44 protein-coding genes and 1 riboswitch (1 of these 45 cut by a window edge) are annotated in these 54,157 nt (G+C 47.2%); of the genes, 22 read left to right on the forward strand and 22 right to left on the reverse strand.

What is annotated here, in order from left to right; genetic code table 11:
• The 6 genes from M0413_RS13110 to gcvP form a co-directional block, all read left to right on the forward strand.
• Positions 1-429 carry the 3' portion of a UPF0149 family protein gene (locus M0413_RS13110; RefSeq protein ID WP_249554514.1) on the forward strand. The gene continues 147 nt to the left of window position 1, outside the view, so 429 of the gene's 576 nt are visible here — the last part of the coding sequence; the start codon falls outside the window, past its left edge; the stop codon is at positions 427-429.
• A gap of 106 nt (positions 430-535) precedes the next feature.
• Positions 536-1,759: a 2-octaprenyl-6-methoxyphenyl hydroxylase gene (ubiH, locus tag M0413_RS13115; RefSeq protein ID WP_249554515.1), complete on the forward strand. Its 1,224-nt coding sequence runs from the start codon at positions 536-538 to the stop codon at positions 1,757-1,759.
• A 36-nt stretch (positions 1,760-1,795) separates the two neighbouring features.
• Positions 1,796-3,013 (forward strand): FAD-dependent monooxygenase, encoded by a 1,218-nt coding sequence (locus tag M0413_RS13120; RefSeq protein WP_249554516.1) that lies wholly within the window; start codon positions 1,796-1,798, stop codon positions 3,011-3,013.
• Between the two features lie 398 nt (positions 3,014-3,411).
• Complete coding sequence (gene gcvT, locus M0413_RS13125; protein WP_037428462.1) at positions 3,412-4,506, forward strand: glycine cleavage system aminomethyltransferase GcvT; 1,095 nt, start codon at positions 3,412-3,414, stop codon at positions 4,504-4,506.
• A 25-nt stretch (positions 4,507-4,531) separates the two neighbouring features.
• Positions 4,532-4,921, forward strand: coding sequence for a glycine cleavage system protein GcvH (gene gcvH, locus M0413_RS13130; protein WP_011071083.1), 390 nt, complete (start codon positions 4,532-4,534; stop codon positions 4,919-4,921).
• 122 nt (positions 4,922-5,043) lie between these two features.
• Positions 5,044-7,932 (forward strand): aminomethyl-transferring glycine dehydrogenase, encoded by a 2,889-nt coding sequence (gene gcvP / locus M0413_RS13135; protein ID WP_249554517.1) that lies wholly within the window; start codon positions 5,044-5,046, stop codon positions 7,930-7,932.
• 730 nt (positions 7,933-8,662) lie between these two features.
• Here gcvP and M0413_RS13140 read toward each other — a convergent pair.
• The 4 genes from M0413_RS13140 to M0413_RS13155 all read right to left on the reverse strand — a co-directional run bounded on the left by M0413_RS13140 (position 8,663) and on the right by M0413_RS13155 (position 11,894).
• The gene (locus tag M0413_RS13140) at positions 8,663-9,298 is read right to left on the reverse strand and encodes a hypothetical protein (RefSeq protein WP_249554518.1); all 636 of its coding nucleotides are present in this window, start codon (positions 9,296-9,298) and stop codon (positions 8,663-8,665) included.
• A gap of 7 nt (positions 9,299-9,305) precedes the next feature.
• Positions 9,306-10,331, reverse strand: coding sequence for a hypothetical protein (locus M0413_RS13145; protein ID WP_249554519.1), 1,026 nt, complete (start codon positions 10,329-10,331; stop codon positions 9,306-9,308).
• Between the two features lie 51 nt (positions 10,332-10,382).
• Positions 10,383-11,291: a nuclease-related domain-containing protein gene (locus tag M0413_RS13150; RefSeq protein ID WP_249554521.1), complete on the reverse strand. Its 909-nt coding sequence runs from the start codon at positions 11,289-11,291 to the stop codon at positions 10,383-10,385.
• Positions 11,292-11,648: 357 nt separating this feature from the next.
• A complete protein-coding gene (locus M0413_RS13155; protein ID WP_037414354.1) occupies positions 11,649-11,894 on the reverse strand; it encodes a DUF3297 family protein in 246 nt (81 codons plus the stop codon).
• Positions 11,895-12,249: 355 nt separating this feature from the next.
• Between M0413_RS13155 and M0413_RS13160 the strand changes: the two genes are divergently transcribed.
• Positions 12,250-12,639, forward strand: coding sequence for a ribosome recycling factor family protein (locus M0413_RS13160; RefSeq protein ID WP_249554523.1), 390 nt, complete (start codon positions 12,250-12,252; stop codon positions 12,637-12,639).
• Between the two features lie 210 nt (positions 12,640-12,849).
• On the opposite strand, the gene M0413_RS13165 is transcribed toward M0413_RS13160, so the two are convergent.
• Positions 12,850-14,514 carry a methyl-accepting chemotaxis protein gene (locus M0413_RS13165; protein WP_241407354.1) on the reverse strand — a complete coding sequence of 555 codons (1,665 nt, stop codon included), beginning with the start codon at positions 14,512-14,514 and terminating at the stop codon, positions 12,850-12,852.
• 333 nt (positions 14,515-14,847) lie between these two features.
• Between M0413_RS13165 and M0413_RS13170 the strand changes: the two genes are divergently transcribed.
• Positions 14,848-15,090, forward strand: coding sequence for a hypothetical protein (locus M0413_RS13170; RefSeq protein ID WP_047538762.1), 243 nt, complete (start codon positions 14,848-14,850; stop codon positions 15,088-15,090).
• A 217-nt stretch (positions 15,091-15,307) separates the two neighbouring features.
• Positions 15,308-17,494: an OsmC domain/YcaO domain-containing protein gene (locus tag M0413_RS13175; protein ID WP_249554526.1), complete on the forward strand. Its 2,187-nt coding sequence runs from the start codon at positions 15,308-15,310 to the stop codon at positions 17,492-17,494.
• 122 nt (positions 17,495-17,616) lie between these two features.
• Here M0413_RS13175 and M0413_RS13180 read toward each other — a convergent pair whose 3' ends face one another.
• The 3 genes from M0413_RS13180 to M0413_RS13190 form a co-directional block, all read right to left on the reverse strand.
• Positions 17,617-18,855 carry a trypsin-like serine peptidase gene (locus tag M0413_RS13180; RefSeq protein ID WP_249554527.1) on the reverse strand — a complete coding sequence of 413 codons (1,239 nt, stop codon included), beginning with the start codon at positions 18,853-18,855 and terminating at the stop codon, positions 17,617-17,619.
• The gene (locus M0413_RS13185; protein ID WP_047539835.1) at positions 18,839-19,255 is read right to left on the reverse strand and encodes a hypothetical protein; all 417 of its coding nucleotides are present in this window, start codon (positions 19,253-19,255) and stop codon (positions 18,839-18,841) included. The genes M0413_RS13180 and M0413_RS13185 overlap by 17 nt, the downstream gene beginning before the upstream one ends.
• Before the next feature lie 301 nt (positions 19,256-19,556).
• Positions 19,557-20,465 carry a sensor domain-containing diguanylate cyclase gene (locus M0413_RS13190; protein ID WP_249554546.1) on the reverse strand — a complete coding sequence of 303 codons (909 nt, stop codon included), beginning with the start codon at positions 20,463-20,465 and terminating at the stop codon, positions 19,557-19,559.
• Between the two features lie 277 nt (positions 20,466-20,742).
• Between M0413_RS13190 and M0413_RS13195 the strand changes: the two genes are divergently transcribed.
• Positions 20,743-21,225, forward strand: coding sequence for a cupin domain-containing protein (locus M0413_RS13195; RefSeq protein WP_249554529.1), 483 nt, complete (start codon positions 20,743-20,745; stop codon positions 21,223-21,225).
• A 95-nt stretch (positions 21,226-21,320) separates the two neighbouring features.
• On the opposite strand, the gene M0413_RS13200 is transcribed toward M0413_RS13195, so the two are convergent.
• Complete coding sequence (locus M0413_RS13200) at positions 21,321-22,235, reverse strand: alpha/beta hydrolase (protein ID WP_172587256.1); 915 nt, start codon at positions 22,233-22,235, stop codon at positions 21,321-21,323.
• Positions 22,236-22,575: 340 nt separating this feature from the next.
• On the opposite strand from M0413_RS13200, the gene M0413_RS13205 reads away from it, so the two are divergent.
• Complete coding sequence (locus M0413_RS13205) at positions 22,576-23,937, forward strand: MATE family efflux transporter (RefSeq protein ID WP_047539826.1); 1,362 nt, start codon at positions 22,576-22,578, stop codon at positions 23,935-23,937.
• Positions 23,938-23,964: 27 nt separating this feature from the next.
• Here M0413_RS13205 and M0413_RS13210 read toward each other — a convergent pair whose 3' ends face one another.
• Entirely contained in the window at positions 23,965-24,570 is a 606-nt protein-coding gene (locus M0413_RS13210) for a DUF4274 domain-containing protein (RefSeq protein ID WP_047539824.1), read from the reverse strand.
• A 79-nt stretch (positions 24,571-24,649) separates the two neighbouring features.
• Entirely contained in the window at positions 24,650-25,075 is a 426-nt protein-coding gene (locus tag M0413_RS13215; RefSeq protein ID WP_224021059.1) for a CBS domain-containing protein, read from the reverse strand.
• Positions 25,076-25,343: 268 nt separating this feature from the next.
• Here M0413_RS13215 and M0413_RS13220 point away from each other — a divergent pair, with 268 nt between their 5' ends.
• Together M0413_RS13220 and M0413_RS13225 are read left to right on the forward strand one after the other, a co-directional pair.
• The gene (locus M0413_RS13220) at positions 25,344-27,110 is read left to right on the forward strand and encodes an alkaline phosphatase D family protein (protein WP_249554531.1); all 1,767 of its coding nucleotides are present in this window, start codon (positions 25,344-25,346) and stop codon (positions 27,108-27,110) included.
• 333 nt (positions 27,111-27,443) lie between these two features.
• On the forward strand, positions 27,444-28,010 hold the full coding sequence (locus M0413_RS13225) for a phosphoribosyltransferase (RefSeq protein ID WP_011624046.1): 567 nt from the start codon (positions 27,444-27,446) through the stop codon (positions 28,008-28,010).
• Between the two features lie 85 nt (positions 28,011-28,095).
• On the opposite strand, the gene M0413_RS13230 is transcribed toward M0413_RS13225, so the two are convergent.
• Positions 28,096-29,364 (reverse strand): glycerophosphodiester phosphodiesterase family protein, encoded by a 1,269-nt coding sequence (locus M0413_RS13230; protein WP_249554532.1) that lies wholly within the window; start codon positions 29,362-29,364, stop codon positions 28,096-28,098.
• Between the two features lie 352 nt (positions 29,365-29,716).
• On the opposite strand from M0413_RS13230, the gene M0413_RS13235 reads away from it, so the two are divergent.
• Positions 29,717-30,022 carry a DUF3622 domain-containing protein gene (locus M0413_RS13235; RefSeq protein WP_037414426.1) on the forward strand — a complete coding sequence of 102 codons (306 nt, stop codon included), beginning with the start codon at positions 29,717-29,719 and terminating at the stop codon, positions 30,020-30,022.
• Between the two features lie 143 nt (positions 30,023-30,165).
• On the opposite strand, the gene azu is transcribed toward M0413_RS13235, so the two are convergent.
• The 3 genes from azu to rihA all read right to left on the reverse strand — a co-directional run bounded on the left by azu (position 30,166) and on the right by rihA (position 32,699).
• Positions 30,166-30,642 (reverse strand): azurin, encoded by a 477-nt coding sequence (azu, locus tag M0413_RS13240; protein WP_055648145.1) that lies wholly within the window; start codon positions 30,640-30,642, stop codon positions 30,166-30,168.
• Positions 30,643-30,812: 170 nt separating this feature from the next.
• Complete coding sequence (rbsK, locus tag M0413_RS13245; RefSeq protein WP_249554534.1) at positions 30,813-31,724, reverse strand: ribokinase; 912 nt, start codon at positions 31,722-31,724, stop codon at positions 30,813-30,815.
• 18 nt (positions 31,725-31,742) lie between these two features.
• Entirely contained in the window at positions 31,743-32,699 is a 957-nt protein-coding gene (gene rihA / locus M0413_RS13250) for a pyrimidine-specific ribonucleoside hydrolase RihA (RefSeq protein ID WP_249554535.1), read from the reverse strand.
• A gap of 204 nt (positions 32,700-32,903) precedes the next feature.
• On the opposite strand from rihA, the gene M0413_RS13255 reads away from it, so the two are divergent.
• The 4 genes from M0413_RS13255 to M0413_RS13270 all read left to right on the forward strand — a co-directional run bounded on the left by M0413_RS13255 (position 32,904) and on the right by M0413_RS13270 (position 39,102).
• Positions 32,904-34,235, forward strand: a complete 1,332-nt coding sequence (locus tag M0413_RS13255; RefSeq protein ID WP_249554537.1) for a DUF3592 domain-containing protein — start codon at positions 32,904-32,906, stop codon at positions 34,233-34,235.
• 3 nt (positions 34,236-34,238) lie between these two features.
• Positions 34,239-35,681, forward strand: coding sequence for an RCC1 domain-containing protein (locus tag M0413_RS13260; RefSeq protein ID WP_249554539.1), 1,443 nt, complete (start codon positions 34,239-34,241; stop codon positions 35,679-35,681).
• A gap of 134 nt (positions 35,682-35,815) precedes the next feature.
• Positions 35,816-36,044, forward strand: a riboswitch (cobalamin riboswitch).
• Between the two features lie 109 nt (positions 36,045-36,153).
• Positions 36,154-38,112, forward strand: a complete 1,959-nt coding sequence (locus M0413_RS13265) for a TonB-dependent receptor (RefSeq protein WP_249554541.1) — start codon at positions 36,154-36,156, stop codon at positions 38,110-38,112.
• A gap of 261 nt (positions 38,113-38,373) precedes the next feature.
• Complete coding sequence (locus tag M0413_RS13270) at positions 38,374-39,102, forward strand: HDOD domain-containing protein (protein WP_037414412.1); 729 nt, start codon at positions 38,374-38,376, stop codon at positions 39,100-39,102.
• A 59-nt stretch (positions 39,103-39,161) separates the two neighbouring features.
• Here the strand turns inward: M0413_RS13270 and M0413_RS13275 are convergent, their stop codons facing one another.
• Positions 39,162-40,067 carry a LysR family transcriptional regulator gene (locus M0413_RS13275; protein ID WP_249554542.1) on the reverse strand — a complete coding sequence of 302 codons (906 nt, stop codon included), beginning with the start codon at positions 40,065-40,067 and terminating at the stop codon, positions 39,162-39,164.
• Between the two features lie 200 nt (positions 40,068-40,267).
• Between M0413_RS13275 and metE the strand changes: the two genes are divergently transcribed.
• The 4 genes from metE (at position 40,268) to M0413_RS13295 (ending at position 47,547) form a co-directional block, all read left to right on the forward strand.
• On the forward strand, positions 40,268-42,538 hold the full coding sequence (metE, locus tag M0413_RS13280; RefSeq protein ID WP_249554543.1) for a 5-methyltetrahydropteroyltriglutamate--homocysteine S-methyltransferase: 2,271 nt from the start codon (positions 40,268-40,270) through the stop codon (positions 42,536-42,538).
• 374 nt (positions 42,539-42,912) lie between these two features.
• Complete coding sequence (locus tag M0413_RS13285; RefSeq protein WP_069453534.1) at positions 42,913-44,124, forward strand: efflux RND transporter periplasmic adaptor subunit; 1,212 nt, start codon at positions 42,913-42,915, stop codon at positions 44,122-44,124.
• Positions 44,125-44,126: 2 nt separating this feature from the next.
• Positions 44,127-46,097, forward strand: a complete 1,971-nt coding sequence (locus M0413_RS13290) for a MacB family efflux pump subunit (RefSeq protein WP_218677858.1) — start codon at positions 44,127-44,129, stop codon at positions 46,095-46,097.
• A gap of 4 nt (positions 46,098-46,101) precedes the next feature.
• A complete protein-coding gene (locus M0413_RS13295) occupies positions 46,102-47,547 on the forward strand; it encodes an efflux transporter outer membrane subunit (RefSeq protein ID WP_218677857.1) in 1,446 nt (481 codons plus the stop codon).
• Positions 47,548-47,632: 85 nt separating this feature from the next.
• On the opposite strand, the gene M0413_RS13300 is transcribed toward M0413_RS13295, so the two are convergent.
• The 6 genes from M0413_RS13300 to M0413_RS13325 form a co-directional block, all read right to left on the reverse strand.
• Positions 47,633-48,757 carry a site-2 protease family protein gene (locus M0413_RS13300; RefSeq protein WP_047534546.1) on the reverse strand — a complete coding sequence of 375 codons (1,125 nt, stop codon included), beginning with the start codon at positions 48,755-48,757 and terminating at the stop codon, positions 47,633-47,635.
• A 205-nt stretch (positions 48,758-48,962) separates the two neighbouring features.
• Positions 48,963-49,340 carry a DUF4144 domain-containing protein gene (locus M0413_RS13305; protein ID WP_218677856.1) on the reverse strand — a complete coding sequence of 126 codons (378 nt, stop codon included), beginning with the start codon at positions 49,338-49,340 and terminating at the stop codon, positions 48,963-48,965.
• Between the two features lie 248 nt (positions 49,341-49,588).
• Positions 49,589-51,280 carry a flagellar assembly protein A gene (locus M0413_RS13310; protein ID WP_047534553.1) on the reverse strand — a complete coding sequence of 564 codons (1,692 nt, stop codon included), beginning with the start codon at positions 51,278-51,280 and terminating at the stop codon, positions 49,589-49,591.
• Positions 51,281-51,876: 596 nt separating this feature from the next.
• Positions 51,877-52,263 carry a hypothetical protein gene (locus tag M0413_RS13315; RefSeq protein WP_218677855.1) on the reverse strand — a complete coding sequence of 129 codons (387 nt, stop codon included), beginning with the start codon at positions 52,261-52,263 and terminating at the stop codon, positions 51,877-51,879.
• A gap of 138 nt (positions 52,264-52,401) precedes the next feature.
• Entirely contained in the window at positions 52,402-52,935 is a 534-nt protein-coding gene (locus tag M0413_RS13320; protein WP_249554544.1) for a hypothetical protein, read from the reverse strand.
• A 112-nt stretch (positions 52,936-53,047) separates the two neighbouring features.
• A complete protein-coding gene (locus M0413_RS13325; protein WP_218677853.1) occupies positions 53,048-53,965 on the reverse strand; it encodes a hypothetical protein in 918 nt (305 codons plus the stop codon).
• Between the last annotated feature and the right edge of the window lie 192 nt (positions 53,966-54,157).

Here is a 54,157-nt window from a genome sequence, read left to right on the forward strand (position 1 = left end):
CCGTTATTTGACCTGATGAACGATGGTCAGCCTTTGCCCGCACCTTTACATCAATTGGTGTGTGAGTTGTTCCAAGACTCGGTTGCCCGTTTGAGTGACTTTGATTTTGGTTTTATGCCATTGCTTCCCGAAGAGGAAGAATCCCTCAGTCACCGAGTTGAGGCGCTATCGCTTTGGACGCAAAGCTTTTTAACGGGCATTGCGATTATCCAGCCTAAGCTCAATAAAGCCTCCGCCGAAGTGCGTGAAGTGATTAAAGATCTGGCCGATATCGCTCAAGTGGAATTCGATGTGACCGACGATGAAGAGTCGGAAACCGCCTATATTGAATTGCTGGAATTTGTGCGTATTGCTGCGATTTTGTGTTACTCCGAGTTTGGCCCAGAGCCGAGCCATGAAGAGAGTGATGATCCTGCGGTGATCCATTAATCCCTAAAAGAGAAAGGCGGAGCGATTCCGCCTTTTATTGTTTTTCAAATCTAACATCCTGATGGCGAAACGCTTTTAGCCATGCCATAGCTTGAATGAGAACCCCATGACGGTAGCAGAGCACATGGATAATTCAGTTCAAAATGTCGATATTGCCATTGTCGGTGGCGCCATGGCGGGTGCGACCCTCGCGTTAGCTTTGGCTCGTTTGTCTGGTACTGAAAAACCGTTATCAATTGCCTTAATCGAGGCGCATCTTCCCGATAACAATCACCCCGGTTTTGACGCCCGTTCTATCGCCATTGCCCATGGTTCTATCTTCGAGTTATCCCGTTTAGGTTTATGGCCAAAATTGGCGCATTTAGTCACAGCAATCAAAGATATCCATGTGTCCGATCGTGGTCATTTTGGCATGACGGAACTCAATGCTAGTCAGTTCCATTTAGATGCGCTGGGGCAAGTGGTCGAGCTGGAAAGGGTCGGCCAAGTGCTGTTTAGCGAGCTTAACAAAACTCAGGTTAAGCGCTATTGCCCTGCCAAACTGTCAGCGTTAATTCCCGATATCGACAGCCACACGCTGGTGCTGGATTCCGGCGAGCGGATTTGCGCCAAGCTGGTGGTCGCCGCCGATGGCTTGCAGTCTAAGGTGCGCAGCAGTTTTAATCTGCCCATTACCCAAGTGGTGTTTGAACAAACTGCGATTATCGCCAATCTACAAACCGATAAGCCGCATCAACATTGGGCCTATGAACGCTTTACCGAGACTGGCCCACTAGCGTTATTGCCGATGGCAGATAGCCAAGGCCAGCCGCGTTTATCCCTCGTCTGGGCACTCGATAATCACCGCGCGCAAGCGATGCTGAATGCACCTAAAGCTGAGTTTTTAGCTGCGTTGCAGCAAGCCTTTGGTTATCGCGCCGGCCAGTTTATCGATGTCAGCGAGCGCCATGCTTATCCGTTAAATCTGTCCTACATGCCAAGGCCAATTCACCATAGATGTGTGTTTATTGGTAATGCGGCGCAGACGCTACACCCGATTGCGGGGCAGGGATTTAACTTAGGCCTTCGGGATGTGGTGAGCCTGCTTGAAGTGCTCAACACTGCGCGAGAGCAGGGTGAGGATATCGGCGGTGTCGCCGTCACCCATGGCTATTTGCAGGCCCGTGAGGCGGATAGAAACAGCACTATTCGCAATATTGAATTTTTAGTCCGTGGCTTCTCTAACCAATATTGGCCCCTGGCCCTTGGGCGTAATCTAGGATTGCGGCTGTTGTCTTGGTTCCCGCCACTGAAAACCCCCGTCGCTCAAAAAGCGATGGGCTGGAAATAATCATTACTGGTATCGCAACGCGAAAAGGATGTACCCATGTTAAGTTCACAAGCCTATGACATTGCCATTGTGGGTGGCGGCATGGTGGGACTCGCCACCGCGATAGGATTGGCGCAGGCCGATCTTAATGTTGTCGTTATCGATGCGGGTCACACAGAGGCCGTGAGCGGCGAGCCAAGGTTGCGTGTCAGTGCTATCAACAAGGCGAGCCAACGTTTGCTCGAGCATCTTGGCGCTTGGCACTATGTCGATGCCAGCCGCGCGACGCCCTATCAAAAAATGGCGGTATGGGATAAAGACGGTTTTGGCAAAATCGCCTTCGATGCCAGTAGCATCAGTGAAGCGAGCCTTGGTGCCATTATCGAAAACGATGCCATCAGCTACGCCCTAGCCAAGCGTGCCAGTGAATTTGACAATATCACCCATATCGAAAACCAACGCTTAGAGCGTATCGCCTTTGGCGAGCGTGAAGCTTGGTTGACTCTCGCCAATGGTGCTGAAATAGAAAGTGTGAGCGCCGCACTTGTGATTGCCGCCGATGGCGCCAATTCTTGGGTGCGCGAACAATGTAAGATCCCGTTAACCTTCTGGGATTATGGCCACCATGCGATCGTGGCGACCATTCGTAGCGAAATGCCGCACCTTGCCACCGCTCGCCAAGTGTTTTTGCAGGATGGCCCGCTGGCCTTCTTGCCGTTATATGAAGAAAACCTCTGCTCTATCGTCTGGTCAGTGCCGCCCGAGCGCGCCACTGAATTACTGGCAATGGACAAAGTGCAATTTGAGCGCAATCTTACCGCCGCCTTCGATGGCCGCCTTGGGATTTGCAAGCTTGAGAGTGAACGCCAAGCCTTCCCACTGCGGATGCGCTACGCCCGCCATTTTGCCCGCCACCGTTTATTGCTCGCGGGGGACGCAGCCCACACCATTCATCCATTAGCGGGCCAAGGGGTAAACCTTGGCTTCCTCGATGCCGCCAGCATTATCGAAGTGATTAGCGAATTACAGCAAGCGGGTAAGGATATTGGCGATTATGCCGAGCTGCGCGCCCTAGAGCGTTGGCGCAAGGCCGATGCGATGGAGATGATCGCGGCGATGGAAGGCTTTAAGCGCCTGTTCGAGGGTTCAAACCCAGTTAAAAAGGCCATTCGCGATCTGGGACTGAATCTGGTCGATAATGTCGCTGGGCTGAAAACAGTGTTCATGCAACAGGCCATGGGTAATAAGTCGTCGCTGCCCAAGTTATGTCGCTAGCCTCGGTTGCGCTAATGTGATCAGAATTGCCGCAATTATCAGCGATTTGATTGCAAGCTGCGCAAATCTCGCTTTCGCATGTAAAAAAATTACATGTTGAAGATGAGAAAATCTAATGACACTGGCTTCGGATTAGAAAAATCTCCTGTATACAAATTTGTGACGCAAGGTATAATTTCGCCGCATTTTAGACCCTAGTACTTATACCAATCACGATAAATATCTGATTAATTCAGAGCGAATCAGGCGTTGCAGTGACAGACGCATTGAGACCGAAAGAACCCCTTTCAAATTGATGCATCGTGGAAGTGAAATGCCGATTAGCCAGATATTTAGCCGGATTTGTATCACCCTACGCTAGGCAGAGACCTGAAGAAGGCCGCAAAAAAGGGATAACAATGGCTAATAAAACTGTTCTGTTTAACAAGCACTTAGAATCAAACGCTAAGATGGTTGACTTCCACGGTTGGGATATGCCCCTCAACTATGGTTCACAAATCGAAGAACACCACGCCGTGCGTCAAGACGCAGGTATGTTCGACGTGTCCCACATGACTGTGGTTGATGTGACCGGAACCGACGCTTGTGCATTCCTCCGTAAGTTGCTCGCCAACGATGTGGCCAAACTTAAAGTTCCTGGTAAAGCCTTATACGGCGGCATGTTAGATGACAATGCCGGCATCATCGACGACCTAATCACTTACTACCTCACCGACACTTTCTACCGTGTTGTCGTCAACAGCGCGACCCGCGAAAAAGACTTAGCCTGGATCGCCAAACAATCCCAAGGTTTTGATGTCACAGTGACCGAGCGTCCTGAGCTGGCGATGATCGCCGTTCAAGGCCCTAACGCTAAGGCCAAAGCCGCCGCCGTATTCAGTAGCGAGCAAAATGCTGCGATTGAAGGCATGAAGCCTTTCTTCGGTAAGCAAGCGGGTTCTCTGTTTATTGCGACCACAGGTTACACAGGTGAAGCGGGCTACGAGATTATCGTTCCAGAAGCGGAAGCCGAAGCCCTGTGGCAAGCTCTGTTAGATCAAGGCGTTAAGCCATGTGGTTTAGGCGCTCGCGATACATTACGTCTCGAAGCCGGTATGAACCTCTACGGCTTAGATATGGACGAAACCATCAACCCGCTGGCCGCCAACATGGGCTGGACCATTGCATGGGAGCCAACCGACCGTGACTTTATCGGTCGTAAGGCGCTTGAAGCCCTGCGCGATGCGGGAACCGACAAATTAGTCGGTCTAGTGATGGAAGAAAAAGGCGTGTTACGCCATGATATGCCAGTATTTTTCACCGATGCAGCGGGTGTTGAGCAGCAAGGCGTGATCACTAGCGGTACTTTCTCACCTACATTGGGCTATTCTATTGCGATGGCGCGTGTTCCTAGTTCAATTGGGGATACGGCGGAAGTCGAGATGCGTAAAAAGCGCGTGGCTGTTAGAGTAGTAGCGCCAAACTTTGTGCGCAACGGTAAACAAGCATTTTAAAAAAACGGAACAAGGAACAAGAACAATGAGCAATATTCCGACAGAACTGAAATACGCCTCTTCACACGAATGGATCCGCAAGGAAGAAGACGGTAGCTACACTGTGGGTATCACTGAGCACGCTCAAGAGCTGTTAGGTGACATGGTTTTCGTTGAGCTGCCAGAAGTGGGTGACACTGTCACGGCGGGCGACGACTGTGCAGTGGCGGAATCAGTGAAAGCGGCTTCTGACATCTACGCGCCAATCTCTGGTGAAGTGATTGCCGTCAACGAAGCACTGGAAGATTCTCCAGAGCTGGTAAACAGCGACGCTTACGGCGAAGGCTGGTTCTTCCGCGTTATGCCTTCTGATGAATCAGAAGTTGACGCTCTGCTCGATGCAGAAGGTTACCAAGCTGTAATCGACGAAGAATAATCGTCGACGCTAACGAAGCCCTCAGGGGCTTCGTTTGTTTTAGCGCAAGTTTGACATAACAATAGCCCGTTTATCAGTACCCTACAGTCCTGAGCGACGGCAAATCTGGAACAAGGTTTATCATGACCAAGCAAACCCTCACTCAGTTAGAACAGCACGATTTATTCTTACGTCGCCATATCGGCCCAGATAGCAGCCAACAACAAGAAATGTTGAACTACGTTGGTGCTGAGTCTTTGGACGATCTGACCGCGCAAATCGTGCCTGAGTCGATCCGTTTAAGCCAAGAGTTGAGTATTGGTGATTCCTGCGGCGAAGCCGAAGGCATTGCCTACATTCGTGGTTTAGCCAAACAAAACCAAGTCTTCAAAAGCTACATTGGTATGGGTTACTACGGTACCCAAGTGCCTAATGTGATTTTGCGTAACGTCTTAGAAAATCCAGGTTGGTACACGGCGTACACGCCCTATCAGCCAGAGATCGCCCAAGGCCGTTTAGAAGCAATTCTAAACTTCCAACAAGTGTCGATGGATTTAACCGGTTTAGATTTAGCCTCAGCTTCACTGCTGGACGAAGCGACTGCTGCCGCCGAAGCGATGGCGCTGGCTAAGCGTGTGTCTAAAGCCAAAAAAGCGAACATTTTCTTTGTAGCCGATGACGTATTCCCACAAACCTTAGACGTAGTGAAGACTCGTGCTGAGTGTTTTGGTTTTGAAGTGGTGGTAGGTCCTGCCCATGAAGCAGTAAACCACGAACTGTTTGGTGCTTTGTTCCAATATTCAAACCGTTTCGGTCAAATCACTGACTTCACCGACTTATTCGCCGAATTACGCGCGAAAAACGTGATTGTGACAGTGGCTGCCGACATCATGGCATTAGTGTTACTCAAGTCACCGGGTGCCATGGGCGCCGACGTGGTCTTCGGTAGCGCGCAGCGTTTCGGTGTGCCGATGGGCTTTGGTGGCCCACACGCGGCCTTCTTCGTGGCCCGTGACGAGCACAAACGCTCTATGCCTGGCCGTATCATCGGTGTGTCAAAGGACACTCGTGGTAACCGCGCACTGCGTATGGCGATGCAAACTCGTGAGCAACATATCCGCCGCGAAAAAGCCAACTCAAACATTTGTACCGCGCAAATTCTGTTAGCGAACATGGCGTCTTTCTACGCCGTATTCCACGGCCCACAAGGCCTGAAAACTATCGCATCACGCATCAACCGCTTTGCTGATATCTTAGCCGCGGGCTTACAAGCTAAAGGCGTGAGCTTAGTGAACAGCACTTGGTTCGATACCATCAGCATCAAAGGCTTAGACGTTGCAGCAGTCAATGCTCGCGCACTGGCCGCTGAAATGAACCTGCGTTTCGATGCTGACGGCATTGTCGGCGTGAGCTTAGATGAAACTACTATCCGCAGCGATATCGAAGCGCTGTTCGATGTGATTTTAGGTGCAGGCCATGGCTTAGACGTTGCCGCATTAGATGCGCAAATCGTGGCGCAAGGTAGCCAATCGATTCCTGCCTCTTTAGTGCGTCAAGATGCCATCCTGAGCCACCCAACCTTCAATCGCTACCAAAGCGAAACCGAGATGATGCGTTATATCAAGCGTCTCGAAAGCAAAGACTTAGCATTGAACTACTCAATGATTTCATTGGGTTCATGCACCATGAAGTTAAACGCTGCGGTTGAAATGATCCCAGTCAGCTGGCCAGAATTTGCCAACATGCACCCATTCTGCCCACTGGATCAAGCCAAGGGTTACACCCAACTGATTGAAGAACTGTCTTCATGGTTAGTGAATGTCACAGGTTACGATGCCGTGTGTATCCAACCTAACTCTGGCGCACAGGGTGAATACGCGGGTCTGCTGGCGATTCGTAAATACCACGAGTCTCGCGGCGAAGCCCACAGAAACATCTGCTTAATCCCACAATCTGCCCACGGTACTAACCCCGCATCGGCGCAATTAGCCGGTATGCAAGTCGTGGTGACTGCCTGTGACAAGCAAGGTAACGTGGATTTAGAAGATCTGAAGGCCAAAGCGGCTGAAGTGGCAGAAAACCTGTCATGTATCATGATCACTTACCCATCGACCCACGGTGTGTACGAAGAATCTATCCGCGAGATCTGCAATATTGTGCACCAGCACGGTGGTCAAGTGTACTTGGACGGCGCCAACATGAACGCCCAAGTTGGCTTAACCTCACCAGGCTTTATCGGTGCCGACGTATCGCACCTTAACCTGCACAAAACCTTCGCCATTCCACACGGCGGCGGTGGTCCAGGTATGGGCCCAATCGGCGTGAAAGCGCACTTAGCGCCGTTCGTCGCGGGTCACGTAGTGGTGAAACCAGGCCGCGAAAGCGATAACAACGGTGCAGTATCGGCTGCGCCATACGGCAGTGCTGGCATTCTGCCAATCAGCTGGATGTACATTAAGCTGCTCGGTTCAAAGGGCCTGAAAAAGTCGACTCAAACTGCGCTGTTAAACGCTAACTACGTTATGAAGAAGCTGTCTGAACACTACCCAGTACTGTTCCGCGGCCGTAACGATCGCGTCGCGCACGAATGTATTATCGACCTGCGCCCCATCAAAGAAGCCTCTGGCGTGACCGAAATGGATATCGCTAAGCGTCTGAACGACTACGGTTTCCACGCGCCAACCATGAGCTTCCCTGTAGCGGGCACGCTGATGATTGAGCCAACCGAATCTGAGTCTAAGGTTGAACTGGACCGCTTTATCGACGCTATGGTGTCAATCCGCGCCGAAATCGCTAAGGTTGAAGCAGGCGAGTGGCCAGCGGACAACAACCCGCTGCACAACGCACCACACACTATGGCCGATATTATGGACCCAGCGTTCGATTCACGCCCATACAGCCGTGAAGTGGCCGTGTTCCCAAGTGCCGCAGTGCGTACTAACAAGTTCTGGCCAACCGTGAACCGTATTGATGACGTGTACGGCGACCGGAATTTGTTCTGTGCGTGTGTGCCGATGTCAGACTACGAATAAGGGCTGAATAGTACGTTATTCAGGTCTAACGTTTGATGAAAAGCGAACCCTTAGCGGTTCGCTTTTTTTATTGGTTAGTTTTAACTCTGTAGAGTTCAGTGCTGCGAATGGGCTATTTTGTGGCTTCTGGCAACTGTACTTCCCAATTGCCTGCCGCAGGCTCTCGCACTGTTACGCCAGTGACACGCCGTGGATACTTCCCTGTAGGCTCTACTAAAACATCCATGTTTTAGAAGGTCACTGGTGCAACAATGCTGTATTGGGTGTACTTGTTGAGTGATGAGAAATGTTTGAATCGCAGCTACTTAATTACTAACTTTTCCGAATATCAGGTAAAGGATTCATCTATGGTTAAAATGCGCCATCTGTCTAAAGTCGCTGTTAATTAAGTTTTGATATTATTGTTTTTATTGTATTTTTTTGTAAAAGCACCAAAATTGGTTAAAGTGATGAATACCGATTTTAAAGCAGAGTAAAATGCCTATATCGAGTTAGAGGCAATTTTGTTTAAGAAAATTTTTACATTGCGAAGAGCAAAATGAATTTGGTATAAATCTAATTCAGGAAGGGAGTAAAAACTCGTGAGGTTGATACCTATTTAATCATGTCTCAGCTCAAAAATATTGCCATTTTTTATTGTGTACATTATCTATTAAATAATTTTGAAAGATATTGTAATAAATAATTTGTCTTGATTGGTCGCAATCTAAATTGTACCACTTTTCTAAAGTTATTCTTCTTGATTTTCTGCAAACCATCTTATAGATGTCATAATACTATGGTAAACATTATATATGAAAACTAAACATATCATTAATATTAAGTTTAATAATGATTGAATAATAGATAGTGTAAAAATCAGTAGATAATTTAAAAGTATGGTGGAATCATGGTTTTTTATTAATAGCTGAGTTGAGAATGAGTCAAAAGTTATCTTTGCGAAAAATGTTATTACACAAATTACCGTAATTTCAATGATTACTTTTATGAAAACTAAATGTGTATACATAAGATAAGACATGTCATAATTAGGATGCTTCACCATTGCTAAAGCGAGATTTAATTTTTTATCAGTTAGTGTTGCGTAAATTGAATATCCTGCAAGAATAAAACCTAGTATCGAAACTCCCCAGTTTATCAGATTTTCTGAATATTCAACAATTTTGCTTGCAATTAAATTTGCCTCGGTGTTCACGTCAAAGTTCAAGGCTGTGATCAATGCTAGAGCAATAAAAAATGATTTTATTAGTAATGGGCTAGTCTTTATCTCTCTGGTTTTTCGGTAAAGTTTAGCAAAACCGTTTAATGAGGTGATTTCTTCTATAAAATTTATACGCTCTTGATTTTTTGTGTTGTCAATCTTCATAATATTCTCATTTAATCATGTCCATAATGTATTTTAATTTCCTTTTTATTTCTTTTAAATCTGTGATTCTTGGCGCTGTAATTATTCCGTCTTTTACAAGATTCATAAATGAATCATAGACAGATTTCACAAGCATAATTGGTGAATCAGTAATTTCATCAATATTTTTTGTAAGTTTAAAATCCTCCTCTGTTCCATTTAATTTATCATCTTTCATATCTGTTCCGTTTAAGTTTAGAACAATATTACCATCTTTTACTGCTTCCCTTGATAAGTTTGCTACATCCTCATGTGGAAGAGTTTTCTTGGTTCCGGAGGGGGTGAATTCAATTTTTGAATTAGGTTGGTTAAGTTGCCCCTTAACATTCCTCCATTGTTTAAAAAATGGATTCATGTCAGCCTCATCATTCGGGGTAATTAACTTCAATGTAAATTTTTTAATAAGTTTCATTCCTTTAATGAACTCAGTAATACTGGCGTCGGATGACAGTGGGACAAGGGTAATATCAGGCTCAGGATAACTTAGTTGTAAGTTTTTCTTTTTTGTAACTTTATAGTTGCCACCACGTTCTTTTCTAATTTCTTGTTCTGCTTTATATATACTGTCTATTAAATTGTTTCTTTCGATTTTAATAAAATACTCTAGAGTAGCTTTGAAGCTGTCTGCTGAAGGTGAATCAGTATGTTCTTTTATATGAAATAGTCGATGATCTCTAAGTGATAGTATAAATATTGATGATGGCGCATTTGGAACTAATAGTGGTTTTTCAACCAGCTCATCGCCTTCCATTACTTGCTCTCGCTCAAATATAGTGTCTTTGACATGTCTTCCAAAAATAAACGGTAACATTTCACCTTCAAATTCAAGATTGATAATAGTTACACCATAAAACATATACTTTGTTTCTGCGCGAGTTCGCGTATGCCCTTTAGTGAAAGCCGGGTGTACAAAATCGATATATTTATCTAATAATTTATGATTCCCAAAATGGCAAACTAAATTCCAAAACTCTAAATTATAACCTTTCTTCATTTTTAATCTCTAATTTTGACTAATTTATACTATGTTATTTTCTTGTTTCTATTACTTTCCCACTTCGCTTTTGCTTAGGCATCTTTGGGCGACTTGGTAGATGATGGAGTCGACTTGTTGCTGGGTAAGATCTTGGGTTTTCAGTTTCGGGATCGTTCCGACTAATTGTTTGTGGTTAAGGATCGGCAGCGGTGGTTTTGATTGGCTTGTGACATACCAGCCGGGGAATACTAGGGCTGGGGTGGCGGCGACGGGGGAGCCTGTGGCTTTGGTTAACCATTGGCTGACCCATTGGGCTTGGCGCTGCGCTTGTTCTATGGGTTTGGTTTCTGTCCACGAGGGGAAGTTTAAGCGCCCGTCTTTGTAAAATACTTCATAGCCTTTTTTGCCAGAGCCATTGCCATTGGTTTGGCGTAGGTCTTTATTGCGCTTATGGCGGCCTTTGGTTTCAATCGCGAATACGCCATTTTTGCCGATAACGAGGTGGTCGATATTAAAGCCGTCGGCTTGCACATCGTGAAACACTTGATAACCCAAGGCTTGTAGGCCAATCAGTTCATTGGCGGTGGCGATTTCGGCCGTATGCCCTAGGCGTAATTTGGTGAGTTTGGAAAAGTTTTTCCACGTTTTAAAGCTGCAATAAGTTAATCCCATTAAACCTGTTAGGGCGTTAACCCAAGGGAATTTCCCGATGGCAATGTGGGCTTGAATGCTGCTTACTGCAAAGGGGAAACACACTATCATCAGCCCCATCATCATGCTGCCGATTAAATCTAATTGCAGATCTTGGATTTGCTGTTGTAAGCCATAGGCGGGAATGCGGGTTAGTTGCTCGCGATCAACGGGCAGGGTGACGGTGGCATCACGGTATTTGCGTAACACATACATCACTCCAATTGTGACAAACATGCTGGAGAGGATGATCACTACCGATACAATATTATTCGAAAAATAAGCCATTTACGTCCTTGCAGCAAAAGCGATTAGCGTTAATTCCATTAGGTACAAGCATGTACGGATTTAACGGGGTGACAGAGGTGGCTTTAAGAGGGGGAGGCGGATAACTGAGTTGCTGCTTCATCCCTAAATAGCGTGCTCGATATGGGTGTTCGAGTGTGGCTCTGCATTTCCCTTCGTGGTCACACTTTAACCCGCGTTATGCGGTTTAATCAATGCGTTTTATCACAAATACTTATTTTAAATAACAACTTGTGAATATTTGGAGTGATGAATTGGTGGGTGTTTTGGGGTTATGCAGGGCAAATAAAAACGGCCAATCGAATTGGCCGTTTTTATTATCCATTAAGCCGCGGGTGCTTAACGGTAAAATGCTTCTACTGTGCCTTTGATGGTTAACAGTAGAGGTTGACCGCGACGGTCTAAAGATTTGCTTGGTACTTTAACCCAGCCTTCGCTGATGCAGTATTCTTCAACATCGAAACGTTCTTTACCGTTCACGCGGATACCCACATCGTATTGGAAGACTTCAGCCACATGGTGGCGGCTGCGTGGGTTAACCGAAAGACGATCCGGTAATGCGGGTTGTGCTGTTGTGTCAGTCATGGTCGTTATCTGTAGTGAACAAAAAGTGCGTTATTGTAGGCAATCCCGCCGCCTTGCTCAAGGACTGTTGTTGTCAGTCTGTGACGCCTGAGCCGCTATCTTGGGCGAGCGGCGCTTAGCGTGAGTTGTTGCATGAGGCTGTATCGTCTTTTGTTCGCACGCCCTGCAGGGTAAACTCTGGCGGCGTTGGCTATAGGTTTCGCGCTTAAGGCATCGAGCATAAGGCATCGCACATAAGGCGTTACGCTTAAGGCTTAGTGCTTAGCGCTTACAACTTAGCACTTATGACATATGACTTAGTGCCGCGCTCCGTTATTCACCCATATTCGACCCAAGGCCCGATAGTTAACTTGCCATGCATGATGATATTAGTATTCCCTTGCCATCACTTATCCATCGTATCGGCCGCGAGGCGGCAAAGCGGGCGCAGGCAATGGCGCTAAAGCACGGCTGCGAGCTTAAGCGGGTGCGCCGCTCCCGTAATTGGATCATCACTGGGCAGGCTATCGCGATTCAAAGCTGTTGTGTCGAGTTAAAAGCGCTGAGTTATACTGCCGAATTTGCCTTTATGATCAAAAAGATCGACAGCGGCTTATTACAACACGCCGATAAGCTTGAACCACTCGGCGCAAAATTGGTTCGCCTGATCAACCAAAACCCCGCCATCACCTTGGGCGAACTGATGCAGCAAACCCAATGCAGTATCAGCGAGGCGCGCCTTGCCCGCTTCGAGGCCGAACTCTAATACCGAGCTTTGGTGTCGAACTCTAATGCCGAGCTTTGATGCCGAATCCTGGGCTTAGGCGGGGTCATTAGCAGGCAGTACCCAAGAAAAAGGCCTCAATTGCTTGAGGCCTTAGGTGGTTAAAGATAGCTATTTATGCCGAATCGACTAACACTGAATCGATTAACACTGAATCGACTTACGCCGTTCGCTCATATGACGCTGTAGGCGTTAAATCTTAAATTGACCCACAAGTTTGCCCAGATTTGTCCCTTCCTGTGACACTGTTTGGCTCACGCTCGCAGCCTCTTCGCTGGAGTGCAGCAGCTCATTCACAATCTCTTGAATAGCAAACACATTACGGTTGATCTCTTCGGTCACAGAGCTTTGCTCGGTTGCCGCGGTGGCGATTTGGGTACTCATATCATTGATGGCGGTTACTGCCGAGGTCACAGAGCCAAGGCTGTCTGAGATAGCGCGGGACGAGTCTACCGAACGCACACAACTCTGCTGACTCTCTTCCATGGTTTTGACTGCCAGGGCCACAAGCTTGTGCAGTTCGGATAGCATCTCGTTGATTTCTAATGTGCTTGATTGAGTACGACTGGCTAGGCTACGCACCTCATCGGCGACCACGGCAAAGCCGCGTCCCTGTTCACCCGCGCGGGCGGCTTCAATCGCGGCGTTTAATGCCAACAGGTTGGTTTGCTCGGCAATGCCGCCAATAACCGAGAGTACGCTGTTGATTTTTTTGGATTGTTCACTCAAGGATTGAATATTGCTGGCGGCATTATTGATTTGCGCCATTAGCGCCGAAATCTCCTCTAGCGAGGCATCGACACAACGCTGGGCATTGGCCACATCGCCCGTGGCGGCATGGGTAGCCTCGGCCACTTGGGTGGTATTTTGCGCTACTTCACTCGCGGTTGCAGACATCTCAGTAATGGCGGTAACCACTTGATCCGTTTCATTGTTATGGCTGATAAGCTGGCTCGACATCACCTTGGTTTGGTCGTGAATCGCGTTGGCCGCGCTTTTGACTTTGGCGGTCGCGTTTGCCACATCACCAATGATGGTTTGCAGTTTATCGACAAACAGGTTGAAGGAGCGGCCTAATTGGGCGATTTCATCCTCACCCGTCACTGTAAGGCGTTTAGTTAAATCGCCTTCGCCTTTGGCGATATCGTTTAAGTTATCGGCCATATTCTTAATCGGCGTCACCATGCGATGAGCTGTCAAAAGGATTACTGCGGCAGTAATTGCCGCCAGTATCAGCGCAATTAATAACACCCCGAGGGATTTACTCATCATTTGTTCATAGGCGGTTGCACGGTAATCCTCAACCACGGCATCGATATCATCAACATAGACCCCAGTGCCGAGCATCCAATCAGTACCAGGGATCATCATGGAGTAGCCGAGTTTTTCGATTTGCTCGTTGGTATTTGGCTTTTGGAAATAAAACGAGAAGTTACCGTCACCGTTTTTCGCGGCATTGAGTAAACCGACAATGATTTTGGTGCCGCGGGGGTCGGTCATATCGATTTTATTTTGCCCTTCGAGATTGGGCATGACCGCATGGAACAGGTTTTTACCTTGGGAATCGTAAATAAAGAAGTAGCCCGAACTACCAAAGCGAATATCGCGTAGGGCTTGATTGACATTGCCCTGTTCTTTTAACGATAACTGATATTGCACTATGCCTGCGGCGATTTGGGTGGCTTCTTTGATTTGGGTTTTACGCTCGCCAATCAGCTTTTCTCTAAATGCGGTGACCTCATCGGCAAGAGATTCTTGTTCTACATGGTAGGAAACTGTCATCAGTATGACGAGGGTTAAGAGTAACGGGAACAGCGCTAACAGGAGCAATTTGTTACGTAAACTGAGATTAGACATGCTTAACAACTCCGAAATAAGCCTCTATATTTGCAGGGCAGTATAACTAATCCCCATTCTTCTTAAGTGCTTAAGTTAACAAAAATCTAATGTAACCGACAAAAAACCTTAATGATATTTGACTTAAGGATGAGGGCGGCTCGCAGTACTTCGTTGATCTTAATCAAAGCCTCAATAAGCCAATGCGCTCATTATATTAGTTATTCTCGATGAAATGCGACAGGGCGTTTGTTCGCTTAAGTGGGCAAGAGTCGCAGCTCAAGCTTAATCAAGGTGAGGTGGACAAGGCGAGATGGACACATACCAAATGCGCACACTAAAAGGGGCAGGACTGTGACCAACCAACGGCTGATCACCCTCTTAAAAATCTGTATTAGCATCGGGCTGTGCCTGATTGTGCTTGGCATTTATCTGCATAACTTTAATGTGACCGTCGAAGCCATGGGTGTTAAGGGGATTATTATCAGCGCCGTTTGCGTTGCCGTTGGCATGGCGTTATCCCTGCCGACCAAGATGTATCTGACTTTTTTACTGGTGAAACGCGAGGCGGATAAGCAAGGCGACGCTGAGCATTAACCCTTAGCCAAACCACAGTCAATGCCGCAATAAATCCCACAGTTCTATTTGCTGCTTACGGCATAAAAATCCCGCTGGTGTTTTTTTAACATAATTAACCCAAGACTAATGGTCGAAAAACACCGATAATTCCCCCCAGATGATAGCGCCCAAGGGCAATGCTGTGCGGTAACGGATACGATTACCGCGTTTGAGCATATTGAGTGGAAAAATTCTAATGGAAATCAAAGTTAATTTTCTCGACAACCTGAGACTCGAAGCCAAGTTCGACGATTTTACGGTAACGGCCGATCAGCCTATCCGTTATAAGGGCGATGGCTCGGCGCCGAGCCCCTTCGACTACTTCTTAGCTTCTTCGGCGCTGTGTGCGGCCTATTTTGTGAAGGTATATTGTAAATCCCGCGATATTCCGACGGACAATATCCGCCTATCGCAAAACAATATTGTCGATCCTGAAGATCGTTATAACCAGATTTTCCAGATCAATGTTGAATTGCCGGGCGATATTTCGGATAAAGATCGCGAAGGTATTTTGCGCTCTATCGACCGCTGCACAGTGAAAAAAGTAGTGCAGACTGGCCCAGAGTTTAGAATCGAAACCGTTGAAAACCTCGATGCCGACGCCAATGCCATGCTGATGGGTCAATCTGGCGACGACAGCAGCACCTATATTTTGGGTAAAGATTTACCGCTGGAGCAGACCATTGCCAATATGACGGGCATTTTGGCTGAGCTGGGGATGAAGATAGAGATCTCCTCATGGCGCAACATCGTGCCCAATGTGTGGTCACTGCATATCCGCGATGCCGCATCGCCCATGTGTTTTACCAATGGTAAAGGCGCAACCAAAGAGAGCGCGCTGTGCTCGGCCCTCGGCGAGTTTATCGAGCGTTTAAACAATAACTTTTTCTATAACGATCAATTCTTTGGGGTTGAAATCGCCAATAGCGAGTTTGTGCATTACCCGAATGAAAAATGGTTTGCCCTAGAGGAAGACGACGCCCTGCCAGCGGGCCTGTTAGACGACTACTGCCTCGAGATTTACAATCCCGACGAGGAGCTGTGTGGCTCGCATCTTATCGACACTAACTCGGGCAATCGTGAACGCGGTATTTGTGCGATTCCTTATACTCGCAAATCCGATGGCGAGACTGTGTACTTTCCATCAAACCTGATTGAAAACCTGTTCTTAAGCAATGGCATGAGCGCGGGCAACAACATCAAAGAAGCTGAAGTTCAGTGTCTGTCTGAGATCTTCGAGCGCGCGGTGAAACGCCAAATTATCGAGCAGGAAATCGTCCTGCCAGACGTGCCTATGTCGGTGTTAGAAAAATACCCAAGCATTCTCGCCGGCATTAAGGGCTTAGAAGAACAAGGCTTCCCAGTGGTGGTGAAAGACGCCTCCTTAGGCGGCCAGTTCCCTGTGATGTGCGTGACGCTGATGAACCCGAAAACTGGCGGCGTATTTGCCTCCTTCGGTGCCCACCCAAGCTTTGAAGTGGCATTGGAGCGCAGCCTGACCGAATTGCTCCAAGGTCGCAGCTTCGAAGGCTTAAACGATGTGCCAAAACCGACCTTTAACAGCATGGCGGTGAGCGAGCCTGAAAACTTTGTTGAGCACTTTATCGACTCAACAGGGGTTATCTCATGGCGCTTCTTTAGCAGTAAGCATGACTATGAGTTCTGCGAATGGGATTTCTCTGGCACTAACCAAGAGGAAGCGGACCGCTTATTTGGCATTTTAGAAGAGCTGGGTAAAGAGGTGTATGTTGCCGAATTTACCCAGTTAGGCGCATCGGCTTGCCGTATTTTAGTGCCTGATTACTCTGAAGTTTATCCAGTTGAAGACCTGATTTGGGATAACACCAACAAAGCGCTGGATTACCGTGAAGATATTCTGAATCTGCATTCCTTAAGCACTAAGCAATTGGTTAATCTTGTGAATCGCTTAGAAGAAAGTCAGCTCGATAACTACACCGATATTCGTACCTTGATTGGTATCGTCTTCGATGAAAACACCGTCTGGGGCAAGTTGACGATTATCGAGCTTAAAATCCTGATTTATTTGGCACTTGGCGCGCATGAAGAGGCGCTGGAATTAGTCGGTGAGTTCCTGCAATTTAACGACAATACCGTGAAGCGCAATCTGTTCTTCCAAGCCATGAGCGCCGTGCTGGAAGTGACGCTGGATGAAGACCTTGAACTCGAAGACTTTAGCCATAACTTTACCCGCATGTTTGGCGCGGAAGTGATGGAACAAGTGGTCGGCAGCGTTACTGGTAAAGTCCGTTTCAGCGGCTTGACTAAGACCAGCATGCAACTCGAAGGTATCGAGCCACACCTACGCTTAATTGAAAGCTATAAGAAACTGCACGCCGCCCGCAAGGCTAACGCGGTTAAGTAAGGCTCAACAGAGGCTTGCATCAAACTAACCTAAACAGTGTTGATGCAAGCCCCTAAATCGTAGTTCCTAGTTTGATGTTATAGGCCATCGTACAGTACTGTGTTTAATAAACGTAGCGTGTATTAAATACAGTATACTTTTAGAAAATAATCACCATAAAAAACACTTCCATTGCCAATATTTTTATATGGAATAATATTTTTTTTAAAGTAATATGATTTGTTATTAACATCTAGCAATATATCATTGCCAAAATTGTAAGGTTTTCCTTCTAGATCTCTAATATGACTGTACCATATTCTAGATTGTATGCTATTAAAAATTACGGATGTATTAACTGGTATTTTACTTTCAGAAACCATTCCCTGATTATTTTCTTCTGAATATACCATGGCAATAATTTCTTTTTTGCAAAGATTTTCAATATGCACATAAGTTCGAGGTGTTGTTTTAAATTTTACGGCGCTAAAATGTTTAATCAATTCAGTGCGATTCTTAATAATATTCTGAATATCCTGTATCATTTCAGTAGAAAAAAGAACCGCAGCACCTGATAGTCCATTATCAGATGAAGATGAAACTATCCCTAACACTCTATCTTTATCAGAATTCGGTGCCTTTATTAGTAATCCTGCACCACTAGAACCCGAGTAGATTTGGCAGTCAAACTTCCCTATTAATGACTTGTGCTCTGTTAAGTGACATTGTTGATACCATAATGTATTACCACTTTTATCTGCTGGATAACTTAGTAAACTAACATTAGGGTTTTTAGTGGTTAACACATCTTCTGCTGCAATAGGGGAAACATATCCGTACTGCTTCCCTAAGCCATATCCTGTTTGGCTGTTTGTGACTTTTAGTATAGCTAAATCACTCGTATTTGGTTTGCGATTGAGTGAGACTAAACCATTTTTGAATTGTAAAATATCTTTATAATCAGTGGTTAAGTATTTTTTGTGAACCCAGCCTTTTTCAATAAACACTCTTGAACGAATTTGCTTACCATCGCCAAGGTATTGTGGAATAAATTCTGCATTGAGCACACCCTCACCAGTCATATGGTCGATAATGCAGTGCGCCGCTGTCATAAGATAGTCATCAGCAATTAGAATACCCGTACATAGTGATTGAGTATCTTTGCTAAATCGATTCCTTGTAATGACCAGAGTACCTACGCTTTGAGCTGGTAATACTTGATTGATATCTTTAATCTGTATTCTGGAGCTTATCGTTGAGCTTTTAACAGAATGTTCCGTAGAGTCGGCATGGAAACTACAAAGGAGTAGAATGAATAATGCTATATTTAGTAATCTCATTTTCTTATTTTTATTTATTATGTTTTTAGGATAGCTTTCCAATATCAGCTTGATAAATTGCCCATTCTTCTACTTCGCTTAGCTTTGTTTTTGCTGCTATCATTGCTATTGCAAAATTAATTGGTGCTAATAGATAAAAAATTATTCCACTTCCTAAAATGTAACATCCTAAAATATGAGTTATTGCTCCGATTAGCCCTGTGGGGATACGATGCTCTGGTCTAAAGGTTCTTCCAACAAAGCGTGAAAACATGCCAATTACAGCTGGAGGCAAAATGCATAAAATCCAAATAGGTCCATTAACATTCATAAAAACAAATGATATATAAATTGCTAGCGCCGGAATGGTACCGACCAATGCGCCAAAAATAGCACCCATAGGTTTGCATTTTTTCATAACATTATTATATGCTGTTTTCATCTCTTCCTGAGAATATCTCATTATATTAGCCTTGTTTAAATTTTGAGTGTAAATATTTTTCTGTTGACTTGATTATGTATAAGCAATCATGTCGTCTAAGGTAAAATAGGGTTAATAATTGTAAATGAGTTTATTCACTCTATCAATTTATTAATCTTACAATAACTGGTTTTTTTGATATTTATCTTAAATGTTTTTGTATATTAGGCTTGTTTGAATTTGTTTTATTACAATGTGTTATGATTATAAGGTCATAAATTCTGGGGGTGATATATTGCAAGGTGAACTCATATCAAGCTCTATACTATCCTATTGTCGGAAATTAAGCCGTATTGGCTATTACGCGATTCTTACCATTCCGCTTGGCTTGATAGAGCGCGGCATCGGCGCGTTTTAAGGTGTCTTCGTAGGATTTATCGCTCGCCTCTATGGTGGCGACACCAATACTGACGGTGGCGAAGAGCCCTTTTACGGCGTGTTTTTGTAGTGCTTTGAAGCAGCAATCGCAGAGAAATTCTGCAAACACTATGGCTTGATCGTATTCAACGCCGGGCAGGGCGACGACAAACTCATCCCCACCAAAACGGTAGGCACTGTCGGTTTTGCGAAATTGCTGCTTGCAAGTGTCGGCCACTGCCATGATGACGTTATCACCCGCATGGTGACCAAGTTGATCGTTGATCAATTTTAGATTGTCCAGATCGAGCACTAAGATCGAGGCGGGAATGCGGTGCCGACTATAGCTATCGAACAGCAGGTTTAAGTCGCGCTCTAATCTGCGACGGTTAAATAGTCCTGTGAGTTGGTCTGTATCGCTTAATTGCCGTAGCTGGACTTCAAGCTGATGGCGTTTGGAGATATTGCTGGCGACCCACAGCACCACGGGTTCATTATCGACGAGAAAATCTAATGCCTGAATGCGCCCTTCAAACCAAATAGGTTCGGTGGGGCCTTGTTCGGGTAAGCCTTTGATATCTTTGTTACTTAGCTCATATTCTTCGATGAGCAATTTACGGCTTATTAAAGCTTGTTCAATAATGCTGAGGTAATAATTGGCTTTTTCTTCGTTTAATACGTCACTGATATATAGGCCGACTAATCCACTACCATCATGGTAATAACGATCATCTTTACCGCCAAACACCGCAATATAACGGCCACTTTGGGAAAGGATAAACGCTGGATCGGGTAGGGCGTCCAGCACTAAAGCGATTTGCTCAACATTGATCATCAAATCTACTCCCTGACACATTTTATGTGTTCATTATCCTTGCTACTGCAAATGTCAGTATTGGCAGTCATTTGGTTTTGAATTTAGCTTTTTTTTGTGGATATTCAAACCTTAAACTTGGGTTCAGCATTGTTAACAATATGATGAATAGTCGACTAGCTTTATCAGTTTAGGTGGTTTTTGTGGTCAAATCCTCGATCTGCAAACAATTAGGGTTAATCCCATTTAGGTGAGAGTGTAAACTTTGGCGCATTAACATTTAAAATGAGGAAATGCCATGCACACGGCAGATGATTTTATTCAGTATTTAGCGCTTGAGCAGCATGTAGAAGGCGGATATTACCGTTCGTCTTTTCGCTCCGATTCGGCCTTCGATTCGAGTCGTCAGCTGTGGAGCAGTATTTATTTCTTACTGCGAACGGGCGAAGTGTCGCATTTTCATCGACTCACGGCCGATGAGATGTGGTATTTCCATGCGGGGCAATCATTGACGATTTATATGATTTCCCCCGAAGGCGAGCTGACCACGGCGCAGTTAGGACTTGATTTAGCTGCGGGCGAAAGACCACAGTTTTTAGTGCCTAAGGGCTGCATTTTTGGCTCGGCGATGAATCAAGATGGATTCTCGCTGGTGGGCTGTATGGTATCACCCGGTTTTACCTTCGATGACTTTGAGTTGTTTAGCCAAGAAGCTTTGCTGGCGATGTATCCGCAGCATAAAGAAGTGATCTACAAGCTGAGTCGACCAGAGGCGAAATAGCGCCGTTAGATCATTGCGTTATCATGCAATAGGTTATTCGTTGACTGGATTCAATCGCCGCATGGCTTTTATCTAGACATGCGGCTTAGTGAGGATTAAGTGCGAATAATGTGGGTTACTTGCACCATGGCATCACGTGCCGATTGGCTGACGCCAGCGAGTTGGAAGAAGCCGTGGATCACCCCTAAATAGCGGCGGCAATGGGCATCGACGCCTGCCTCTAGTAGGTTACGGAATAGCTGCTCGCCCTCATCTAACAGGGGATCGAACTCGGCGGTAATAATGTGGGTTTCGGGTAAACCGGCTAAATCCTGGCTGCGCAGAGGGCTGGCTTCAACATCGGTTCTGGGATGCCAGTCGAGGTACATATCAAAGCCCGTGAGCAGTGTGTCGCGGGTGATAATGTACTTGTCGCCATTGTCGATATAACTCTGGCTCTTGGCGGTCGCATCCAACATCGGATAGATAAGCACTTGTTTTTTAGGCAACCATTGCCCTTTGGCTTTTAACCGCAGGCAAGTGACTAAGGCTAAATGGCCGCCGGCACTGTCGCCCATCAGAGTGATATTGGTGTTATCGCCGCCCCATTGCTGGCAATGTTGCTGTACGAGATTGGCAGCATTGAAGGCATCGTCATGGGCAGCGGGGTACACATGCTCAGGGGCGAGACGATAGCTGACCGCCACCACTAATGCGCCGGAATCATTGGCGATTTTACGCAGTTGCTGATTATGAGTAGCGATGCCGCCGCTGACAAAACAACCGCCGTGATAGTAAATGACCACGGGTAAATTGTTATCCGCCGAGGGCTTAAATAGGGTTAATTCTATGCCCTCAAGGGATAAGGTTTTGACCTCAAACACCGCTTCCGGCTCGCCCGCCAATACCGTGCTGGCGATGTAACCTTGGCGACGTTCCTCAAGGCTTTGCTCGCGCACCGAAGGGCAACCTGCGGCGATAAACTCGCTCACCAATTGTTTAATTCCGTCTTCTAAATAGCGTTGGCTCATGTGCAGTTTCCCTGAATATATTCGGTGAGCGTTGATCGCCCCTTGTGGTCGGCAAAGTGTATCGGCTCAATCTTGAAAAGGGTAGAGTGTCATGGGTGATTTGCAATTAACGCCATCTATTTCAGTTGATTAGCAGTTATTGATTAACGCTTATTGATTTGTCATTGCCGATGTTTCGTGACTCCTATGTATTGAGCTTCGCCCGATGAATACGGTTGCAGGGGCAGGTTTTAGGTTTGATGAAGGATTGAGCACAATCTAAAAATGTAAGAAAATTACCGCTCGCCAGCCTTGGCGTGTTATTGCTATTTCACTTGTCTTCCAGCGGTAAGGATTGGACGTGGCCACATCAGCTAAAACCCTGCAACAACGCATGGGCATTGTCGCCCTCACTTGGCCGATTTTTATCGAAACCTTGCTGCAATCCTTACTCGGGATCAGCGATATTTTTATGCTGAGCCATTATTCCGATAATGCGGTTGCGGCGGTCGGACTCACTACCCAATTGATGTTTTTTATGATGGTGATGTCCATGATGGTCAGCACGGGCGCCAGCATTCTGATCAGCCAAAATAATGGTGCGGGGCGAACCCAACAGGCGACTGATATTGGTGTCGCCAGCGTGGCCTTAAGTTTAGGTTTAGCAGTGGTGATGGGCGCTGCGATGTTTTTCAGTGCCCACGGCATTATCGGTTTATTTGCGCTAGAGCCTAAGGTTGCGGGCTATGGTTACGATTATCTGCTGATCTGCGGCAGTTTAAGTATCGGGCTGGTGATGAACATCGCCTTTGCTGCCATCTTACGTAGTTACGGTTTTACCCGCTCGGCTATGTTGGTCACATTGAGCACGGGATTGATGAACGTGCTCGGTAACTATATTGCCCTCTATTCTCCCTTTGGTTTGCCGGTTTATGGAGTGACAGGGGTGGCGATTTCGACTGTGACCAGCCAGATGATTGGTGCCTTGATTATGCTGGCGGTGATCCGCAGTAAGCGTATTCCACTGCCAATGCAACGACTTAAGTTATTGCCGCGCACCACCTATTGGAGCGTGATGCGCATAGGTTTGCTCAATGCCGGCGAAATGCTGTCCTACAATGTGGCGCAGATGACCATCATCTATTTTATCAGCCAGATGGGCACGCTCTCGCTGACCGCCTATACCTATGGCTTGAATATCAGCCGTTTTATTTACTGTTTTGCGGTGGCGCTAGGGCAGGCGGCGCAAATTCAAACCGGTTACTACGTCGGTAAACAATGGTTTGATGAGATAACGCTGCGGGTGCAAAAGTATTGCTTAGTAGGCTTTATCGTCTCCCTTGCCATAGTGTTAACCTTTTATTGGCAGCGTTTTACCATTGTGGGTTGGTTGAGTGAAAACCCAGAAGTGATTGAACTTACTGCACTTCTGCTATTGGGCTCTATCGCGCTGGAAACCGGCCGAGTCTTTAATCTGGTGATTATTTCGGCATTAAAAGGCGCGGGGGATGTGGCGTTTCCGGTGCGCGTGGGCCTGTTTAGCATGTGGGGCATTGGCGTACTGTTAGCTTGGTTCTTTGGGCTGCAGTTAGGTTATGGTGTGCTGGCCGCTTGGCTTGCCGTTGCGGCCGATGAATGGGTGCGAGGCTTGATTATGGTGCACCGTTGGCGCTCGGGTCGCTGGCAGCGTTTTACGCGTATTCCGCCAGCAACCTCAGCTTAAATCGTTCTGATAATAAAAGGTCAACCCTTATTGGTTGCCCCATTTGCCCGATTTCAGCAGTTCATTTTTAAATTGCAGATACCTTGGGTGCCCTGCATCGGTTTCGATTTCCATTGTGCTGTAAGGGGCAAAAATAGCCCCTGGAATTTGGTATCCTTGCGCCAACACATCTTCTAATGAGGGCATAAAACATTCTTTAATCGGGTCAAAATGGATTTTATAACTGGCATAGCCGCGCTTAACAAAACGCTCGGTGATATCTGTAAATAGCTGTCCAAATTGGGTATAGAGTGTCTCCGGCGTGGAGTAATAAAAGCCTTGTCCGTACCAGTAGAGCAATAAGGCGGTACCCGCATCACAGAGTGGATGTTCGATAATAGCCCTGACCATATCGGGATCATGGTCATCCCAATTCAGGTTGCCCGCGACAAAATGCAATTCCTCCATACTTTGTAAGTCACTGATACAGGTGATTTGTGTCGCCGCTTTGCCAAAGTAGGCGCTGTATTCATGTAAAGCGTCATAATCGGGATCGGCGAGCAATTGGGCGAGGCGGTCATGGTTGGCAATACAGCCTAATTCGGCGCATTCATAGGCGCGGATAAATTGTTCTTGGGTTAATAACTTGGCCACGGGCGTCCTTGGGAGTGTTGAAATAAGCACACTCGCCAGCTCTGCGAGAGCTGGCGAGGAATTGGGCGAGTATTAGAGGTTAAGCTTGCTGTTGCAGTAGGGTACGGCAGAGCTTGATAAAGTCAGACGAGGTGACTATTCCTAATACTTTCTTATTGTCATCCACTACGGGTAAACAGCCGAGTTTATTGCCGATAAAGTATTCGACTACCACGGTTAAAGGTTCATCAGGGGTGAGAGATTGGCAATCTTTATCCATCACAGTGGCGATGGGGGTGTAACGTTCCTTGCGATCCAATGCGCCTTGGCCGTATTTATTCAACATAGACAATACGCTGGCGATCATCTTTTTGTGGGTAAGAATACCGACTAAGGTGCCGTCGGTTTCAGAAATCACTGGTAAATGGCGCACGCCGCGGGTTTGCATTAAATGGTGGGCATCTTTAAGGCTCGCACCATCGCTGATGCAGATGACCTCTGTGCTCATAATATCGCTGACTTTCATCCTAAATTCCTTTTTTAACAATGCCCTGAATTTGGTCCTGATTAGGCCAAACGCTGAGCGATTTGCCTCTTATTCGATGTTAGCAGCTTCATTGCGCCTTATGCCAGTATTGTACAAATAAAGTACGCTATTCAGTATAAGGCTATGAATTAAAAGAAATCATAAAAGGCTGACAAAGATGTCACAAATGTGTAACAGTGATGTCTCACAATCGGGGCCTTATTAGACCTCATACCAGTGAACCTCATCTTAGAAAGGAATAATAATAATGAAACGAACCGTGACTCGTCGTGATTTTTTAGCCATGTCAGCCAAAGGTATTGGTGCCGCAGTGATTTCCTACGGCCTAATGGGGTGTAGTGACAGTAATGATGATAACTCTGTGCCCGCACAGTTTTTACATGGGGTTGCCAGTGGTGACCCAGCGCAGGATGCGGTGATCCTTTGGACCCGCGTGACGCCGGATTCTGCGGGGGATGTTAAAGTCAGCTGGCAAGTCGCCAGTGATGCAGCGTTCTCCCAATTAGTGACCACGGGGGAGATGGTCACTAATGCTAATCGTGATTACACCGTTAAAGTTGATGCCCGTGGTTTACGTGCGGGACAAACCTATTTCTACCGCTTTATGACGGCTGATAAAACCTCTGTCGTGGGCAAAACCCGCACTTTACCCGAGGGAGAGGTGAGTTCAGTCAAGTTAGCCGTGATGTCCTGCGCTAACTTTCCTGCGGGTTATTTTAACGTGTATGAACTGGCAGCGGCGCAGGATGACCTCGATGCCGTGGTGCATCTTGGGGATTATATTTACGAATATGCCCGTGGTGGTTATGCCAGCGAACATGCGGCAGAGCTTGGCCGTGAAGTGTTACCCGCCAATGAGCTACTAACACTTAGCGATTATCGTACCCGTTACGCCCAATACCATACCGATGCCAGCCTGCAAAAACTGCATGCTAAAGTGCCTTTTATTACGGTATGGGACGACCACGAAGTAGCAAACGATACTTGGCGTGATGGCGCTGAGAATCATAACGAAGGCGAAGGAACTTTTGCGGCACGCAAAGAAGCGGCGTTGCAAGCTTACTTCGAGTGGCTGCCGATTCGTCCATGGCGTGAGGGCAATCATGAGGAGATTTACCGTAGCTTTAGTTACGGTAATCTAGTCGACTTACATATGCTCGATACGCGTGTGTTAGCCCGCGATAAACAGCTCGACTATGCCGACTATATGGATGCCAGCACGGGCGCCTTCGATGGTGAGCGTTTCCGCGCCGATGTAACTTCGACCTCGCGTACCATGTTGGGTTTAACCCAGTTGCTCTGGTTACAGGGCACCTTATTGCAAGCCACGGGTACTTGGCAGGTGTTGGGTCAGCAGATCCTCATGGGCAAAATGTCTCTACCTGCCGCGATTGCCACCCAGCAAATGAGCATTCCACAATACGCCATGCTTGGTGCGCTGGCGAAGTTAGCGGCCCGCGCAGCGGCAAATGATCCAACATTAACGGCGGCAGAATTACAGTATTTACAGGCCAATCAAGCCCTGTTAACGCCAGAGGTGATCGCCCTACTACAACTGCCATCTATTCCTTATAATTTGGATGCATGGGATGGTTATGCCTATGAAAGAGAAGTGATTTTAGGCACGGCTAAATCGAAAAATCACAACCTAGTGGTGATCGCCGGTGACACCCATAACGCGTGGGCGAATGAGCTTAAAGACGTCAACGGTAATAGTGTTGGGGTGGAGTTTGCCACAAGCTCAGTATCATCCCCTGGATTGGAATACTATTTAAATCTGCCTGTGGAGCAGATCCCCGCGACCGAGGCGGCAATTGTCGAGTTGGTGCCGGATCTTAAATACACCAACCTCAAAGATCGCGGTTTTATGACCTTAACCTTCACTAAGGAAGCGGTGCGTAGCGACTGGCATTATGTCAGCACGATTCTGGCGAAGGAGTTTGAAGAGTCGACCAGCCGTAGCTACAGCACCATGACTAAGGTCGGTGAACATATTATCAACCCAGTGAGCTAACTTAAGCGCCAAACTTAAGCTCCATCCTTTGCGTTGAGCTTGTGCTCGTTACTTATTGGCCACCTTTGGGTGGCCTTTTTTTGCGCGTTTTTGTTAGTTCCGTCCTAAAAATGCAAAATAAACCGCAGTTAATCTACAACTTATTACTATTACTGCAGCACGGTGGTTTTTTTTGGTATAAAATTCGCTCCCAAAATTCGGCGGCTGCCTACACTTGCTAGGACTCTTATAAAGAGAATGCTGTTCTCGTGTTTTGGACGCCGAACAGACCTTACTAGGTAAAAAGCTACGCTTTGCCGCCTAAAATCAATAATTAAGATGGGGATCGGTGTCATGTCAGAAAAATATTTCGTTACCGCACAGCAACTGCTCGAAGATTCATTTCTATTAGCTTCACAGGTTTATGAGAGTGGATTTCGTCCGCAGTTTATCGTGGGTATTTGGCGTGGCGGTGCTCCAATCGGGATCGCGGTACAAGAGTTTTTCGACTTTAAGAAGGTTGAAACCGACCATATCGCCGTGCGTACCTCGTCTTACTACGGTATTGGTACCGACAAGCAAAGCAAAGAAATCAAAGTACATGGTCTGCATTACATTGTTGAAAATGCCAATGCCAGCGATAGCTTACTGATTGTGGACGATGTGTTTGACTCTGGCCGCAGTATCCATGCGCTGAAGGAAAAGTTAAGCCAACTGATGCGCTTAAATATGCCGCAGGATATTCGTATCGCTTGCCCTTATTACAAGCCAAAGAATACCGCTGTGCCTTTAAAGCCTGATTACTATATCCATGCCTCTGAAGACTGGTTAGTGTTCCCACATGAAGTGACGGGTTTAACGCCGGAAGAAATTGCCGAAGGTAAGGGCGATTTAAAAAATATTCAGCATCTTTTTAAATAAAAATGATGTGTTAATAAAAAGCGTTAGCAGTTTTTGCTAACGCTTTTTTGTTTCTCGGTTTTGAAATAGCGCCTATTGTTTTGGCCTATAAATCCATGCAGTTGGCATAGTAAGTCACAGTCGCTGGCCAGTCCGAAAACACGCCAATCACGCCCACATCTTTAGCTAACACATCGAGTAGTTCGTAGGTATCGCCCTCATTATCAATGGCATCGGTAATACTTTGATAATAAAAGCCGCCACCATTTTTTAATAAACCAGAACGCTCCAGCGACCATGTGATGATCTTAAGTCCCGAGGCTTTAGCTGCCTTAGCGTATTCCGAGGGAATGATTTTTTTATCCGCATCTAAGGCGACTAAAACCCAGAGTGGCGGCGCGATAATTTCGACGCCTTGGGTCTTTAAATCCGCCATTGAGGGTGACCAAGTCGCTGAATTTTGCGGATCGAAGGCGTTGTTATAATCGTACCTGTCATCGAGAAATACTGCCTGTTTAGCAAATTCCGGCGCGTTGGCGACCCAATATTTAATGTCATCCAAAATAAAGGATTGAGGAAAGACCTGTGAGGCATCGACACCTGCTGCGGTATATTCATCGAGCATCTTCTGGGCGTACTGCTGCTGAGTAAAACCATCGAAGGGCATAGCTACGCTCGCGGCTTTTAGCTCGGGTGTCATTTTTACACCGGCCTTTTTAAACATCTCAATGCTTTCGGCGTGGGTCATTAGGGTGCCATTGCCAGCATATAAATCCGTGCGCCACTTAGGCGTACCATTCATAAACTCCTCGACAGTGGTGGCCTTGGGATTCTCGCCCTCCATCTTACCCTTTAAGGTTTTAAACTCGGCAAGGGTGATATCACTGGTACAGCAGGTTGCTGTGGCGGCAATGCCATTGGCCGGATCGGCGGGCGTAAAAGGCACAGAGCATTTATTGGCAAGTTCGGGAATGGCCAAAATATTGGTCGTGCTGGCGAGATCGCACTGAGAGTGGCGGCAGACTAAGGCTTTATCGGCGGTAAAGGTCACATCACACTCGACGATACCCGCGCCGGAATCAATAGCCGCTTGGTAGGATTCTTTGGTGTGTTCAGGAAACTGCATCGCCGCGCCGCGATGACCAATGGAAAAATCACTGCGATAAAAATGATCAGTGGTGCATTGCTCTAAGCGGGTTTTAAGTGTGCTGTCTTGCATCTGGCGCACTAGAAACAGCGGCCGCTCACCCACTTGGGCCGCAACCATTTGAGTGGTGGGTGCTGTGGTCTCGTTATCTTTAGTATCACTGTTGCAGCCAGCAAGCAGAGCTGTTGTGGCAAATAGCATGTAGCGTGTTATTGGAGAGGTTTTCATCATCTTTCCTAGATTGAGTTTTTGTGAATGGATTCACCTCAAACTCTAAAATGGCTAGATGACTAAATATGTTAAGTTTTATGATCAAAACAAGAAAAGTTACCGTTTGCCCGCCGCTTTTACGCTAGCTTGATACTGAGCTTAGGACTAAGATTAGGACGAAAAATCATCTAGCATGTCGCGTTACTTTTGGGATTATTACGGCTATTTGAAAGTGCTAAGCATGAAAATTTTCTCGTAAGCGATCTTTCTGTGCCGAAATCAAGTAAACTGCGCTCCTTTTGTTTTATGATGGCGTTTGTATCGCTTGATAAGACAAACGTGGCAAGCATCATTTAGGAAATAGAGCAGAATGAGCAAGGGTAAAAAATACGATTTTCGCGTCACTCAAGCTGAAAATGGTTGGAAGACGGAAATCACTCGTCGTATGACGTCGACTAAGACGGTTGTGTCGAAAAGCCATGATGGTTTTGCGACTGAGGCCGAGGCACAAGCTTGGGGTCAAGCCGAGCTGCAAGTGTTTTTAGGCACACTGGTTGAGCGTAATAAGCGTCGCTCAGAGAAACAAGCTAAGGCTAAATTAGCGGCTGCATTAGCAGCGGAAGCGGCAACTGACGCCGATGATTTTGATGATGAAGACGAGTTCGGCGAAGAATAAATCGCAGAAGAAATCTCGGAACAAAAGTCTCGAAGGCAAGCTGGCTTGTGAGTCAATCTGCATTCAACAAAAAGCGGACCCAAGGTCCGCTTTTTGTTATGCCATCTTAAGGTATTCCCCTAAGTAGCTGTTAGGCAATGGGATTAGCCTTGAATTTTAAAGCTACCTTGCATAATCGCCCAGTGACCTGGGAAGCTGCAGAAGAATTGGTAAGCTTCAGTTGGGCTCATACCCGCAGTACTAAATTTTATCGAAGTAGATTCACCGCCACCCACTAACGCAGTGTGAGCAATAACACGGGTATCACCGGCTTTAACATAAGCTGCATCGGCACCAGCACTCATTCCATCGGTCGCAACGGCAGACATATCTGCGGCTTTAGTTAATACCCAGTTGTGGCCCATAGCGGCTTTGGGCAGGGTACCAGTGTGCGTTAGGGTCAGTGTGACTTCTTTACAGGTAGCAGGAACAGATAGCTCTTTAGTGTCAAATTGCATTGCGTCAGTTGCAGCAATCTTGAGTTCACATTCGTTAGCACTCGCTTGGCTGGCGACGAATAATCCTAGACCGAGTAGGCTTGCGCTAGTCATGTTACGGAAAGTGGTGCTTTTCGCTTTCATCTGGTACTTCCTTATTCTGAACAAGGTGGATCGAGCCGTTTGACTCGAGTATGCGCTGCTCAGCATAGGTTGAATTCATTAAATGGGAATGAATTCGGTATGTAAATTATGTATATACAACTTTTGATTGAAAGAGGTTGAGTGCGACAATTTGCCGCACTCATCAGGCATTAACGCGGCACTTCGTTGCGGTAGGGAATGGCGCGTTGTGCGCCTTCACGGGTAACCGTAATCGCCGATGCCGCATTGGCAAAGCCGACGGCGGCGGCAATCGACATACCTTCACTTAAGCCGACAACCAGTGCACCGTTGAAGGTATCACCGGCGGCGACTGTATCTATGGCTCGTACTTCAAGTGCCGGAATTAGCCCGGTAAAGCCAGCGCTACTGATAAATGCGCCTTTGCTGCCTAAGGTGATTACTACCGTCGCAATCCCTTGTTGATGTAGCCATTGGGCGGCGAGTTTGGCATCTTCCTCATGCTTGACCTCTATACCCGTTAAGGCTTCGGCCTCGGTTTCATTGGGAGTAATAATGTCGACCCATTTGAGGTAGTCCAGCTCCTTAGTGGCCGCTGGCGCAGGATTAAGCACAGTGGTGATACCAAGACGTTTGGCTATTTGCAGCGCATTACTCACCGTCTCAGTGGGTGTTTCGAGTTGGAGCAGTAGGTATTGCGCATTGGCAAACAGGGCGTAATGTTTTTCTAACTCGGCAGGGCTGAGGTGGGCATTAGCCCCAGCGGCAATCCCAATCGTGTTTTCGCCATTTTCAGCGATAAAAATCATCGCTGTACCTGTACTCATATTGGCAACTTGAGTGATGCCATCGGCTTGTATTCCGTCCTTGAGCCAACTATTGCGCATTTCATTACCGATACCGTCTTGGCCTACATGGCAAATAAAATCCACGCGAGAATCTGGTAGACACAGGCGAGCGCAAGCGACGGCCTGATTTGCGCCCTTGCCACCATGTTCTAGCCGATAACTTCGGCTTTTTAGGGTTTGTCCGGGAGCGGGCAAATACTCAAAATTCATGACATGATCGGCGTTGGCACTGCCGATAACAAGAATATGGCTCATGGAAGGTTCACCTTAGTGTCATCTGCGGTTGAGATACGTTGGAGTGTAGGCCGCTAAGCTGTCAACTAACAAGTCAACAAAGCCTTGTCTGTCGAGTCCAAACAGTACAGTGGCATTCGCAGGTTTAGCCGTAAGCTGATAGCGGTCGACTACCGTCATCCCCAGCGTTAATTCGCTCTGGGTTTCAATCTCTACTCGACAGTCTTGGCCATCAAACAGTTCAGGTTTGAGTAGCCAAGCAATAGTGCAGGGATCGTGCAGCGGCGCACCCACAAATCCCCATTTGGGATCCCTATGATAAATCATGAAGAAATCTAATAACTCGGCGACACATTTAGCCACAGGGTTGGGAATCGCACGAATACGTTCGATATCTTCATCCATGATCTGTGCTTGATGTGTCACGTCGAGGCCGCACATGGTAATGGGAATACCGGATTTAAACACGATATCGGCGGCTTCTGGGTCGACAAAAATATTAAACTCGGCGGCAGGCGTCCAATTGCCGACACCCGCTGCACCACCCATCAATACAATGCGTTCGATCTTGGCGTGTAACTCGGCGTGGCTTGCAAGTAATAGCGCGATATTGGTAAGTGGCCCTGTGGGAACCAGTGTCACGGGCTTATCACTTTGACGCAGCTGCTGCGCCATCAACTCAACTGCATTGATGCTTTGTGGCGTAAAGCTGGGTTCTGGTAATACTGGGCCGTCGAGTCCGGTTTCGCCGTGGACATTATCGGCAATGATTAACTCACGGCTTAAGGGTTTAACCGCACCGCCCGCGACCGGAATATCACTGCGATTTAATAAGGTTAAGATCCGCAGGACGTTATTAAGTGTTTTATCGGGGGTTTGGTTACCCGCGCTGGTGGTGACGGCGAGTGGAACGAGCTCTGGATGGGCGAGGGCTAAAATGAGCGCAATGGCGTCATCATGGCCAGGATCGCAATCCAGAATAATAGGACGAGTCATACTGTTACTCCTTTAAACAGCGCAATGGAGGCTTAGAATAGCACGCTAAAGCTTGAAGACAGTGAGTCTCATAGTGTCTTTACAATAAACTGTGAGCATTTTCTGATTTCTCTTCACAAGCTGCTACAATAGCGCCCGCTTTAGGCACAATAAAGATAGATATTCAATGCCTTAAATATCATGGAATGATAAGGACGTTCTGGCGTGTTGGTGAATCCTAGTCAATTAACCTCGAGTACCTCCACTCGTTTTTTGGGGTGGTTAGAAATACTCTTAATCTGTATCCCTCTGCTGCTTTTTAGTTTTGCCGCCTTGTTCCTCTGGGAAGGCGTGCAAAAGTGGTCGTTGGTCAATCAACTTGAAGAACGTGGTGCTGTCGCCACTGGTCGGGTGATTGACACTGAGTATCGGAGTGAACGAGGTTCGAACGGCTTGTCTCGCCAAAGATTGGTGTGTTTGGTGGAGTATCACACCGCCGAGGGCGAAGTGATTCGTCAGTGGGAGCTTGATGGTGTGGATTGCCATGCGACCTATCAATTAGTCTCGCCGCAGGGGGATACGCCGGGGGCATTAGTGCCGAACTATGCGCAAAGTGCTGTGAGCTACTTGCCTGATGCACCAACACGGGCGAGCGCCAATCTTGAATTAACCCGCGATCGCGCCAAACTGGACGTTGGCTTTGGCGTCGCAGGCTTATTATTTGGCTTGTTTGTCGGTTATTTCTGTTTGAACTTATTCAGAATTCGTTGGGCCGAGTGTCGTTATGTGCCAATGCTCAAGCGTTTAGGACTGCAGCAGGATTACGCTGGGATTATCAATCTGCTTGAAACCTACAGGTGCCACCCCGCCGCGAATATTCTGGTATGGGAAGCGGCCGAACATATCGGCCATTGCCGTGAGTTATACCCGCGTTTTGTTGCCTTATTTGCCCAAATGCAATCTGTGCCAAGTAAAAAACAGTTGGAACCGATAGATGAAACCATTGTGATGACTAGCTTTTATCGCTTGAGTTCCTTAGGGTTTCACTACTTGGTGCTCGCGATGTTAGCCCGTAGCAATCAAGCTTTATCGGTAAGAACCTTGGCAACCTTTGTACTGATAACTCGCACTTATCAGCTCCCTTTGGCACTGACATTATCCACAGAAAAGCTCATGGCATTGGAGGCATTTTGTTACGCCAAAGAGCTCAGTTTTGGTTTGGAGGATGAAAAACAATGCTGTGTCGACCTTGCTGCCCGCATCGAATATTTACTTTGGTTAGTTAGATGGGTACTCGATAATACCCATAGTGCGGTGGAGCAAACGGTTAGCCCTGTGCAAGCGCGGATCTTAGCGGCATTTAGCCAGACAATGGCGCTGCAAACACTCAGCCTCAACAGCGCGCAGGTGATTGATAAACATACACAAGCACTATTATCTCGGTTAGATACGAGTCATGGTTTTCAGTGCGCATTGAGGCCGATAATCGAGTCATTATCGGATAACGTAGCGCAACATATTCAACAACTCACGTTTTCAGCAACGACAAGGAAATAAGTTATGCAGTCTTATTCAATTCCTCGCCCTTTGGCATTGGTAGCAGCCTTAATCGCCCTACAATTAACGGCTTGTAGTCAGCCGAAACCCGTAACCGTGTTCGAAAATGATAAGGAAGCCTTATTGCAGTTTGATAACGGCAAACTGCTCCAATTTAAGGAAAATCCGAGTCCACAGTACCGCCATATTCCCTGTGATTTACCCGCTGTCGAGACTGTTGTGACCAATAGTTCGGCCTTTGCGGCGTTAACACAATCCGGTGAGGTGATCACTTGGGGTGATAGCTATGCTGGTGGCGATAGCCGCGAGGTGACTGAGCAGCTTAAGCAAGTTAAGCAAATCGTCTCGATTAAAGATGGGTTTGCCGCGTTACGTCAAGATGGCACTGTGGTGTTCTGGGGCAATGCGGGGAAATATCGCCTCGACAAAGCCCTACAAAACCGCATGACTAATATTACTAAATTATTCGCCAACCAAGAGGCCATTGCCGCGCTAGATGCCACAGGCAAGGTACACACTTGGGGTTATGGCCCTTACGGTGGCAATAGCTTGCATGTGCAGGATCAATTAGTTGATGTCATTGATATCTTTGCTAAGGGACGCAGTTTTGTCGCCCTCAAAAAACAGGGCAGTGCAGTGATTTGGGGGCAGGTTGAAGAGTCGACCAATATGAAAAAGTTGCTCCCTCAGCTTACGGATGTGGCGAAGATCGAATATTTTCAACACACCTATGCCGCCTTGAAAAAGGACGGCTCAGTAGTGAGTTGGGGCTGGCGCAGTGATACTTATCCTATCCGCAGTGCCTTAAAAGACGTGGCGAGTATGACGGCAAACAATTGCGCATTTGCGGTGTTAAGTCCTACGGGGGATGCGCATTTTTGGGGCGATGGGATTAACTGTGGCGTCGATTGGATTAAAAAAACCGACATTACAGGCGTGAAGGAGATTATCAGTATCGGCTCAGGCTTTTTATTACTGCGGGATAAGGCCGTGCCGCAAATTGTGGCCGACGACACTGACTACGCGTATATGTTTGGGTTTCACTATGCCCAAGAGATTCTTGATAAATATTGGCAGGAAGGCAGTGTTATTACTCAAGGACCATCCTCCTTTGTGTTTACGCGTCCCGATGGCAAAGTGGTGCCCGTTGGATATCGAGCCAACCGTGATAATGTGGAAAAGTTAATGGCACGTATTCCGCGTCTCACGTGGTTAGATGGCGCAAATGACGGTTATGTTGGCATTAGCGACAAGGGGGAGTTGGTCTCTTGGTCGATGAATTTGCCCATGTTCGACAAGTCGCCTGTGCAACCTGCTGACTCGTTAGTGATTAAGCCGCTGGATTTAAGCCCAGTTGCCCAATGCGAAACCCCTGAGCAGCGTCAGGCTATTTTAAGTAAAGACAGACCCCAACCTGCGGCAAAAAACTGGGATGGCGTTTTCTAACTCATCTGAGCTTTCTCGCCAATCTGAGATTAATGGACTTTCATCCGTATAGACGTCTATAATGCGCGCGCTTAGGTCTTTAATATTCTGAGCCTTGTTGGGCGTTAACAGGTTTGACGCCCTTTGAACCTAATTTTGAGTCAACCTTCTGTGGTGCTTGCGATGATGAAGTCGCGAGATAATCGGGAAGCCAGTGAAATTCTGGCACTGCCCCCGCAACGGTAAAAGGTGAGAGACGACCGCATTTGATAGGAGTTCACGATGAACACTGAAATCGAGTGTGTAAAGGTCAGTTTCGCGTTCATCTCAAGTTGAGATGGATATAGCCTAAGTCCGGAGACCGGCCCTAAAGGTGTTTTTGAGATTTCGGTGGGCAGATCTCAAAATGCGATAGTGACTATCAGTGTTTTCTACTGAATCAACGGTATCGTGGCGCTAATGCCCCGTTTTCCTTGTAGGAGTTAAAGGTAAAATGGGAACACATCCAACCAAAATTGCGCTGCTGATTGGCAGCCTTTGCAGTGTATCAATGATCGCGCCCGCTGTGGCTGCTGATGAAACTCATGCCGCCAACGTCGATGAGCATATCGTGGTGATTGGTCGTGCTGATAAGACCCCGTTAAATATTGCCGCTAATGTGAATGTGATTGATGCTGCGGCGATTGAAATGAGTGGCGCGACTAATTTGACTGACGTCTTACGTGGTCAGAGCGGTATTCAAATTTCGGATAACAATATTGGTACTAGCTTTGCGATGCGCGGTTTTAGCGCCAGCGCTGCGGTAAACAACACCTTGATTTTGCTCGATGGTCGCCGTCTGAATAACATTGATATTGCTGTGCCTAGCCTGAATGCAATTCCCTTAAATCAGGTTGAACGCATCGAGATTTTATCCGGCAGTGCGGGCGTGCTTTATGGCGACCAAGCGGTAGGCGGGGTGATCAACATTGTGACTAAGTCGCCTGAGAATACCGGCGGCAGCGTGCAATTATCCGGCGGTAGCTTTAATACCTATGAAGGTCGCGGCGATGTGTCTGGCGCGATCAACAAGGATTGGCGCTATTTCTTGACCGGAAGCTACAACCAAGGTGACAACTATCGTCAGCATAACGCCAATGAAACGGGTTCTATCCTTGGCCGCATTCAATATAAAACGGCGACTGATTCGTTCTTTGTCGAAACCAGCTATTACGATGATGACCGCGAAAATCCAGGGGCATTGACTAAAGATCAATTTAAAGACAACCCACGTTACTCTGGGAACGATAAGCAATATTCCCATGAAATGACCACTGCGGCGCGTACGGGCTATCAGCATCAGCTTAATCAAAACTGGGCATTAGCGGCGGATCTGGATTACAGCGATACCTTAGTCAGCTCACTCAATTGGGGCCAGAGCCATAATACTCGCTCACTGCTGATGTTTAGCCCTAAGGCGCTCGCCAACTACAGCACCCGTCAAGGCGAGCTAAACCTAGTGACAGGTTTAGATATCAGCCGCGGTAAAGCCGAGTTTGACTCTATGGCGCGCAGCAATGTGCAGGAAATGCAAAGTGCTTACCTGCAAGCCACTGTGCCGTTAAGTCACACCTTAAGCTATGTGGTGGGCGGACGTTACGCGCGGGTGACTGACGATCTGGTTGATGGCAATGTCTATCCAAATGGTATCGATTTAGATGAAGATGCTACCGCATACGAGTTCGGTTTAAATTACCGCCCGAGCGCGGAGCACAGATTCTATCTACGTGGCGATGAAAACTTCCGTTTCGCTAAGGTGGATGAGCAGGCCTACACCCCGAAAGATGTGTATGGCTTAAAGCCGCAGACTGGCCGCTCCTATGAGGCGGGTTGGGATTGGACGGCCGCCAGCCAAAGCCTGCGCGTGAGTTTGTATCGCCTCGATTTAGAAGATGAAATTGTCTTCGACCCGAGTGCTGAAAAACCCGTTGGTGGTAGCTTCCAAGGTGCGAACGTCAATGCCGATGCTTCACGCCGTTATGGCGCGAGTGCCGATTGGGATTGGCAGGTGACTAAAGCGTTGCAACTAGGTCTTGAGTACAACTATATTGATGCCGAATTTACCGATGGGCTAAATGATGGCAAGAAATTGTCTTGGGTGGCCGAGCATTCGGGACGCGGTTATGTCAGCATGGATTTTGCCGAACATTTTCAAGTCTTTGCCGAGGCGATTTATACGGGCGATCGCTTTATCGAAGGCGATAATGCTAACCAAGGCGATAAATTGGCTAGTTATGTCTTAGGTAACTTGGCACTTAACTATACCCGTGACGCTTGGTTAGCGAGCCTGCGTATCGATAACCTGTTCGATAAGGACTATGTCAGTGCTGGTTATTATGCTGGTGGAACCTATGACGGCTATTACTCAGGCCGAGGCCGTGATATTCGCTTGACGGTAGGTTACCGCTTCTAAGCCGAATCCTGATAATTAAGTGATTTAGCGCATTTTAAAGCCAGACGTTGTCTGGCTTTGTTATTTCTGCTGTTGGGTGCAGAGAAAAATCATTTTTACGGGTGTAATATAGGCTAAGTCGTTGCTTATACTGTAAAGCACATCATCTTTAGGGTTAACGCAATTATTCTACGACTTAGTGCTGAAATTCTTTGTAGTTTGGGTATGATGTGAGCGGTATTCGAATCATCTTATAGCTAATTAACAGGTGTAAAGTGTCCTATGACAGATCTTGAGCAACAGGTTTTTACTCAAGTGAGAGCCATCATAGCGAATGAAGAGCAAGTCATTGGCCGCCGTGGGATCTTAATTCCACTGAAAAAGGCCATTCTTGCCGAAGGCGATATTCGTAATGTGATCGATATTATTTCGAGTGATCCCGCGTTAGCGGCCCATATGTTGATGCGCAGTAATTCGGCGCAAGCTTCTGGTGTGGTTAGCCCTAAGTCTCGCTCTTTAAAAGATGCCTTAATTCGTTTGGGCCAAGTTAATATTTACCGTTACGCCTTTACATTTTATTTGAAAGAACGCCTCGATGAATTGCCTCAACCCTATAAGAAGTTGGTGCAAGGTTATTGGAAACTCACGGAAAATATAGCAACTGATGCGGTTGACAGCTTAGTTGATATGCCGGATGTCGATATCGACCCCGATGAGGTGCAAACCTTGGCGCTGTTTAGTGTGTTCGGCCAGATTATTGCCTTAACCGCATTTGCTTATTTGAATGCCAGCTCTGAGCAATCTTTCCCGCTAAGTGTGATTAAGTCTTTGATCGATAATCAGCAACAAACTTTAACCATCGAAGCCTTTGAAGCCTTAGATCTTGACCAAGATCTGCGCCAAGAGTTTATGATCGCCCACAATCTGCGCCAGACCCGTAATCAAAATTCCCCCGGGTTAATTCTGCGCCGAGTATTGTCAATGCGTGGTTTATTGCTTAATCCGCTCTAAGCACCGCTCATAAAAACAAAGCCTGCAATAGCAGGCTTTTTTGTTAAACATTTCAACGCTTAATTGGTTTTTTGCTGGCGGGCTAAGCCTTCGCTTGCTACTAGTTGCAGCCAGTTTTGCACTAAGGCCGAGTTCGCGCTGTGGCGGCGATAGGCGCCAAATAGCGGGCGCTTTAAGCCTTCTTGACCCAGTTTGACTGAGGCGAGGCTCAATCCATGTCCCTCATTGATAGACCAATTGGGTAGGGCGGCGATACCGTCCTTACAGGCGATGCGCTGCAATAACATCATGGTCAAATCACAGGTTTTTTGCTCGCCGGCTTCTATGCCCGCGGGTTCTAAAAAGTGACGGTAAATATCTAAACGCGCCAGTGGCACCGGATAACTGATTATCGGTAAACGCGACAATTGCTTGGGTGTGACATAGGCTTCTTTCGCTAAAGGATGATCCTTAGCAACCACTAACTTCACTTCAAAATCAAACAAATGCTGATAGGCGAGCGAGTGACCTGGCACGGGATCTGAGGTCAGCACTATATCCAGTTCGCCCATTTCTAGGGCATTGAGCGAGTCGAATAGATGACGGCTGGAAAGATCTAACTCGGCTTGGGGATGATCTTGCCTAAACTGCTCCATCACTGGCATTAACCAGCGAAAACAGCTGTGGCATTCAATGCCAACTCTGAGCTGATTGGTTTCAGTTTCCAGCCCATTTTTGAGATCGGTTTCCGTCTCTAACACCTTCGGCAGGATCTCTTCGGCGAGGTGCAGCAGGCGTGCACCTTCCTGAGTAAAGGAGAGCGGTTTGCTCTTACGCACAAAAATGGGCGAGTTAATTCGTTGCTCTAACTCCTTAATTTGATGGGAGAGAGCCGATTGAGTGACAAAACGTTTTTTGGCTGCGCCCGCCAAGCTGCCACTTTCCTTCAGGGCCATTAAGGTTCGCAGATGTCTTAGTTCGATCATGATCACTCCAAGTGAATTTCGCTCATGTTGTGCTTGAAATCAATTCGGTTGCTGGCGTAGAGACTATCACAATAAACTTCTAGACGTCCAGACGCCCATTGTGATTTATCTAGGCTTAAATGCAAAAAGTTGCCAAGAAAACACCATCAGCTGGGTGCTAGTGCCGAATATGGCTTATCTCAAATAAAGGAAGATATGGTATGCAATTAAACAGTCTTGGTTTTCCCCGTATCGGGCGTCGTCGTGAACTGAAATTTGCCCTCGAAAAATACTGGCGTGGTGAGAGTACTCAAGCTGAACTACATGAGGTGGCCAAGGAGTTACGTCGTACCCATTGGCAATGGCAAGTGGCCGCGGGGATCGAGCAAGTACCCGTGGGGGATTTTGCTTTTTACGATCAAGTGTTAACCCTGAGTGCGACCCTAAACGCAATCCCTGATCGTCACCGCGGCGAGGGCGCTATCGATCTTGATACCTTATTCCGCGTTGCCCGTGGCCGTGCGCCAACTGGCACCGATGCGCCAGCCTCGGAAATGACGAAGTATTTCAACACTAACTATCACTACTTAGTGCCAGAGCTTAAGCAAGACCAAGTGTTCTCTATCGCCTATGAGCAGTTTTTTGATGAAGTGGCCGAGGCACAGGCGCTGGGTTATCAAGCCAAGCCCGTGTTGTTAGGTCCTGTGAGTTACTTATATCTGGCCAAAACCGTGGGTCAGGATTTCGATAAACTTAGCCTATTGCCCAATCTGTTAAAGGCCTATGCCGAGATTCTTGCGCGTTTTGCCGCGCAGGGCGTGACTTGGGTACAGCTTGAAGAACCGATTCTTGCACTCGAATTAACCGCCGAGTGGCAAGCGGCTATTAGCGAAGCTTATCAAGCGCTTAAAACGGCTCAAGTGAAGATTTTACTCACCAGTTACTATGGCAGCATTAGCCATCATCAGGCATTGGTTTCCGCGCTGCCGGTGGCGGGGGTGCACCTAGATTTAGTGACTGCCCCTGAACAATTGGCCTTGTTTGCTAATGCATTAAGACCAGATCAAATTCTGTCAGCTGGCGTAGTTAATGGCCGTAACGTGTGGGCGGCAGAGGTTGATCAGATTGTCGAGCGTATCGGCGGTGTTGCCCGAGACTTAGGCCAGCGTTTATGGGTTGGCACTTCGTGTTCATTGCTGCACAGCCCTGTGGATTTAGAGGTGGAGACAACGCTCGCTCCGACGCTGCGTCAGCAGCTCGCGTTTGCTAAGCAAAAGCTGTTGGAACTGGCGAATGTGCGTCAATTGCTGCTGGCCCCTGAGTCTGTCGCGGCCAAAGAGATAGTTAACACCTGCGTGGCTCGCCGTGAGGCTAAGGCACAGGCGGCGGATGCTAAAGTGATCGCCCGTGTCGCTGCGCTGACCCCAGCCGACTATGAACGGGTGAGTGAATTTACTGAGCGCCAAGTGGTGCAGCAGCGTAAGTATCGTTTGCCATTGCTGCCAACGACCACGATTGGCTCATTCCCGCAAACACCGGCAATCCGCGGACTACGTAGCCGCTGGCGCAAGGGTGAGCTAAGCGATGCCCAATATACTGAGCAATTACAACAAGTGACCCGCGATACCATCGATCGCCAGCTTAAACTCGGTATCGATGTGCTGGTACACGGTGAGGCCGAGCGTAATGACATGGTGGAATACTTCGGTGAGCAGCTCGAAGGTGTGGGCTTTACCAAAAATGGTTGGGTACAGAGTTATGGTTCTCGCTGCGTTAAGCCGCCATTGATTTATGGTGATGTGAGCCGCCCGAAAGCCATGACGGTTGATTGGGCTGTATTTGCCCAAAGCCTGACGGACAAACCTGTCAAAGGTATGTTAACGGGCCCGGTGACGATTCTACATTGGTCGTTCGCCCGTGAAGATATCAGCCGCGATACCATTGCCACCCAATTGGCGCTGGCAATTCGTGATGAAGTGGTGGATTTACAAAATGCAGGTATTGGCATTATTCAAATTGATGAGCCAGCTTTCCGCGAAGGTCTGCCATTAAAGCAAAGCGAGTGGCAGGCTTACTTAGATTGGGCGGTGAATGCCTTTAAATTGAGTGCGGCGGGTGTGATTGATGAAACCCAAATCCATACCCATATGTGTTACAGCGAGTTTAACGATACGATTGCCGCGATTGCCGCCATGGATGCGGACGTCATCACCATCGAGACCTCGCGTTCACGCATGGAGCTGCTCAACGCCTTTGAAGATTTTGAATATCCAAATGAAATTGGCCCAGGCGTTTACGATATCCACTCGCCAAATACGCCAAGTGTTGAGGCCATGGTACACCTTATCGAAAAAGCGGCGCAAAAAGTGCCAGTGCGCCAACTTTGGGTTAACCCCGACTGCGGCCTTAAGACACGCACTTGGGCTGAGGTAGAACCCTCGCTGAAGAACATGGTCGATGCGACCCGCGAACTGCGTCGCCGCCTTGGCTAAGTGTTTGTGATATCTGAGTAATAAATGCCACAACTGCTTTACGTAAACAACAGGGATACCTAAGGTATCCCTGTTTTGCTATTGGTTGTTTGAACAGACCTTTGCTTATAAAAATCAGCGTTTCACGCCATGACCCTTTAGTTTGAGGTATGCAGACAATCTCAAGTAACACGGATTTATATGGTTCAACGTTTTATCCGTATATTTAAAGGTCTAGGGCGCAAACTTCTACACAGATATTTGCAAATCTTTACCTGATATCGACACTTCCTTCGTCTACTGCGCTTAGCTAACTCTATATACTGGCTGCACTATTTTTCTTCCCGCAAGATACACGCTTGCGCCCATTGGCATTGATGGACACCTAGATTCAGATGAAAAAATCCTCAAAGCGTAAATTGATATTGATCCTAAGCGGCCTCATCCTCCTTGGGGGCGGCGCTTATTTTCTGTTGCATAAACCCGAGGCGGCCCCAAGCTATGTGACGGAGCCCGTTAGACGCGGCGATATTGAAAACTCGGTGCTTGCCAACGGCATGTTGCAGGCCTCCAAGCTGGTGAGTGTGGGCGCGCAGGTCTCAGGGCAAATTCTGAGTTTGCCTGTGGAGCTAGGCCAAGAGGTGAAAAAGGGCGATCTTATCGCGCAAATCGACAGTCTTGCCCAGCAAAACAACCTGCAAAATGCGCTGGCATCCCTTAAAAACATCAATGCCCAGTATCGTGCTAAGCAGGCGCAAATTCGTCAGGCAAAACTCGAATATACCCGTCAGCAGCAAATGCTCGCCGATAAGGCCAGCTCCCGCGCAGACTTTGAAGCCGCCGAAGCCACGCTCACGGTGTATCAAGCCGAGCTTGAGCAGTTAGAAGCGCAAAAACAACAGGCTGAAATTAATGTCGACAGTGCCAGAATCGATTTAGGTTATACCAAGATCACTGCGCCTATGGATGGCACCGTCGTTTACTCTGCGGTCGAAGTGGGTCAAACCGTTAACGCCAATCAAACCACACCAACCATAGTCGAGATGGCGCAGCTCGATACCATGACGGTCAAGGCGCAGATCTCCGAAGCCGATATCGTCAATGTGCGCCCAGGACAGCCAGTGTATTTCACTATTCTTGGTAGACCTAACCATCCCTATCGCGGCACCTTAAGGGCGATTGAGCCTGGTCCGACGTCAATGGATGGTGACGATAGCAATATGAGCTCGAGCGATTCAGACGCCATTTATTACCATGGCCTGTTCGATGTCGAAAACCCCGACCGTACCCTACGCATTGGGATGACGGCGCAGATTTCGATTGTGCTTGCCAAGTCTGATGATGCGCTGTTAGTACCATCGCAAGTGCTGAGGGTAAAACCAAGGAATAAAGCGGCTCCGCCAGCGGAAGGCAAGTCCCGTGGGCCGCAATATCAAGTGCCTGTATTGGTGAATAATCAAGTGCAATATGTGGATGTAACTGTTGGTATTAATAACAAAATCAATGCCGAAATCCTGTCTGGCCTGAACGAAGGCGACCAAGTGGTGCTCGGAATGCCCGCCGACGGCTCGACCATGAAGTTCCGTGGCCCACCAATGAGGTTTTAAGCGTGACTAAGCCATTACTGGAAGTGTCAGCTTGCTACCGCAGTTTTCAGGCGGGTGAGCAACAACTGACTGTACTCAAAGATGTTAATCTTTCCATCGCCCGTGGTGAGATGGTGGCGATCGTCGGTGCCTCGGGTTCGGGTAAGTCGACCCTGATGAATATCTTGGGCTGTTTAGATAAACCCTCAAAGGGCTCGTACTTTATCGATGGCCAAGATACCTCGCAGATGGATGTGGATGAACTCGCAAAGCTGAGACGTGAGCATTTTGGCTTTATTTTTCAGCGATATCATTTGCTTGGCGATCTTAATGCCGTCGGTAACGTCGAAGTGCCCGCCGTCTACGCGGGTAAAGATCGTCTTGAACGTAGACAGCGCGCTGAGCACTTATTGTCGCGCTTGGGTTTAGGTGAGCGTCTCGACCATAAGCCGAATCAGCTCAGCGGCGGCCAGCAGCAGAGGGTGAGTGTGGCGCGGGCGCTGATGAATGGCGGTGATGTGATCCTTGCCGACGAACCGACGGGCGCTTTAGATAGTCACAGCGGCGAAGAAATGATGCGGTTATTACAGGAACTGCACCGCGAGGGCCACACCATTATCATCGTGACCCACGATATGCATGTGGCGCAGCATGCCGACCGTATTATTGAGATTAAGGACGGGATGATTATCAGCGATGAGCCTAATCCCGCCTCAAACGTTGCGGCTGCGCCTAAGACTGAAGTGATCCCCGCCAAGACGAAGGTGCGCGCCCGCGTGGCGGCATGGGACAGATATGCCGAAGCCCTGAAAATGGCGCTGCTGGCGATGTCGACCCATAGATTGCGCACCTTTTTAACTATGCTCGGCATTATTATCGGTATCGCTTCAGTCGTGTCTGTGGTGGCGCTGGGTGAAGGCTCGCAGCGGGAAATCTTAAAGAGCATTAGTTCAATGGGCACCAATACCATAGACATTCGCCCCGGCTCAGGCTTTGGCGATAGGCGTTCGGCAAAGGTACGAACTTTGACTGCAAGCGATGCTAATGCACTGAAAAACTTACCCTATGTCGATAGCGTCACCCCGAGCATCGGTTCGAGCGCGACGGTGCGTTATGGCAATAAGGCGGTGACGGCGACTGTGAATGGCGTGGGGCCAGAGTTCTTCCGGGTTAGAGGCTATGAGCTCGCCCAAGGGCAGTTTTGGGACGATGACAGTGTTAATGCGTTAGCCCAAGATGCGGTGATCGACGAGAACACCCGTAAACAGCTGTTCCCTAACAGTAGCGGCGTCATGGGCTCTGCCATCGGGGAAGTCATCTTCCTCGGGGATTTGCCGGTGCGGATTATTGGTGTCACTCAGCCTAAGGAAAGCGCCTTTGGTAACAGTGATGCCCTCAATGTGTGGGTGCCTTACACCACGGTATCAGGCCGAATGGTAGGCAAGAAATACTTAGATGGGATTACCGTGCGGCTCGATGAGTCGGTGCCGAGCAATGCGGCGGAGCAGGGCATTATTAGCCTGCTGAAGATGCGCCACGGTACACAGGATTTCTTTACCATTAACACGGATACCATTCGCCAGAATATCGAGAAAACCACCGCGACCATGACACTATTAATCTCGGCTATTGCGGTGATTTCCCTCGTGGTGGGCGGCATTGGGGTAATGAATATAATGCTAGTGTCGGTGACCGAACGTACTCGCGAGATTGGCGTGCGCATGGCGGTTGGGGCGCGCCAGAGTGATATTCTGCGGCAGTTTTTAATTGAGGCCGTGTTGGTTTGTCTGTGCGGCGGCGCGCTTGGGGTGGCCTTGGCCTATTTGATTGGCGTGGTATTTGCCCAAGCGGGAGGCAGTTTCCAGATGATTTATTCGACGACTTCTATTGTAGCCGCGTTCGCCTGCTCCACCTTAATTGGGGTGTTGTTTGGTTTCCTCCCTGCCCGTAATGCGGCGCGTTTAGACCCAGTGGATGCACTAGCAAGAGAGTAACGCAATGAATGATCAAGTTTTAACGCATCAAAACAAATTAAACTGCCGTGTCGGTTTATCGCTCAAGGTCAGTGTGATTGCCATCAGCATCGCACTGCTGTCAGGCTGTGGCGCGCTGATGCGCTCCGACTTTGAGCCGCCTGCTTTGCAGGTGCCAGAGCAGTGGCAGCATACCCAAGTGAATGACCCTGTGAATGGTCAAGTGAGCCTCGACCCTTGGTGGCAGAAGTTTAATCAACCCGAATTAAATCAGCTGATTAGCCAAGTGCTTAGCAGCAATAATGACCTGACACTCGCCACCTTAACCTTGCAAAAGGCGCGTTTACAGGCGGGGTTAGCGCGGGATGATTTGTATCCACAGCTCAGCTCCAATAATACCGCGTCTGTGAATAAACCGCTGGAGAGCGGCAGTTCGAGCAAGACATTTCAGGCGAACCTGTCGGTAAGCTATGAAGTGGATCTCTGGGGTAAAGTGTCGGCCAATATCGACCAGGCTCAATGGACTGCGCTGGCAAGCCTAGAAGATAGGGAGAGCACGGCGCAGAGTTTAGTCGCGACGACGGCATCCCTCTATTGGCAGATTGGCTATCTGCATCAGCGGATTGAACTAAGCAATAAGAGTATTGAACACAGTCGGCAAACACTGGCGTTAACCCAGCGCCAATATGTCTCGGGCGCCGTGACTGAGCTGAATGTGCTCGAATCCCAACGCAGTTTAGCGGGACAAGAGGCTTCCCACAGCCAATTGCAGCAACAGTTAGCTGAAGCCGAAAATGCGCTTGCGATCTTACTCAATCGCGCACCGGGGCAAGTGGCGGTTGAGATTAAGCAATTGCCGGACAGTGCGGTGCCTGAGGTTGGCGTTGGCATTCCCGCCGACTTGGTCGGCCGTCGTCCCGATGTGAAGGCGGCTTTGTACCAATTGCGCTCGGCGCTGGCCAGTAAGGATGCGACCTACGCCAGTTACTTCCCAAGTTTGAGTTTGACTGGCAGCGTGGGTGAGTCGACCTCTGAGCTAAAAGAGCTGTTGCGCAATCCCGTGGGGAGTTTAGGTGCGGGTTTAGTGCTGCCTTTTTTGCAATGGAATCAAATGCAAATCAACAATGATCTTGCTGATATCGACTACCAAACGGCGATTGTGAATTACCGTAAAACCCTCTACAGCGCTTTTGAAGATGTGGATAACGCTATCTCGGCCAAGCAGCAATACGCCTACCAAGGTGAGAAGCTTGAGCAGCAATTTAGCGCCGCCGCCCAGGCCGAAGCGATTTATGAGAGCCAATATCGCCATGGCGCTATTGGCATTCAAAATTGGATTGATGCGCAGGATAATCGCCGCAGCGCCGAGGCCGCATTGCTGGAGAATCGTTATAACCAATTAACGGCCCAAGCGACACTTTATCAAGCCTTAGGTGGGAGCGATATTGCGCCGCCATTAGCGGATAATTAATTGAATTATTAGATAAATAAAAACCGCGATGCCTTAAGCAATCGCGGTTTTTTATTATCTCGCTTTTCTCTTAATGCGAGTCAGATTAGCTGCGCAGGATCTGGAGTGGCAGGCTTAACATATCATCGCCCGTGCCTGCTAAGTGCCAGATAATCCCAACGAGGGCGGCAACGGTCACTAAGTACCAAATGGTTGAGAATATCTGCCCATATCTGTCTAGCGGCAACAGGTGGCTTTGATGACGAGTACGCCATTCAAATACAATTTCTAAGCTGCCGATAAGTAGCAAGAAACCGAGCAAGGCTAAGCCTAAGGTGTAGCTGATATACACCCCAAAGGCGGCGCCAATCACACAGGCGATTAAGCCCATGATGCTGTTCATCGAGAAGCTAATGCTCTTTAAAATATGGCCGCCATCGAGGGGTAAAATCGGCAATAAATTAAACAGGTTAAGTAGCGCGTTAAAGGCCGCAAGCCCCGCAAAGAAGACATTGTCCGTCATGTGGTAAGCGATAAGCGAGCCTACCGACATCAACAGGCCGAAGGTTGGCCCCATAATCGAGATGACCACATCCTGCCAGCGGGTGTTAATCTTTTCATCGCTGAGGGCGAGTCCCCCCATAAAGGGGATGAGGTAAATTCCTTTGGTTTTCATCCCAAAGTACTTCATCGCGCGAATATGGCCGTACTCGTGGAATACCAAACAGGCGATAAGTGCCAAGGCAAATTGGAAGGAAAACAACCAAGAGTAGGCCGCCACACTCGCGCCCGCGAGAACCACTTTGATGACCTTAGCGCTTTTGAGTAGCTTAAATCCAAGGGAAGCTAAACCAACAAAGCTAAATTTTTGTGGTGTAGTCACTGGGATTTCAGGGGTTTGGCGTTCGATATCTTTTTCGGTACGAGTGCCTTGGGCAATCACTTCTTCATCAATAAGCAGTCGATAGTCGAATCTAAAGGGCTGCCAAACCACATCGGTTTCAAGCCGCACAAGGATTTTATGCTCAAGAACTTGCGCTTCGCCATGCTCGCTGGCCAATTGGCTATGCTGTTGAGTGAGTTCAAATTCATGGACTTTGAGACCGCCATTATCCACTGAAGCGGCTTTTTGTGAGACTAAGGTATTGTCCCAAAAGAGTTGTTGCCAACCTGCGAGGGAGCCTTCCAAACGCAGTGATTTGCCTAAGCAGTCAATCTTAAGTAGTTCCAATTTAGGTTCCGTTTGTTGGTGTATCCGAATGATGTCCAGCGTTGATTTGGCACTTTAAGGCAAAGTATGCAGACCAATTGCTTTGGACATAACGGGCTGGGCCGTTCGTGATAAATTATGCCTGCTAAATGTGGTTGAGGATATTAGCTTTTTGGATCATCTCGTTGAAGACTGTGAATCCTATCAGATTTTACTTTGCTTCTGCTTAGTCATCTAAGCTATGGACGATTTCCATCCCTTGGGCGAATGTTGTAAACGCTAATTTGGCCACACAGCATTGGCCTACGGCATTGGCATGTTTTTGTACCCATTTGATAAAGTCGGTAAGTGGCAACTTTTGCTCTTGTTTGAGTAGCTTAGGTAGTTCGCCAATGGGATCTTCATGAATAGTGCTTGGGGTGGCGCGGATCAAATATTGGTTACCTAAGCTGTCGAGTAACAGGTCCGTATCGATAAATTGATGCTGGTAAAGGCAGGCGAGTTCTAACCAATCACGTTGATGGCCAAGATAAAGGAGTTCATCATTTTGAGTCAGCTTAACTACTGCAGGCCATTGAATATCAGCCATTTTTACTTGAGTCATGTGTATTCCTGAGGCCATGTTCTACTTCAACCTATCACATTTATCCTTATCCCCCAACGCTGGCGTTTACGTGGGGAATCGTAGGCAGTATGCCACCGACTAGGTCAAAGAAGAAAGTCATTGAAATTTTCTTGGGCGAGGATTCACTCGTGGATAACAATGAGGGGGTTATGATTGAAGCAGCAGCCCTAAGGGGCGCGCCACGTTGAATGACATGTGCGCCCTTAGTAAAACGCTTTGAACGTTATTTAACTGGCTGCCGCTTGTGCTTTAGGTTTGGCATTGTAATCAAAGTTAATCTCTTGATTAAGATTGGTGATGGAGCAAGTGCCATGTTCGCGGGTAGTTCTATGATTAGCTTGGCCAATATGAAATTCGACATTGAGGAATACATGCTTAATCACATCGATGTGATACTTATCGAAATAACTTTCCACTTCCTGTTTTAGGCTATCAAATTCGAGCTCTTCACGGGTGCGCTCGTTTAAAATCCGATTTTTCTCATCGAGCATCATCTTAATCTGCTCAATCATTACTGGATCATTTTGCCATTCGGATTTTGGGGGAAGTCTTTTTAGGCGAGCTTCAATATCGAGGGTGGCTATCACCATTGATTGGACACTTTCCTCCAGCTGTTTGAGGTTTTGCTTGAGCTCGCCTTGCTCCATTGCACAAAAGACTTCTGTTTTTGTCCCCGCAGTGGCACCAATGGCAACGGCAATGAGTCCTTTTTCAGCATGGGCGACGCCACCAGTTAAATCGCCGCGGCGACCGCTAGTGTCACTTATCGTCAGGGTTCCTGCTGTTTTGGTATTACTATGAAGTAATTGCTTAGTGATCAGAATATTCCCCTTTGCAGTTAATTGGGAATATTGCACAAACTGGGCGCTGATTTGCCCTTGAGCTGTGAGGTTAGTCGAAAACTCATTGACGCGAATTTGCCGACCAATAACGCCTTTACTAACGGTAATATCGCCTTCTGCCTCAAGGGTCGCTGAATCGACAAAGCCCATCACAGTAATATCACCGGAGCTTTTCACTATCATGCCTTCGTGTACATCACCTGTGATTAAAATACTGCCTTTAAAGGTGACATGACCCGTGCTGATATCGACATCTTTTAGCTGTAAAACATCATCAACATTCATGCCTGTGCGGGTTTCAACGGGTTGCCCTGCTACAGTGGCGATGAGTTTGTTGGGATCATTCGGATGGATGCTGGTACCTGTTCCTGCGAGTAAAGGCAGATCCTTGCCAGGCTTTTGCTTAAGGACTTCTCCTTTAATGTTATAACCGGGAGAGCCTTCGGTCCCTGGGTGTTTGATCATCAAAATATCGTTAGGCTTGACCATTATCATGGAGCCAAGATTACGCATATCCACAGTACCATCTTCGCGCTCCTGCGGCTGGAGTAAGCGCTCACGGGCCAGCGAAACCTTACGCTCTAGCACGGCATTTTGGCCGTTTACAGGGTGCTTGCCTTGGGCGATTTCACTTTGACAGCTATCGCCGGGTTTGAGCTTGGTGATTTTTTGCAGCAAGGTTTGGATTTTAAGTTTGCTTAAGCCCATGCAAACATTATTTTTTTTAAGTTCAGTAAGAATTTCAGGTAAGTCGACCGCTTTCCCTCCACAAGGGGCGGTTAGGGTCATGGTGGCGAGCATTTTATCTGGGCTGATTTCAATCTTAACACTACCATCTCGGCGTTCAGCCAGTACGGAAAACAGTTCAAATTTACCATCTTCTTGATGATACAGAGAGTTGGTTTGCGCCACCACTTTATCGATGGCCTGATCAAGTGGATACAGTGAGCAAAACTCTGGGAGCGATAACAGGCGCATCACATCATCACGGGTGATGGGGCCATGCTCTTTGGGGATCAGGCGTAATTCCGCCTTGCTTTTGTCACTGCTTAACTCGAGGAGTTCAGGGGCCAACATAGAGCGCTTCCTTACTCGTTTGTTTTATTATTGTTTTATCGGCTAACGCGAGTATAACAGTAGAAACTTTGCGCAAAGAAGCCTTTTCGGCGCGAAAAAATGTAAATGTTGTGTTTTTGTTGTCATGGTCTATTGGTTGATTTATCAATAGATTTTTTATTTGATTAACGATAGTTAATCTAGTGTAATCTCTGGTTTTTTTCAAAATCTCAGCACGGGTGTTGATTGGGAAAGTTTTTTTAGCTTAACAAAAAATAAACTTTACAACGCTGTCGGGTATGTTAGGGGAGAGGTTGACTGGACAAAATTCTTGATAATTTAGCGTTTACTGCATTTGATACTGTTCACAAAATGATGAAAATCTTCTCTAGATAGCAGCAAGTGTTCGGCTGCGGATCACGACTTTATTGTGGTGTTCTTAAGGGGGGAAGGTTTCTATCCAGATGGGGCGGCGCGTTAAAATCTTCGAGTAATCTAGCTTAGAGGTAAAGTGGGCTAGGTGCTTTGCTTCCATTCGTGGGGTTAGGCATAAATCGCAGGGGCAGGATTCAAAATTCTATGGTTTAACATTTGATTACCTCTTTTCTATTCTTGTGTTACCCCCCATGAGTCAGTTCAAATAGAGGAGCTTTATTGCTTGGCCATGTCGGTTTTTCTATGGGGGACTCAAAAGTTGTCAGCCAAACTTCAAGCTCACCGGAACCTGATAAACATCCCATGTAGGAGAAACACATACCGCTATCTATCATGTTATTGGCAAATTGAATTGCCTCTTCAAGGGAGCCTTCTTCCTTGTTATGGCTGAAGGTTGCATCGTCCCACACCCATTTAATAGGTGCCCCATCTTCATCACAAGCAAGGTATCTTACGTTCTTATAACCTTCGCTAGCTGCTGTTAATGAATCCAGAAAGGATTCTCTGATTTCTGAGAATTTCTTTTTGAATGCTTCAATGCCTAAATCTTTACTAATAATGTGCTTCATACTTGCTCTAGAGGTTAACGCTTGTATTAAGTGGTTAGCAGTACAGAACACTGCTCTTAACACATTGTGCCGCAAACAGTTAAGACGAAGTAAACTGAAAGTTTCGAGTGTTGCTAATCCGTATTAAATGCTCGTTTGTTAGGAATAATTTTCCAGATTATCCGGAAATGTCACCACCTCGGTTTTAGCCTTTATCAAGTCGCTTATGGTAAACACTGGAAGATGCCCTCCAAACTCACGAAATGCTAAGCGATTGAAACGGTTAAAATCTTTTACATTTTCTGTAACTAAAAATGAATTTGCATTCCAAGCACACATGAAAATTAAAGCATCATTCGCTTGCTTACGAGCAGAAGAACCACTTGTATTTTCAGCATCCATCCAACCAATTAGTTTATGTCTCGCTCCATACCATTCGTGTTGCTGCGGAACATAGAGAAATTTACGACCTGATTTATTAGTTCTAATTGAATCTATCTCATCTACAGTATCCGAACCCACATTCTGGATATATTTTGAAACATACAGTTCAACAGCAGCTTGCAGCTGTCTTGGGTCAGCTTTACTTGTTGGACCAAAGCCAACTTCTAACAATGAAACAGCCGAAATATAAGTCGAAAAATACTGTCCTGCTGTATCAATGACATCTTTGACTTCTGGGTTTAAGTGCATTTCATTTACTATGCACGAATCCAAGAACATACGTCTATTCTTTAGGAAAAAAGATGATGACTTTGGACAACTAGATCTTAACTTCATTTTGCCTCTTATTCCTACGCTTAAATCAGCGGCGAAGTCTCTGGATTTTCTTGTTAAATGACTTGTCGCCAACTCCAAAATATAAATTCGTCCCCGTGACAAACTTAAAGACGGATAGCCTGTAAAGATCGCGCAATAACTTTGGCGCTTCTTGTTGGTTCTCATCTAGATCGCCAACAATCTGATTGTAAAGCTCTCTATATTTTTCCTGTGGCTTTAATGCGCTCTCTATTAATTTACAGCTATTTGCAACAAATTCTGTGTTTTTTATTTCTTGGTCAGTTTCGGACGCAGATAACCGTCTTAGCTCGATAATAAGGTCTTTGCTTTCAACCTTTTCAGGTTCTGAGTGTGCAATGCCATTTGTACCAGCTGCAATATAAGTATATGCCCTGTGGCCAATTAATTTGCTCGGTTGGCAAAAATTGGAGTTCTGAATAAAAGACTGAGACTTGTGTACATCCCAAAATTCCTGCTTAGTGTGGAATGCAGGACTAGCATAAGTAACGATACCTTGGTCACCCACAGTCGTCTCTAAAATTTCGAGAGTGGATTGTTGATGTTCTAGAACTTTATACCTGTAGTACTCTTGATTCCATGAATCCCATTCAGTTGCAGTATCTTTAACCATTCTTTCTGGACGCTTGTGCTGTATGAATGCGTTAAATTTAAACTGAGGGAAGTCATTATTGAATGTATCTTCTAAATCGTAAGCATCTTTAGGAAAGTACATACCATTCGGGTAAGATCTAAAAAATCTTCTGTACCAAGGGTAACCACCTAGAAAATGGCGCCAAAAGTCTTTGTTTCTCGTAAACAGCGCAGCATCAAAACCCAGCACATTTTCTAGATGCTGTCCCGGAGGAAAAATCAAATTACTTCCTTGTAGCAACTCTATATTTAAATGCTGTTCATATTGTTTTTCTTCGAACTCTGATAACAACTCCGATACTCCTTGTCATTTAACGCCCGAAGCAGCGGCGCGCGTTAGCGCGTCCAGCCCGAAGGGCGATGCTGCCTTTACTTGTGTACGCCCAGCATGGGCATGAACTAATGAGGTGAAAGTCCTCTGTAGGAAGGTCACCGTTCAATAACATCCTGTTATTAAACGTTAACTACTAGCGAATGGCAAGGG

Origin of the sequence: Shewanella sp. 8A (genome assembly GCF_023475945.1) — a bacterium.
GTDB classification, from domain to species: Bacteria; Pseudomonadota; Gammaproteobacteria; order Enterobacterales; family Shewanellaceae; genus Shewanella; species Shewanella xiamenensis.

What these genes read in the sequence shown, in the direction of transcription:
- ubiH (WP_249554515.1), top strand. Translation starts at nt 536, where the DNA reads ATGACGGTAGCAGAGCACATGGATAATTCAGTTCAAAATGTCGATATT.
- M0413_RS13120 (WP_249554516.1), top strand. Translation starts at nt 1,796, where the DNA reads ATGTTAAGTTCACAAGCCTATGACATTGCCATTGTGGGTGGCGGCATG.
- gcvT (WP_037428462.1), top strand. Translation starts at nt 3,412, where the DNA reads ATGGCTAATAAAACTGTTCTGTTTAACAAGCACTTAGAATCAAACGCT.
- gcvH (WP_011071083.1), top strand. Translation starts at nt 4,532, where the DNA reads ATGAGCAATATTCCGACAGAACTGAAATACGCCTCTTCACACGAATGG.
- gcvP (WP_249554517.1), top strand. Translation starts at nt 5,044, where the DNA reads ATGACCAAGCAAACCCTCACTCAGTTAGAACAGCACGATTTATTCTTA.
- M0413_RS13140 (WP_249554518.1), bottom strand. Translation starts at nt 9,298, where the DNA reads ATGAAGATTGACAACACAAAAAATCAAGAGCGTATAAATTTTATAGAA.
- M0413_RS13145 (WP_249554519.1), bottom strand. Translation starts at nt 10,331, where the DNA reads ATGAAGAAAGGTTATAATTTAGAGTTTTGGAATTTAGTTTGCCATTTT.
- M0413_RS13150 (WP_249554521.1), bottom strand. Translation starts at nt 11,291, where the DNA reads ATGGCTTATTTTTCGAATAATATTGTATCGGTAGTGATCATCCTCTCC.
- M0413_RS13155 (WP_037414354.1), bottom strand. Translation starts at nt 11,894, where the DNA reads ATGACTGACACAACAGCACAACCCGCATTACCGGATCGTCTTTCGGTT.
- M0413_RS13160 (WP_249554523.1), top strand. Translation starts at nt 12,250, where the DNA reads ATGCATGATGATATTAGTATTCCCTTGCCATCACTTATCCATCGTATC.
- M0413_RS13165 (WP_241407354.1), bottom strand. Translation starts at nt 14,514, where the DNA reads ATGTCTAATCTCAGTTTACGTAACAAATTGCTCCTGTTAGCGCTGTTC.
- M0413_RS13175 (WP_249554526.1), top strand. Translation starts at nt 15,308, where the DNA reads ATGGAAATCAAAGTTAATTTTCTCGACAACCTGAGACTCGAAGCCAAG.
- M0413_RS13185 (WP_047539835.1), bottom strand. Translation starts at nt 19,255, where the DNA reads ATGAGATATTCTCAGGAAGAGATGAAAACAGCATATAATAATGTTATG.
- M0413_RS13190 (WP_249554546.1), bottom strand. Translation starts at nt 20,465, where the DNA reads ATGATCAATGTTGAGCAAATCGCTTTAGTGCTGGACGCCCTACCCGAT.
- M0413_RS13195 (WP_249554529.1), top strand. Translation starts at nt 20,743, where the DNA reads ATGCACACGGCAGATGATTTTATTCAGTATTTAGCGCTTGAGCAGCAT.
- M0413_RS13200 (WP_172587256.1), bottom strand. Translation starts at nt 22,235, where the DNA reads ATGAGCCAACGCTATTTAGAAGACGGAATTAAACAATTGGTGAGCGAG.
- M0413_RS13215 (WP_224021059.1), bottom strand. Translation starts at nt 25,075, where the DNA reads ATGAAAGTCAGCGATATTATGAGCACAGAGGTCATCTGCATCAGCGAT.
- M0413_RS13220 (WP_249554531.1), top strand. Translation starts at nt 25,344, where the DNA reads ATGAAACGAACCGTGACTCGTCGTGATTTTTTAGCCATGTCAGCCAAA.
- M0413_RS13225 (WP_011624046.1), top strand. Translation starts at nt 27,444, where the DNA reads ATGTCAGAAAAATATTTCGTTACCGCACAGCAACTGCTCGAAGATTCA.
- M0413_RS13230 (WP_249554532.1), bottom strand. Translation starts at nt 29,364, where the DNA reads ATGAAAACCTCTCCAATAACACGCTACATGCTATTTGCCACAACAGCT.
- M0413_RS13235 (WP_037414426.1), top strand. Translation starts at nt 29,717, where the DNA reads ATGAGCAAGGGTAAAAAATACGATTTTCGCGTCACTCAAGCTGAAAAT.
- azu (WP_055648145.1), bottom strand. Translation starts at nt 30,642, where the DNA reads ATGAAAGCGAAAAGCACCACTTTCCGTAACATGACTAGCGCAAGCCTA.
- rbsK (WP_249554534.1), bottom strand. Translation starts at nt 31,724, where the DNA reads ATGAGCCATATTCTTGTTATCGGCAGTGCCAACGCCGATCATGTCATG.
- rihA (WP_249554535.1), bottom strand. Translation starts at nt 32,699, where the DNA reads ATGACTCGTCCTATTATTCTGGATTGCGATCCTGGCCATGATGACGCC.
- M0413_RS13260 (WP_249554539.1), top strand. Translation starts at nt 34,239, where the DNA reads ATGCAGTCTTATTCAATTCCTCGCCCTTTGGCATTGGTAGCAGCCTTA.
- M0413_RS13265 (WP_249554541.1), top strand. Translation starts at nt 36,154, where the DNA reads ATGGGAACACATCCAACCAAAATTGCGCTGCTGATTGGCAGCCTTTGC.
- M0413_RS13270 (WP_037414412.1), top strand. Translation starts at nt 38,374, where the DNA reads ATGACAGATCTTGAGCAACAGGTTTTTACTCAAGTGAGAGCCATCATA.
- M0413_RS13275 (WP_249554542.1), bottom strand. Translation starts at nt 40,067, where the DNA reads ATGATCGAACTAAGACATCTGCGAACCTTAATGGCCCTGAAGGAAAGT.
- metE (WP_249554543.1), top strand. Translation starts at nt 40,268, where the DNA reads ATGCAATTAAACAGTCTTGGTTTTCCCCGTATCGGGCGTCGTCGTGAA.
- M0413_RS13285 (WP_069453534.1), top strand. Translation starts at nt 42,913, where the DNA reads ATGAAAAAATCCTCAAAGCGTAAATTGATATTGATCCTAAGCGGCCTC.
- M0413_RS13295 (WP_218677857.1), top strand. Translation starts at nt 46,102, where the DNA reads ATGAATGATCAAGTTTTAACGCATCAAAACAAATTAAACTGCCGTGTC.
- M0413_RS13305 (WP_218677856.1), bottom strand. Translation starts at nt 49,340, where the DNA reads ATGACTCAAGTAAAAATGGCTGATATTCAATGGCCTGCAGTAGTTAAG.
- M0413_RS13310 (WP_047534553.1), bottom strand. Translation starts at nt 51,280, where the DNA reads ATGTTGGCCCCTGAACTCCTCGAGTTAAGCAGTGACAAAAGCAAGGCG.
- M0413_RS13315 (WP_218677855.1), bottom strand. Translation starts at nt 52,263, where the DNA reads ATGAAGCACATTATTAGTAAAGATTTAGGCATTGAAGCATTCAAAAAG.
- M0413_RS13320 (WP_249554544.1), bottom strand. Translation starts at nt 52,935, where the DNA reads ATGCACTTAAACCCAGAAGTCAAAGATGTCATTGATACAGCAGGACAG.